51 protein-coding genes and 2 pseudogenes (2 of these 53 running past the window's edge) are annotated in these 57,671 nt (G+C 38.2%); 38 read left to right on the plus strand and 15 right to left on the minus strand.

Going from position 1 to position 57,671, the window contains the following annotated elements; genetic code table 11:
* The 5 genes in view from AC1TPB_RS14555 to AC1TPB_RS14575 are tightly spaced (at most 17 nt apart) and all read right to left on the minus strand, a layout consistent with a single transcriptional unit that may run on beyond the window.
* Window positions 1-812, minus strand: the 5' portion of a protein-coding gene (locus AC1TPB_RS14555) for a MurR/RpiR family transcriptional regulator (RefSeq protein WP_482077170.1). 25 nt of this gene lie to the left of the window's left edge; 812 of the gene's 837 nt are visible here — the first part of the coding sequence; the start codon lies at window positions 810-812; the stop codon falls past the left edge of the window.
* Window positions 813-829: 17 nt separating this feature from the next.
* Window positions 830-1,591: a PHP-associated domain-containing protein gene (locus AC1TPB_RS14560; protein WP_482077171.1), complete on the minus strand. Its 762-nt coding sequence runs from the start codon at window positions 1,589-1,591 to the stop codon at window positions 830-832.
* Between the two features lie 17 nt (window positions 1,592-1,608).
* Entirely contained in the window at window positions 1,609-2,448 is an 840-nt protein-coding gene (locus AC1TPB_RS14565; RefSeq protein WP_482077172.1) for an energy-coupling factor transporter transmembrane component T family protein, read from the minus strand.
* The gene (locus AC1TPB_RS14570) at window positions 2,435-4,204 is read right to left on the minus strand and encodes an ABC transporter ATP-binding protein (RefSeq protein WP_482077173.1); all 1,770 of its coding nucleotides are present in this window, start codon (window positions 4,202-4,204) and stop codon (window positions 2,435-2,437) included. The genes AC1TPB_RS14565 and AC1TPB_RS14570 overlap by 14 nt, the downstream gene beginning before the upstream one ends.
* Window positions 4,201-5,073: a DUF8171 family membrane protein gene (locus AC1TPB_RS14575; RefSeq protein WP_482077174.1), complete on the minus strand. Its 873-nt coding sequence runs from the start codon at window positions 5,071-5,073 to the stop codon at window positions 4,201-4,203. The genes AC1TPB_RS14570 and AC1TPB_RS14575 overlap by 4 nt, the downstream gene beginning before the upstream one ends.
* Before the next feature lie 223 nt (window positions 5,074-5,296).
* Between AC1TPB_RS14575 and AC1TPB_RS14580 the strand changes: the two genes are divergently transcribed.
* Window positions 5,297-6,049 (plus strand): PHP-associated domain-containing protein, encoded by a 753-nt coding sequence (locus AC1TPB_RS14580; RefSeq protein ID WP_482077175.1) that lies wholly within the window; start codon window positions 5,297-5,299, stop codon window positions 6,047-6,049.
* Window positions 6,050-6,209: 160 nt separating this feature from the next.
* Here AC1TPB_RS14580 and AC1TPB_RS14585 read toward each other — a convergent pair whose 3' ends face one another.
* Complete coding sequence (locus tag AC1TPB_RS14585; RefSeq protein ID WP_482077246.1) at window positions 6,210-6,635, minus strand: CHRD domain-containing protein; 426 nt, start codon at window positions 6,633-6,635, stop codon at window positions 6,210-6,212.
* A gap of 236 nt (window positions 6,636-6,871) precedes the next feature.
* On the opposite strand from AC1TPB_RS14585, the gene AC1TPB_RS14590 reads away from it, so the two are divergent.
* From AC1TPB_RS14590 to AC1TPB_RS14615, 6 genes are all read left to right on the plus strand, one after another.
* Window positions 6,872-7,789: a DoxX-like family protein gene (locus AC1TPB_RS14590; protein ID WP_482077176.1), complete on the plus strand. Its 918-nt coding sequence runs from the start codon at window positions 6,872-6,874 to the stop codon at window positions 7,787-7,789.
* The gene (locus tag AC1TPB_RS14595) at window positions 7,789-8,469 is read left to right on the plus strand and encodes a DUF4166 domain-containing protein (protein ID WP_482077177.1); all 681 of its coding nucleotides are present in this window, start codon (window positions 7,789-7,791) and stop codon (window positions 8,467-8,469) included. Before AC1TPB_RS14590 ends, AC1TPB_RS14595 begins: the two co-directional genes overlap by 1 nt.
* A gap of 87 nt (window positions 8,470-8,556) precedes the next feature.
* Window positions 8,557-9,240: a response regulator transcription factor gene (locus AC1TPB_RS14600; protein ID WP_482077178.1), complete on the plus strand. Its 684-nt coding sequence runs from the start codon at window positions 8,557-8,559 to the stop codon at window positions 9,238-9,240.
* Entirely contained in the window at window positions 9,240-10,505 is a 1,266-nt protein-coding gene (locus tag AC1TPB_RS14605) for a HAMP domain-containing sensor histidine kinase (protein ID WP_482077179.1), read from the plus strand. Before AC1TPB_RS14600 ends, AC1TPB_RS14605 begins: the two co-directional genes overlap by 1 nt.
* 179 nt (window positions 10,506-10,684) lie before the next feature.
* Window positions 10,685-11,446: an ABC transporter ATP-binding protein gene (locus AC1TPB_RS14610; RefSeq protein WP_482077180.1), complete on the plus strand. Its 762-nt coding sequence runs from the start codon at window positions 10,685-10,687 to the stop codon at window positions 11,444-11,446.
* A gap of 1 nt (window position 11,447) precedes the next feature.
* A complete protein-coding gene (locus tag AC1TPB_RS14615; protein WP_482077181.1) occupies window positions 11,448-13,787 on the plus strand; it encodes an ABC transporter permease in 2,340 nt (779 codons plus the stop codon).
* 111 nt (window positions 13,788-13,898) lie between these two features.
* On the opposite strand, the gene AC1TPB_RS14620 is transcribed toward AC1TPB_RS14615, so the two are convergent.
* A complete protein-coding gene (locus AC1TPB_RS14620) occupies window positions 13,899-14,951 on the minus strand; it encodes an anthranilate phosphoribosyltransferase (RefSeq protein ID WP_482077247.1) in 1,053 nt (350 codons plus the stop codon).
* A gap of 15 nt (window positions 14,952-14,966) precedes the next feature.
* On the minus strand, window positions 14,967-15,560 hold the full coding sequence (locus AC1TPB_RS14625) for an ANTAR domain-containing response regulator (protein ID WP_482077182.1): 594 nt from the start codon (window positions 15,558-15,560) through the stop codon (window positions 14,967-14,969).
* Between the two features lie 389 nt (window positions 15,561-15,949).
* Here AC1TPB_RS14625 and nirB point away from each other — a divergent pair, with 389 nt between their 5' ends.
* The 4 genes from nirB to cobA are packed head-to-tail and all read left to right on the plus strand — an operon-like array spanning window position 15,950 to window position 20,399.
* A complete protein-coding gene (gene nirB / locus AC1TPB_RS14630; protein ID WP_482077183.1) occupies window positions 15,950-18,391 on the plus strand; it encodes a nitrite reductase large subunit NirB in 2,442 nt (813 codons plus the stop codon).
* Window positions 18,392-18,403: 12 nt separating this feature from the next.
* Window positions 18,404-18,718, plus strand: a complete 315-nt coding sequence (gene nirD / locus AC1TPB_RS14635) for a nitrite reductase small subunit NirD (RefSeq protein WP_482077184.1) — start codon at window positions 18,404-18,406, stop codon at window positions 18,716-18,718.
* A 50-nt stretch (window positions 18,719-18,768) separates the two neighbouring features.
* Window positions 18,769-19,623, plus strand: a complete 855-nt coding sequence (locus tag AC1TPB_RS14640; protein WP_482077185.1) for a formate/nitrite transporter family protein — start codon at window positions 18,769-18,771, stop codon at window positions 19,621-19,623.
* Window positions 19,624-19,631: 8 nt separating this feature from the next.
* Complete coding sequence (cobA, locus tag AC1TPB_RS14645; RefSeq protein WP_482077248.1) at window positions 19,632-20,399, plus strand: uroporphyrinogen-III C-methyltransferase; 768 nt, start codon at window positions 19,632-19,634, stop codon at window positions 20,397-20,399.
* A 148-nt stretch (window positions 20,400-20,547) separates the two neighbouring features.
* Here cobA and AC1TPB_RS14650 read toward each other — a convergent pair whose 3' ends face one another.
* Entirely contained in the window at window positions 20,548-20,718 is a 171-nt protein-coding gene (locus AC1TPB_RS14650) for a hypothetical protein (protein WP_482077186.1), read from the minus strand.
* Between the two features lie 283 nt (window positions 20,719-21,001).
* Between AC1TPB_RS14650 and AC1TPB_RS14655 the strand changes: the two genes are divergently transcribed.
* The 5 genes from AC1TPB_RS14655 to AC1TPB_RS14675 all read left to right on the plus strand — a co-directional run bounded on the left by AC1TPB_RS14655 (window position 21,002) and on the right by AC1TPB_RS14675 (window position 26,288).
* Window positions 21,002-21,559: an accessory gene regulator B family protein gene (locus AC1TPB_RS14655; RefSeq protein ID WP_482077187.1), complete on the plus strand. Its 558-nt coding sequence runs from the start codon at window positions 21,002-21,004 to the stop codon at window positions 21,557-21,559.
* A 2-nt stretch (window positions 21,560-21,561) separates the two neighbouring features.
* The gene (locus AC1TPB_RS14660) at window positions 21,562-21,720 is read left to right on the plus strand and encodes a hypothetical protein (protein ID WP_482061967.1); all 159 of its coding nucleotides are present in this window, start codon (window positions 21,562-21,564) and stop codon (window positions 21,718-21,720) included.
* 19 nt (window positions 21,721-21,739) lie between these two features.
* Window positions 21,740-23,041: a sensor histidine kinase gene (locus tag AC1TPB_RS14665; RefSeq protein WP_482077188.1), complete on the plus strand. Its 1,302-nt coding sequence runs from the start codon at window positions 21,740-21,742 to the stop codon at window positions 23,039-23,041.
* Entirely contained in the window at window positions 23,042-23,773 is a 732-nt protein-coding gene (locus AC1TPB_RS14670; protein WP_482077189.1) for a LytR/AlgR family response regulator transcription factor, read from the plus strand.
* A 292-nt stretch (window positions 23,774-24,065) separates the two neighbouring features.
* Window positions 24,066-26,288: a methyl-accepting chemotaxis protein gene (locus AC1TPB_RS14675; protein ID WP_482077190.1), complete on the plus strand. Its 2,223-nt coding sequence runs from the start codon at window positions 24,066-24,068 to the stop codon at window positions 26,286-26,288.
* Between the two features lie 67 nt (window positions 26,289-26,355).
* On the opposite strand, the gene AC1TPB_RS14680 is transcribed toward AC1TPB_RS14675, so the two are convergent.
* The gene (locus AC1TPB_RS14680; RefSeq protein ID WP_482077191.1) at window positions 26,356-26,724 is read right to left on the minus strand and encodes a MarR family winged helix-turn-helix transcriptional regulator; all 369 of its coding nucleotides are present in this window, start codon (window positions 26,722-26,724) and stop codon (window positions 26,356-26,358) included.
* Window positions 26,725-26,806: 82 nt separating this feature from the next.
* Entirely contained in the window at window positions 26,807-27,286 is a 480-nt protein-coding gene (locus tag AC1TPB_RS14685; RefSeq protein ID WP_482061973.1) for a glutathione peroxidase, read from the minus strand.
* 265 nt (window positions 27,287-27,551) lie between these two features.
* Between AC1TPB_RS14685 and AC1TPB_RS14690 the strand changes: the two genes are divergently transcribed.
* The 5 genes from AC1TPB_RS14690 (at window position 27,552) to AC1TPB_RS14710 (ending at window position 33,924) form a co-directional block, all read left to right on the plus strand.
* Window positions 27,552-28,649 carry a sugar ABC transporter substrate-binding protein gene (locus AC1TPB_RS14690; protein ID WP_482077192.1) on the plus strand — a complete coding sequence of 366 codons (1,098 nt, stop codon included), beginning with the start codon at window positions 27,552-27,554 and terminating at the stop codon, window positions 28,647-28,649.
* Between the two features lie 99 nt (window positions 28,650-28,748).
* Entirely contained in the window at window positions 28,749-30,269 is a 1,521-nt protein-coding gene (locus tag AC1TPB_RS14695; RefSeq protein ID WP_482077193.1) for an ATP-binding cassette domain-containing protein, read from the plus strand.
* A 131-nt stretch (window positions 30,270-30,400) separates the two neighbouring features.
* The gene (locus AC1TPB_RS14700) at window positions 30,401-31,576 is read left to right on the plus strand and encodes a sugar ABC transporter permease (RefSeq protein WP_482077194.1); all 1,176 of its coding nucleotides are present in this window, start codon (window positions 30,401-30,403) and stop codon (window positions 31,574-31,576) included.
* A 186-nt stretch (window positions 31,577-31,762) separates the two neighbouring features.
* Window positions 31,763-33,088, plus strand: a complete 1,326-nt coding sequence (locus AC1TPB_RS14705; RefSeq protein ID WP_482077195.1) for an MFS transporter — start codon at window positions 31,763-31,765, stop codon at window positions 33,086-33,088.
* A gap of 53 nt (window positions 33,089-33,141) precedes the next feature.
* Window positions 33,142-33,924, plus strand: coding sequence for a Nif3-like dinuclear metal center hexameric protein (locus AC1TPB_RS14710; RefSeq protein ID WP_482077196.1), 783 nt, complete (start codon window positions 33,142-33,144; stop codon window positions 33,922-33,924).
* Between the two features lie 27 nt (window positions 33,925-33,951).
* On the opposite strand, the gene AC1TPB_RS14715 is transcribed toward AC1TPB_RS14710, so the two are convergent.
* The gene (locus AC1TPB_RS14715; RefSeq protein WP_482061979.1) at window positions 33,952-34,245 is read right to left on the minus strand and encodes a DUF3817 domain-containing protein; all 294 of its coding nucleotides are present in this window, start codon (window positions 34,243-34,245) and stop codon (window positions 33,952-33,954) included.
* 221 nt (window positions 34,246-34,466) lie between these two features.
* On the opposite strand from AC1TPB_RS14715, the gene AC1TPB_RS14720 reads away from it, so the two are divergent.
* The 11 genes and pseudogenes from AC1TPB_RS14720 to AC1TPB_RS14770 all read left to right on the plus strand — a co-directional run bounded on the left by AC1TPB_RS14720 (window position 34,467) and on the right by AC1TPB_RS14770 (window position 48,242).
* Window positions 34,467-34,811, plus strand: a complete 345-nt coding sequence (locus AC1TPB_RS14720) for a DUF1516 family protein (RefSeq protein ID WP_482077197.1) — start codon at window positions 34,467-34,469, stop codon at window positions 34,809-34,811.
* A gap of 220 nt (window positions 34,812-35,031) precedes the next feature.
* Complete coding sequence (locus AC1TPB_RS14725) at window positions 35,032-37,494, plus strand: putative bifunctional diguanylate cyclase/phosphodiesterase (RefSeq protein ID WP_482077198.1); 2,463 nt, start codon at window positions 35,032-35,034, stop codon at window positions 37,492-37,494.
* 128 nt (window positions 37,495-37,622) lie between these two features.
* Entirely contained in the window at window positions 37,623-38,843 is a 1,221-nt protein-coding gene (gene pepT / locus AC1TPB_RS14730; RefSeq protein ID WP_482061982.1) for a peptidase T, read from the plus strand.
* 71 nt (window positions 38,844-38,914) lie between these two features.
* The gene (locus AC1TPB_RS14735) at window positions 38,915-40,000 is read left to right on the plus strand and encodes a Gfo/Idh/MocA family protein (protein WP_482077199.1); all 1,086 of its coding nucleotides are present in this window, start codon (window positions 38,915-38,917) and stop codon (window positions 39,998-40,000) included.
* 153 nt (window positions 40,001-40,153) lie between these two features.
* Window positions 40,154-41,728, plus strand: a complete 1,575-nt coding sequence (locus tag AC1TPB_RS14740; RefSeq protein ID WP_482077200.1) for a response regulator — start codon at window positions 40,154-40,156, stop codon at window positions 41,726-41,728.
* Window positions 41,729-41,739: 11 nt separating this feature from the next.
* A complete protein-coding gene (locus AC1TPB_RS14745) occupies window positions 41,740-43,527 on the plus strand; it encodes a sensor histidine kinase (RefSeq protein WP_482077249.1) in 1,788 nt (595 codons plus the stop codon).
* A 103-nt stretch (window positions 43,528-43,630) separates the two neighbouring features.
* Window positions 43,631-45,355: an extracellular solute-binding protein gene (locus AC1TPB_RS14750; protein WP_482077201.1), complete on the plus strand. Its 1,725-nt coding sequence runs from the start codon at window positions 43,631-43,633 to the stop codon at window positions 45,353-45,355.
* Window positions 45,356-45,518: 163 nt separating this feature from the next.
* Window positions 45,519-45,803 (plus strand): annotated as a pseudogene (locus AC1TPB_RS14755) (sugar ABC transporter permease); the annotation flags it as partial.
* A pseudogene (locus tag AC1TPB_RS14760) lies at window positions 45,790-46,095 on the plus strand (carbohydrate ABC transporter permease); the annotation flags it as partial. The pseudogenes AC1TPB_RS14755 and AC1TPB_RS14760, both read left to right, overlap by 14 nt.
* Window positions 46,096-46,270: 175 nt before the next feature.
* Window positions 46,271-47,407 (plus strand): family 8 glycosyl hydrolase, encoded by a 1,137-nt coding sequence (locus AC1TPB_RS14765; protein WP_482077202.1) that lies wholly within the window; start codon window positions 46,271-46,273, stop codon window positions 47,405-47,407.
* Between the two features lie 280 nt (window positions 47,408-47,687).
* The gene (locus AC1TPB_RS14770; RefSeq protein WP_482077203.1) at window positions 47,688-48,242 is read left to right on the plus strand and encodes a glycerol-3-phosphate responsive antiterminator; all 555 of its coding nucleotides are present in this window, start codon (window positions 47,688-47,690) and stop codon (window positions 48,240-48,242) included.
* On the opposite strand, the gene AC1TPB_RS14775 is transcribed toward AC1TPB_RS14770, so the two are convergent.
* The 3 genes from AC1TPB_RS14775 to AC1TPB_RS14785 are packed head-to-tail and all read right to left on the minus strand — an operon-like array spanning window position 48,213 to window position 48,828.
* Window positions 48,213-48,419 carry a hypothetical protein gene (locus AC1TPB_RS14775; protein WP_482077204.1) on the minus strand — a complete coding sequence of 69 codons (207 nt, stop codon included), beginning with the start codon at window positions 48,417-48,419 and terminating at the stop codon, window positions 48,213-48,215. The two genes, AC1TPB_RS14770 and AC1TPB_RS14775, sit on opposite strands and share 30 nt — an antisense overlap.
* A gap of 14 nt (window positions 48,420-48,433) precedes the next feature.
* Entirely contained in the window at window positions 48,434-48,610 is a 177-nt protein-coding gene (locus tag AC1TPB_RS14780) for a hypothetical protein (RefSeq protein ID WP_482077205.1), read from the minus strand.
* 14 nt (window positions 48,611-48,624) lie between these two features.
* Complete coding sequence (locus AC1TPB_RS14785) at window positions 48,625-48,828, minus strand: hypothetical protein (protein WP_482077206.1); 204 nt, start codon at window positions 48,826-48,828, stop codon at window positions 48,625-48,627.
* A gap of 361 nt (window positions 48,829-49,189) precedes the next feature.
* Here AC1TPB_RS14785 and glpK point away from each other — a divergent pair, with 361 nt between their 5' ends.
* The 6 genes from glpK to AC1TPB_RS14815 form a co-directional block, all read left to right on the plus strand.
* Window positions 49,190-50,680: a glycerol kinase GlpK gene (glpK, locus tag AC1TPB_RS14790; protein WP_482077207.1), complete on the plus strand. Its 1,491-nt coding sequence runs from the start codon at window positions 49,190-49,192 to the stop codon at window positions 50,678-50,680.
* 198 nt (window positions 50,681-50,878) lie between these two features.
* The gene (locus AC1TPB_RS14795; RefSeq protein ID WP_482077250.1) at window positions 50,879-52,564 is read left to right on the plus strand and encodes a glycerol-3-phosphate dehydrogenase/oxidase; all 1,686 of its coding nucleotides are present in this window, start codon (window positions 50,879-50,881) and stop codon (window positions 52,562-52,564) included.
* A gap of 1,122 nt (window positions 52,565-53,686) precedes the next feature.
* Window positions 53,687-53,824 (plus strand): hypothetical protein, encoded by a 138-nt coding sequence (locus AC1TPB_RS14800; protein WP_482077208.1) that lies wholly within the window; start codon window positions 53,687-53,689, stop codon window positions 53,822-53,824.
* 2 nt (window positions 53,825-53,826) lie between these two features.
* Entirely contained in the window at window positions 53,827-54,723 is an 897-nt protein-coding gene (locus AC1TPB_RS14805) for an aldo/keto reductase (RefSeq protein ID WP_482077209.1), read from the plus strand.
* A gap of 354 nt (window positions 54,724-55,077) precedes the next feature.
* Window positions 55,078-56,184 (plus strand): sugar ABC transporter substrate-binding protein, encoded by a 1,107-nt coding sequence (locus AC1TPB_RS14810; protein ID WP_482077210.1) that lies wholly within the window; start codon window positions 55,078-55,080, stop codon window positions 56,182-56,184.
* A 172-nt stretch (window positions 56,185-56,356) separates the two neighbouring features.
* Window positions 56,357-57,671, plus strand: the 5' portion of a protein-coding gene (locus AC1TPB_RS14815) for a sugar ABC transporter ATP-binding protein (RefSeq protein WP_482077211.1). 200 nt of this gene lie beyond the right edge of the window; 1,315 of the gene's 1,515 nt are visible here — the first part of the coding sequence; its start codon is at window positions 56,357-56,359; its stop codon lies beyond the right edge, outside the window.

Raw genomic sequence — 57,671 nt, forward strand, 5'->3', positions numbered from 1 at the left:
TGCTTACGAATATCATGTAGCTGCTGCAACTTATTCATCGCATCTTTCCCGCGCAGACCAGCTAGTGCAATCGATATGCTATCGATAATAGCCATAGGTGCGATCAGAGAATGGAAGGCATCACGCTCGCCACGATCAACTTGAATAACGATATCACTATCATTAATCATTTCAGATACTAGCAGATCAGTAATAAGAATCGTACGATAACGAGCGACTCCTGCTTGCTCCAAAATAACGGTAGCTTCAGGAGATTTTCTCACAAACCCGAAAAATAATACAACATCGTGTTCATTGGCATGCACTAAGCTTTCCAATAGCGCGTGACCACTTTCAGCCATAATGTGCACCTGAACGCCAATACGATTCAAACGAAAGCGAAATAATTCAGTTAGCGCAGTCGCTGACCCATGACCATGCACATAAATACGCTGGGCTTGTTCTAGCGCAATGACAGCTTGATCGAATGCCTGTAGATCAACACGCTGAGAAGTTTCCGTAAGATTAGCTTGAGCAGATTCAATCATTTGTCCAACGATATGCTGCTCAGTTTGTTCTAATACTTGTTGCATCTTAATTGCTGGCGTAGAATATTGGACTTCTTGTAAATGTTTTTTGAATGCCTTTAAGTTATCAAAACCGATAATCTCCCAAAATCTCGAAACGGTTGAGATGCTTACTCCAGCTTTTTTCGCAATATCATCCTCGGTATAAAATGGTATGCGCTCCGTGGATTTTAATATAAAATCAGCGATTTTTTTCTGACCTTTGGACATTTGCTCAATGGGGATCATGAATTGAAATGTAGTCATAGTACCTCTCCATTAATTTAGGATATTAGAACATCGCCACGCTCTTTTAATAGCTTTTTAACAAGTGACGCTGATTTGACATGCAGTGGCAGGGCATCCGATATTTCATAATAATAACGACCTTCTTGAATACATGTACGAATATCGGAGTAATTACTATATTCACGATCAAGCTTATTACGTACGCAACCGAATTGCAATGGGTGATGTGTATCACTGCCAGCAATGACAGGAATACCTACTTCAGTAGCCAATTGTCGAACATTTTGCTCCATTGATGGACCATAGGTGGCCAAGTCTTTACCATTAATATCAAATGCATCAAGACGACGTAATAACGAAATGGGGTGCTGCAATAAAGGATTACTTTCGCGATGTGGATGTGCTCCAATTCGTAGTAATTGTAACTCATCACACCAATCCAATAGTTGTTCAAATGAAACAAATGATTCTTTCTCTGTGAATGGCTCAAGTCGATGACGTAATTCAAGTATCGTCGTACGAGTTCCTGCGACTAGAATATGACCCCTCTGATCTACGTCAATTTCCATGCCAGGAAACACTTTGAATCCATTAACATCATAGTAATGTTGGCGATAGGGATAGTGAGCATCTAATTGCTCGTAAATGTGATAGAAATTTTTGGTGTTGAAATGCTCGGTCATGGCGATCGCATCCAAACCTACTTGAGCAGCTTCATGAATCGCTTGGTTGAAATATTCGATAGAAAACGATGTCTTTTTGGATAGCTTAATATGTGCATGCAAATCTATATACATTAGTTTATCTCCCTTTGTTATAAATGATAAAGACTCCCAAGATAGAAGAGTATACTTACGTAAACAACCGTAATGGCAAGAAAGACATAGTCTCTAGGTAAAATTTTCAGATAAGATAACTTAATCTTTTTCACTTTAGGATCTTTCATCGCATAAGTGAAGCCTTTAACTTCTAGCGCTTCTACAGTGGTTCTCGTTCTTTTTGCTGTATTTAGTATAAGTGGATAGAAAGCGACAACTGATAATTTACCCATGTATAATATGACTCTCCAGCCTAGAAATCCTTTTCGATCAGGTCCTCTACCACGTAGACGATACGAGTACAATATATTGTTATATTCCTCGATTAGAATTGGTAACATGCGATAGCCATAAGCTACACCGAAGCTGAATTGAGCAGGAAAACCTAGACTGAGTAAGCCATCGCTTAATTTTTCAGGGTCCATACTTGAGAAAACAGCTATACTCGCTAATGCAATAACGAGTAGCTTTAAGGTTAGTGTACTGAGTGCCCATGCGGCAGATAGACCACCGCCGAATAATAACGAGACGACGAGCATATAGGCAGCATCGGATACGAGTCCAAGTGCTAATATAAGCAGCACGAGAATGCTAGGCTTGGATGTATACGTTAGAACGGCTATTGCGACGAGCATACCAAGCAATACGACTTTATTATGAACAAACCATGGTACAATCGCGAAGAAAGAGTACCATGCAATGAGAATACGCGGATCGAATTTGGAAAGAAAGGTAAGCGAATGACCATAAGCAGTTCGCAATAGCTCAACCTTGATTCTTTCTACACTTAGCTTTTCAAGAAATGAAGTTTTATAGGTAGGTTTAGTTAACTCCACTGTATACCTCCTGCGGGATGATAGATTCAATATGTGTAATAAATTCAGCGACAGATAAGCAAGGTGGCGTAATATTCGCATAATGACTTAATTCCACAATTTGTGGAGGGATAAGGGCAGCTAGCTTTAGAATATGCTCATGCTGGAACACGTCACGGCTATTCGTATCCATAATGATTTGCCCTTCATGCATCACAATTACTCTAGTTGCCCAGTCGGCTACCAATTGCATATCATGCGTTGCAACAACAATGACTTTCACATGATCACGTAATTCATCGAATAATCGAGTCATTTCGCGACGACTAGCAATATCAAGACTAGCGGTCGGTTCATCTAAAAGCATAATGGTAGGTTTCATGGCCATACCTATCGCAAGTGTTGCACGACGTTGTTGTCCACCGCTAAGTAATCGCCCATCACGCTGCTGTAATTCGGTCAGATTGAATGTATCCATAATATGATCGATAAAAGGCGCTATATTTGGCTGTTTTCTTGCTTTCAAGAAAAACTCGATATCGGCTCTAATGTTATCAGAGATAAACATTTCTTCCGGATTTTGAAAGATGAAAGAAACGAGATCAGATAACTGCTCAGGTGAAGACTGACTGGTGTTTTTGCCACAAACAGTAACTGTACCTTCCCAAGGTTTACGAATGCCTGCAATTAATCGCAACAATGTAGACTTGCCAGCACCATTATTACCAATCAATGCAATCCGTTCGCCTTCATGCATTTGGAAATTAATGTTTTGTAATGTTGGCTTTTGATGGCGATCCAGACTTTGATAACCACTAACGACATTTTCGAATTTAAGCAATACTGGACGATCAGAGTAATGATTTTGCTGTTCTTCAATGGCCACATGACGCGGTTTTGTATAAGGAAGGGTTGATTGTTGCAAGGCAAGGGCAGCTTCCTTAATTGTGATTGGGTACAAAGATTGTGCCGGTAGAACGATGTGCTCTCGCAAACTGTGAAAAGCTTGCGTAACTTGAGGTGGTTGAATATGTAGTGAAGCAAGTTCGTCGACAGAAGAAAGACCTTCCTTCACAGGCTTAATCCAACGTACTTTACCACCAGCTTCCATGAGCATTACATTGGTACAATAGTCGGCAATGTATTCGGTATGATGCTCAATAACGATAATCGTTTTGTTATATTTCTCATTCAACAGCTTCAATTTCTCATAAATAAGTCTTGCATGTGCTGGGTCGAGCTGAGCTACAGGTTCATCCACAATAATAATGTCTGGTTCAAGTGATAATGCAGCAGCAAGGGCGGTCATATGCTTCTGACCACCACTTAACTGCCAAATCCATTTATGCTGAATATCTTCAATTTCTAACATTCGTAGTGCATTCATGCCACGCTCTTTATAATCCTCATACCCAAAGTTAAGTGGTGCAAAGCATACTTCATCATAGACGGTTGGACGAACCAATTGATTCTCAAAGTCTTGAAATACGTATGCAACATGCTTCGAGAGCTCTGCAATGCTGGTAGATTGGGTAGAAAGCCCGTTAATCATAACGCTTCCTTCTAGATCTCCAGCATAGTAGGTTGGAATCAATCCGTTGAAGCATTTGCATAACGTAGACTTTCCGCTTCCATTACTTCCGATAATAGCGATGAAGTCTCCTTTATGTATAGTCAGATTAACATGTTGAAGAGATTCATAATCTGCACCTGGATAGCGAAAAGAGATATCTTTGATTTCAATAATTGGTTGTTTCTCCGTCATAGGATGGGTCATGCAATAGTTTCTCCTTTATGATTAGTTTTGCGTTTCTTTCTAATGATTAACAGTGTTGCAATAAAGATAATTACAGCGACAGCAAGACTAAGCCACAACCCTATATTACCTAGATCCATTTCCCATTCCCATGTGAACAATTCCAAATCGGACTCTGATAAAAATTCAGCTGCGCCAGCAACAACGAATAGCACGATTGCAAGAATGATAAAGCGCGGAGTTACAAAACCAGCAACGGAAACTGTGGCCCGACCATCACGTGGCTTCATACCAAGCAGCGGTTCGACCTTGCCGTACAAACGAGGTACTAGGTAGATAATCGGCAATAGTGAGAACAAAGTACCTGATACAATCATCGCGTTCAGGAATGAGAACCCTTCGATTGCCAGAATACTTTCAGGCAAGCCAGGAACAGCTTCCAGGTCTTCAATACCTATGTATACTTTCGCGATATCAACGATTGTACCGAGCAATTGATCAATTCCAATCGCGACATAAGCAGCGATAGCAAGTTGACGCTTATTGCGTGGATCAGTTACTAGCATACCTGCAACGAAGATTGCTAGTGAAAATTCAATAAATTTCTCTAATTCGCTTACTCCGCCAAATTGACCAAGCAATAATTCACCAAACACAATTTCTCCTACACAAGCACCTAACGCTGCATATAATGGATTGAAAAGAATTGCAAACAGTAGCGGGATAAATATGAAATACTCTACTTTCAATTCAACAGGGCCTACACGAAACTCAGGTAATAATTCTGTAATCATGTTCGAGATACCGTACAATGACATCGATAGAATAAAGATCATCAATTTTTGTTGCGATGTTAACTCAAAGCGATTACCTATTGTTGCTGTGCTCATTACGATTCCTCCCAAATTGGTATTGCTGATTGGCAGCATGAGCAATGCTCGATCATCATGCCGCTATCTCTTTCTTTATATAGCATAGGTGGGTTTTGTTAGTGGATTGTTATCGCAATGTTGAGTTTGCGTTAATTATTATCAAAGTTATATAAATGATAATTATTTTTCGTTTATAATAAATATATAAGGAAGATGAATAGATGTTGGGGAGACGATAAGTTTGAAAATAGATCTACACACACATGGAAAGTGGTCAAAGGATATCGATTTTTCATATGAGTATTATGTGGAAATGATGCGAGCGGCTTCGAAATATGTAGATGCAGTCGCGCTTACTGAACATTTCAATACGAAGGATTTTTTGAATATATATGAAGTACTTGATGATAAGGCGATTTATCGCAATGGATACTATATCGTTGAAGGAGTTAAAGTATTTCCAGGTATTGAAGTAGATGTTGCTCAGCAAAGCCATATTCTCGTTATTGGTAGTAGGGAAGCAATTATCTCAATGAGTAAACAGTTAGATCGTTACAGATCGGGGGAGAGCTTCATTCCAATGGAGCAATTAATGCGATTGAGTAAAGATTATCAATGTTTAATAATTGGTGCACATCCGTATCGTAAGGAGAATCCGCTTGATCATGTGGAACCTGCGCTTATTGCACAATTAGATGCAATCGATATTAATGGACGTGATCTTCATAAGTATGGTCTATCGATGGAGCAGAGGGTACAGAAATTTTCGGATAAATTTAACCTGCCTACGATTGCAGGTAGTGACACACATCAACCATTGCAGTTTGGTTGTGTATATAATGAGCTACCCTATCAATGTGAAACGGTAGAGCAAATAAGAACAGCTATTATCGAGCGAAAGCATCAACTTATTATTGCTAACGATTTGCATAAGAAAGTTCAAAGTGCTGAAGCCGAGCAGAAGAAGTATAAGGAGTTATGGCAAGTTCGTTAGTAGTTAATAACAAATTATGACGCACAAAAAAACGGAAAAAGGTTCGGAAAAAAACTCCAAACCTTTTTCAAAGATAATCAGAAGCTCAGTGTTAAAATAATCTAAGTCTCTTTAGTTAACGATTTTGCATGATATCTATTATAGAAGTCATCCAGTTTTACTAAGAATGAGGACGCTCGATTCTTTTAACCTGTCCGCGAATTTCACCGTTTGGGTTTTGAGTAGTATGAACATTCACGTATACATTTTTGTTTCTGATTTCACGAAGCAAGTAGCGAAGAGAAAGTCCGGATAAAGGACCTCGTAGATCACCTCTTTTTAATACTCCGCGAACAATTCCATTTTCTACAGTTATTCCGAAGTCAGATGGACCAAATAGAAAAGCAACGATAGGGCCATTTTCTCCTCTTTCTCCAAGGTGAAGATGGATCTGTGTTACATTTCGAATATCTTCTACTTTAACTGAAAAATTCAATCTCAAATGATTATTCCAACGTTTGAATAAGAAAAATGCAGTTCCCGTAGCATCGGTTTGTACACTCGGCACTTCGTTAGAACCTCTTAGTCTAGTTTTAAATAAACTGATATAAATCACTCCTTATCGTTGAATAAGATATACTATTCGAAGTGGAGTTAATGGTATGTTTCTTCGTCTATGAAAACAGAAATGAGGCTTAGAGGAGGTTCAGAAAGCAGACTTTTTTAACTTGTACTATAAGTAGATTGTCACTTCATAGATTAATGTTGTGCAAACAGATGAGGGCATACTACAATAGAAATAGGATGGTTTTTCTATATTTTATGTTTAATGGAGATGTGCTTATGGCGAAGAAAATTTATGTTGAGTCAATGATTTCAGCACCAATTGATAAGCTTTGGTTATATACTCAGTCACCTGATCTTCACGAGCAGTGGGACTTGCGATTTTCAAAAATCACATATATTCCAAAAGACGCTGAGGATGAACGACAGAAGTTTCTATATAAGACGAACATTGGATTCGGTGTTAGTATTGCAGGAGAAGGTGAGTCTTATGGTGCAAAGGAAAGTAAAGGAGTATTAACCTCTAGCTTAAAATTCAGCTCAGACCAACCAATTTCATTAATTTCTGAAGGAAGTGGTTTCTGGCGTTATATACCGACTAACAAAGGAGTTAAGTTTCTAACATTGTACGATTATGAGACCCGCTTTGGCATGCTTGGTAGGTTCGTAGATCGAGTTGCTTTCCGACCATTAATAGGCTGGGCAACGGCATGGAGTTTCGATGCATTACGCTTATGGCTTGAACAAGGTATTCATCCATCTAATTCTATCAAACGTTTTGCTCAAACAATGATCATAAGATTTAGTTTGTTTTTTATATGGCTCTATCAAGGTTTAATACCTAAGTTGCTTGTCCAAGATTCTGGTGAGCTTAATATATTGAAAGACATTGCATTGTTCCATGGTTATGAATCTATCGTATTAGCAACAGTTGGCATAATAGAAATACTATTTGGCTTAATGTTTCTATTCGTTAAAGGTAGGACATATAGGTTATTACATATAATAAATATTATTGTTTTGATAGCATTGGCAATAAGTGTAGCAGCACAACCACATATATTGGTAGCTCCATTTAATCCTATTACGCTAAACATTGCAGTACTAACGATATCTATCGTGAGTTTATTAAGTAGTTCGCCTGTTGCCAGTGCATCTAATTGTAAAAGGCAAGCAACTACAGAAGGGGTGAAATAATGACTTCTATATATAAAAAGGCACTAGGTGAAAGTTTTACCAAGTTGCATCCTAATATTCAGCGACGTTTGGGTTTTAGTAGTGAAGACGCCGTTGCAGCTATCGGAACAGGAATTATGGAGAAAGTATGGTATGGTAAATGGTATACGCTGCCCTTTCTCTACATAGGCACTTGGCGCAATATATTGTTTCCGCAGAGTGGCACTAATATACCATTTACAATCGAAAATTATGCCTATAAGGATAGTCTAGGTCGTGAAACAGTGACGTGGATTCGTACCTATCAATTTCCAAGAAAAACAAGACGTTTTGATGCTACGATGATCTATAGTGAGCAACGGAAGAAAATTATTGATTATTTAGGAACACATCAGCATCTTGCAGTGGAAATAGAGATGGAACCAACAAAGCAAGGTGGTATGGCCTTAACATCTGGAGAGCAATTTTTTTATGAGGGTAAAATCGATTTCAAATTCCCGATGTTATTATCGGGGTACGCTACTGTATGTGAATGGTATGATGAGGAGATTAATAAATTCCGCATTGATGTGAAGGTTACTAATAAAGTATTTGGAGTTATATTTGGTTATAGTGGATATTTCGATGTGGAATATATTAATATGCAAGGTCAACAGGTTCCACAGCATGTGAAACCAATCCGAGAAGAAGCTCGAGAATAGTATTAACGTCAGTAATGATGAACAGCACTAATAGTATATCGCATAAATAATAAACTAGCTTATTTTCAGAAAGGAAAGGAATATAACATGCAGTATGATTGTCTTATCGTCGACGATGAGGTGGCACTAGCCGAAACAACATGTGAGTATTTCAATATGTTTGATGTAAAGTCATCCTATGTAACTAGTGCTGCGGAATGTGAACGTTTTTTACAGCAGCATGATGTTGCAATTATATTGTTAGATATTAATTTGGGTCAGACATCAGGCTTTGATCTATGTAAGAAGCTCCGCTTAACAACACAAATCCCAATTCTATTTATTAGTGCACGTTCTAGTGATGACGATGTACTAATTGCACTTAATATTGGTGGTGATGATTATATTCAGAAGCCATATACGTTAAGTGTATTACTTGCAAAAGTGAAAGCTGTATTGAAAAGGTACAGAAATCAAGTAGTTTCAACAGAAACTCTTCAATTCGGCAATGTCGTGATTGATTGTAATCTATGTCGAGTGCGTGTTAACAACGAAGAGATTAAATTGAAAACAATGGAATACCGCTTACTTTGTTATTTAGCAAAGCATAAAAATAGAGTCATTTCAAAGAATGAATTGTTTCAAGAGGTTTGGGGTGATTCGATAACAAGTGATGGTACATTGAATGTTCATATTCGTCATTTACGTGAAAAAATCGAGAAGAATGCCAATGATCCGCAATATATTTGTACCGTTTGGGGAACTGGCTACGTTCTTGAGGATCAAAGTTAATGAAGATCAGACGAATAATTGGTCTACTTGTCATTGTATATATCGTAGCAATTATCGCTACAGTATTAATTATCGAGCAGAAGAAGACTGTTTCAATTGATATTGTAGCGATTAATGAACTTGTCCAGCAGATTGAGCTGAATTGGACGGATATCGAGCAAGGACAGTTTGAAAGTATTGAACAAAACTCGAATATAGCAATCGTAGATTTTGATGAGCAAGTGATATATCAATCATCGGACGTAACATTTAATACGCTCTATAATGCCATTAAAGATCGAGAAAGTATTATTGATTTATATGAACAAGATGAATTAATAGGTAAAGTTATTGTCTACCACCAAGAAGCTAGCGTTCTTGAACAGATGAAACATCAATTATTAACTTCGTTAATCATTATATTCGCAATGTTATTAATCATTAGTATCGGTTACATCGTAGTGCTGAAAGCTACTGTTTTTACTCCATTTAACAAATTACAACAATTTGCTACGAACATTGCGAGAGGCAATCTTGATACACCGTTAGAAGTTGAATCTAACAATCCATTCGGAGCTTTTACTGAAAGCTTTGATATTATGCGCGAAGAACTGGCGATCGCACGCAGTAACGAATATAATGCGAATCAAAGTAAAAAAGAGCTTGTTGCTAGCTTAAGTCATGATATCAAAACTCCAGTGGCATCCATAAAAGCAATTAGTGAGTTAATGCTATTAAAGGTTAATGATGACAAGCAACAGCAGCAATTACATACGATCTATGCTAAAGCAGAGCAGATTAATTTACTTGTGACAGATATGTTTCATGCAACATTAGAAGAATTACAGCAATTAAAGGTAGAGGTAGCGGAACAATCTAGCAATATTCTGTTTGAAATGATCAGCAAGGCAACGTACGACAATGATATTGTATGTGACCCATTGCCGGCATGCATTATACTGACAGATGAGCTTCGGCTGCAACAGGTATTTGATAATATATTGAGTAATGCCTACAAATACGCAGCAACCGCAGTACATATTACGAACGATATTAATGCTACTCATCTTGTCCTTGAGTTTAGAGACTTTGGTCAAGGAGTCAACGAAGATGAACTGCCTTTCCTGTTCAATAAATATTATCGTGGTCATAATATAGATGGGAACAATGGCACAGGTCTAGGCCTATATTTATCGCAATATTTCATGCAACATATGCAAGGTGAGATTGAGTGCTGTAATCGGGCAGACGGGTTTACGGTAATTGTCCACATTAAACTCGCCTAAGAGGAAGTTCAAAAAGCGGACTTTGATAACGAATTAAGAAACCGTTAAGGATTGAGCAAAGATTAACTAAGGATTGATCTTGTATGATAGGACTGTAACGATGATACAGTCCTTTTTGTTTGCTTATCGAAGCGGGATTAGGCAGAGGGACAATTAAGTATAAAAAGGAGAACAATGTAATGCAAAGCGTAGTATTGAGTACAAAAATGTTATGTAAAACATTTTCAAATCAAGGCTTACAGCAGCATGTATTGAAAAATTTGAATATGGATCTCTATAAAGGAGATTTTACAATTATTATGGGCAGTTCAGGTTCAGGGAAGTCTACACTGCTTTACGCGCTTAGCGGGATGGATAAACCTACTTTAGGAGAAATTCAATTTGAAGGAAAAGAAATTTCAAAGTTCAGTCATGATCAGCTTGCAGTTTTCAGAAGGAATCATTGTGGATTTGTTTTTCAACAGATGCATTTATTAGACAATATGAGTGTGTTAGACAATATATTAACGAGTGGATTGTTAGTGAAGCAAGACAAGAAGAAGATCGTACAGCTTGCGAAAGAACTATTGCATCGCGTCGGTTTATTAGAAGTTTCATGGAACAAATATCCTTCACAATTATCTGGCGGCGAGGCTCAAAGAGTTGGAATCGTCCGAGCGTTAATTAATAGTCCAAAGATTGTGTTTGCAGATGAGCCAACAGGTGCACTTAACTCGGCGTCTAGTGATTCTGTCCTGGATATTATGACAATGGTAAATGGTTCTGGGCAAAGTATTGTTATGGTTACGCATGATCTGAAAACTGCTTTACGAGGAAATCGCATCATTTATTTGCGTGATGGAACGATATGCGGTGATTTGCGATTGGATGTATATGATGCGAAGGATAATCAGGGACGAAGTGAGAAGTTAAAAGCATTTCTAACTGAAATGGGGTGGTAGCATGAAACTTACTAACCTTGCCATCGCTAATATAAAGCATAGTAAAAGTGCTGCTGCCTCCTTATTTGTCTTAATATTTCTAGCTTCAATGCTACTTAATCTCGGTATTACAATTATTAGCGAAATGAATACCTTCTATGATGATAAAGTAACTAAGCTTCGTGATGCTCATGCTGCGGTTGTCATTGATCAAGCTAACTATGATCAAAGCTTTGAACAATATTTTGCTTCATATGATGGAGTCAGCGAGACAGAAGTAGAACATACGATAGTAATGAATTCCGCTCTCTTTCAATATGCGGGAAGTGATATGAGTCACGGCTTAGCCTTCCTTAATATGAAAACAGAGAGCTTGATTGCACCATTAGCATTAATTGAACAACTTGATACTGTGCAAGAAAATGATATTTACTTACCGTATATCCTCAAAACTAGTGGCGGTTATCAATTAGGTGACACGTTTTCAATAAATTATAAAGATAATAATTATACGTATCGTATTGCAGCATTTTTTGAAGCGACGATGCTTGGCACTAATAATATGGGACTAATGAAGGCGTATTTAACAGATAGTACGTATAATATACTATCGCAAAAGCTAGGTGAAAAAGAGTCAGCCATTCTGCTCTCCGTAATGTTAGATGATCCATCAGAAGCAGCCACGCTTCTAGCAGACTTTAAAAGGGATTTTCCGCAATTGCAAACGGGAGAGTTTAACGGATATTATTGGGATAGTGATATTAATATGGTGAAAACAGCTAACTCAATGACAGTCAATATTATCGCTATGATCCTCGTGGCATTTGCCGCTATTATTGTTGTTGTCTCCTTAATCGTAATTAAATTCCGAGTGAGCATGAGTATTGAAGATGGTATGGTTAATATCGGAATTCTGCAGGCTCTTGGATATACGAGTAATCAAATTATCGCGTCAATTATTATTCAATTTTTATCAATTACATGCATTGCTAGCATCCTAGGAGTATTAAGTTCCTATCTTGCAAATCCGTTATTGGGTGAGGTCATATCATCACTAACAGGCTTAGTATGGCATGCAAGTTTTAATGGCGTGATTAATATATTGAGTATTGTACTAATATCACTATTAGTATTTGTTGTTATTTTATTCTCCACGATTAGAATAAAAAAAATGGCTGTTGTGGCATCGTTGCGAGGTGGTATTCACACTCATAACTTTAGAAAGAACTTTATTCCTTTAGATAAAACAAGAGGTAGTATTCATCTATTGCTAGCAAGTAAAACTTTGTTGGCAAACATTAAGCAAAATATAATGTTAGTTATTATTGTTACGGCGATTACATTTGCCTCCGTATTCTCCATTGTGCTATATTATAACATTGCAAAAGAAAAACAGGCTTTTATTCATATGGTAGGATCAGAAACTTCAAATGTTATTGTCATAAGTAATTATAATGAAGATGAATTAGCTCAAAAATTAGAGAGTATTGAAAGGGTAGAGAAGGTCACGATTCTTGATGTCATCTTAACGGATATTGATGGTCAAAGCTTCTATACCCAACTATCTAATGATTACAGTAAGCTCAATAACAACACGGTCTTCAAGGGGCGAGCTCCTCAATATGATAATGAAATTACACTCTCATGGTCAGTTTCGCAGCTGCTTGCAAAGGATATCGGAGATATGGTTACTGTTACAGCAGGTCAACAATCGCATTCCTATCTCATTACCGGCTTAAGTCAGTCTATTAATTATATGGGCGAATTTGCGGCAATTACATTAGCAGGAATCGAGAAACATATTCCCAATTATAAACCTTCCACCTTCCAAATTTACTCCGATGGTGTTGACAATTCGAAGATTATTACAGCGATTCAACAGAGTTTGGGATATACATTAGACGATATTATTGATGTAGATGAGACACTAGAAAGTCAGACAGGGATGTATAGTTCAGTGGTATTTCTCATTATGCTTATTATTCTTATAACTACGATGTTAGTTGTTATTCTCATTCTATATCTTGTTATTAAGACGATCATAACAAAGCGTAAGAAAGAATTCGGAATATTAAAGGGAATCGGTTATACTACGTTACAATTAATGAACCAAATTGCTTGGAGCTTTGTGCCTATCGTTATCGTTGGTGTAGTAATCGGTGGACTACTTGGTAGTTTGTACACGAATAAAATGTTAGCGCTGCTACTCTCTAGTGTAGGTATTCGTAGTGTTAATTTTATTATCAACTATCCGGTCATTATTATTTTCTGTGTTATGATTACACTGTTAGCCTATGCTGTATCCATGCTGATTGCGAGAAAAATTAAACATATATCAGCATATGAGTTGATAACGGAGTAATTAACTGAATAACATGCCATAAGCGGGTTTTATACAAATTAGAAAAATGGAGCAGTTTCTTCATCGTGAAAACTACGAAGAAACTGCTCCATTAACGTTTGATAATAAAGTTCAATTGGTCGCAAGTTCATGGTTTTTGTCTAGCATCGCATTTTTCCAATGACTATAGAGTTCCCAGGCGGTACCATTTTCCAAAAGTGGCTTACAAGTATATATTCCTTGTTCGATGGAATTGACGTGATCTGTGAGACTTAGACGAGTAGCTGCGTTAAGCAATACTTGGTTAGCTAGTGCAATATGTCCTCCACCTTGCAAAATTTCCTCCGTTGTACGGAATTGTGCTTCTGCTGTCCACGTTATATTGTCAGGTAATGTTGTTTCTAGTCCGTACAGATCAGGATCAATAACGCTCAGCTTTGCCTCTCCATTTTCGACGAGATACGTCCGTGTAGGGCGATCAATAAATAAATCTTCTGAGCCTTCAACACCTTGCACTATGAGCGACTTACTATAGCCAAGATGATGTAATAATTCACTCATACGGTTAAATACAGTGTTATGAAATACTCCGAAAACGAGATATGGAGAGTGTGAATAATCTATTAGTTTCTCTACTGTATTAAAAATTGTACGCATGTCTAGCTCTTCGCGAATAGATCGCATTGCCGCTAGTGGAGGACACCATTGCTCAGATGGGACGTATAGGACACCTGTTTGCTTGGCAATGTTAATGGATCGTTCCTTGGTCATATGCTCAATGTCTATTCCGCTAGTTGTTAAGATATCATGAATGGTAACTCCTCTTTTTGGAGGGAGAGTAGCTGACCCATGGAGTGTAACCGGTAAACCCGCGGCAGCAAGCAGAAATGCAGTAGCGAATGAGGCGAAAAAGGATTTCGTACGTCCGTCATATGGACCGGTGCAATCGATTCCCTTCTGTATAGGTGAACGGAAGGCTAGATTGCGACAAGCAACAACAAATGCCTCTAATTCAGCCACGCTCTCCATTTTAATTCGTTCAGCAACAAGAAATGCTCCAGTCTGGGCAGAAGTAGCTTTCTGCGCTAAGATCCAGTTAGCTGCTTCGAGTGATTCCTCATAGGTTAAATCACGAGCGCCTCTTTTGCCGCGCCCTACTTCCTTTAAAAATTTGGTGAACATGATATGCGCCCCCTCGATTTATTTCAATAGTAATTGATAAGCCTTTACGATCGATGAAGCAACGTCAACCATTCGTTTGCGATCATTCATAGCTTGTTTGCGTAGTAAATCATAAGCTTCTGCTTCGGAGATATTTTTCATTTTACATAAAATATTTTTAGCTTTATCGATCCATTTTCGTTCCTCAATTTTTTCTTCAAGCAATTTACGTTCGGTTAACCATTGCTGCCGTTCAAAGCATTGTTTGGCTGCAAAATGCAGTGCCCAGTGTAGCTCGAAATCATTCATGTTTGCTGTTAATATCCCATCGAGAGAAGGATCATTTTCACAAAATTCTCTAGACTGCTGTGACGTGGTTTCATTGCACCACCATAGAGTGGGTATTCTTTTCAATGGTGTAAGAATAGGAGTCCAATGATTTACTTTATCTAACGATAAAATATATAAGATCATATCAGCATCGATAATTTCTTTCTGGGCTTGATGTGTGGTAAGTGGATGAATAACAATATATCCACATTCCTCTAAGAGATGTGTAGGTAAGGCTATTTCAGAGTCTGTAATTGAGCTCGAATCAACAGTGTAGCCTGAGATTATTAGTATTGAACGCATATGGGAGACTCACTCCCTTCCTAATGGATATATACATCTTGAATGTTGTATAATAACTAACTTATGTTAATATATATAACACAGAAGGTGATGTATGTCGATATTTTCAAAAAAATAAAAAAAACTGTGTTACATATATTTACATGGACCTAAAGGATGTAGTATATTGAGTTTATCGAAATTGAATAGCAAAGATTCTCGGATACAATGATGTATTCGATTGAAGCGGCAATGAAGCCTGACTTCGCAATTTATGCAATTTATGACAAGCCATGCGTGTGTCATAGTGCAAATTGTGAGTTAGGCTTTTTCTAGTTTCATTGGTCAAATTGATTACTTAAGGAAGGATGTTGTAAATCGGTTGGGTAATGTGGAGAGGAGAGATAATTATGGTAAAAAGAGAGAAATTAGTATTAATCGGAAATGGTATGGCTGGAGTAAGGGTGATTGAGCATCTACTTAAGTTGGCGCCTGATGCCTATGACATTACGATTATTGGAGAAGAGTCGCATCCTAACTATAATCGGATAATGTTATCTTCTGTGCTTACAGGTGGGGCAGATATGAACGAGATTATTATTAATGATATGAATTGGTACAAAGAAAATCGTATTCAACTGGTGACAGGGCAAAAGGTTACGAAGATGGATACGGATCGTCGAATTGTAACGACGCAAACTGGGATGGAGTTTTCGTACGAAACGGTAATTATTGCTACAGGCTCAAAACCGTTTATGCTACCGATTCCGGGAGCGGATAAAGAAGGTGTTATTGCCTTCCGTGATATACGTGACTGTGAAATTATGATGGAGACAGCCAAAAAATATAAGAAAGCAGTCGTTATTGGTGGAGGTTTACTTGGACTTGAAGCGGCACGAGGTCTGCTTCACTTGGGGATGGATGCTTCGGTCGTTCATATTCACGATTATCTAATGGAAAGACAACTCGATGAACCTGCATCACGAATGTTACAAAGAGAGCTTGAATCACAAGGGATGGAATTTTTGTTGAATAAGCATTCGGCTAGTATTACAGGCCGTGGCCGAGTCAAAGCACTCCAATTTACCGATGGTAGTGAAGTGAAGGCTGACTTAATTGTTATGGCAGTCGGAATTAGACCTAATATTGAACTTGCCAAAGCATCAGGAATTGAGATTAATCGAGGTATTGTAGTCGATGATTTTATGCAGACGAGTGTGCCTGGTGTATATGCAGTGGGTGAATGCGCGGAACATCGCGGTATTGCGTATGGTCTTGTAGCTCCGTTGTATGAGCAAGGGGCAGTTCTTGCGAAAAAGCTAGCAGGTGTTGAAACTCCTGGTTACGCAGGCTCGGTTACTTCAACAAAACTTAAGGTGTCTGGAGTTGATGTTTTCTCTGCTGGTCGATTTGTTGAAAATATAGGTACGAAGGCATTACGTATTCAGGATGATCTTAGTGGCACCTATAAGAAAATTGTTATTGAGAATGGAAAACTAGTAGGCGCTGTGTTATTTGGTGATATATCAGATGGAACGGAGTTATTCTCCTTAATTAAGAAGGGTGAATCAATCGAAGGTAAAGAAAAGGAATTGCTGCTTGGTATCCCTTTAGATCAATTGGGAGGTCAATCATCTAGCTTAAGTAGATACGAGTCGATGGCTGCGGATGAAATCGTGTGTGGATGTAATGGGGTATCTAAGGCGACGATTACTGATGCAATTCAGACAAAGGGTTGTACAACAGTAGCTGGAGTTAAAGCGTGCACGAAGGCATCGGCTTCATGTGGTGGTTGTAAACCGATTGTAGAAGGTTTGCTCAAAGTGTATGCAGGAGATCAAGTAGGTGAACCTGTTAAGGAAGGTATTTGCGGATGTACAACATTGAATAGAGATGAGATTGTAGCGGAAATTACGTCTATGAAGCTATTAACCGTGAAAGAGGTTATGAACGTACTAGGCTGGAATCAAACCGAAGGCTGTACCAAGTGCCGACCAGCGCTCAATTATTACCTCGGTATGCTATATCCAGAAGAGTATATAGATGAGAAGGAGTCACGTATTACGAATGAACGCTATCATGCCAACATTCAAAAAGACGGAACATTCTCAGTTGTACCGCGAATTTATGGTGGTGTGACCTCACCGGCTGATTTGAAAAAGATTGCTGAGGTGGCCGAAAAATTCGATGTGCCTATGGTTAAATTCACTGGTGGTCAACGTCTTGATTTGTTAGGTGTGAAGAAGGAAGATTTACCGAAAATGTGGGAAGAGCTCGATATGGCGTCTGGTCATGCCTACGGTAAAACATTACGTACTGTGAAAACATGTGTCGGTTCCACCTTCTGTCGGTTTGGTACTCAAGATTCGATCTCGATGGGAATTCGTATGGAGAAAGCATATGAGCGTTTGAATGCTCCGTCTAAAGTGAAGCTAGCTGTATCAGGATGTCCACGCAACTGTTCGGAAGCTACGATTAAGGATCTCGGTGTTGTTGCAATCGACGGTGGCTGGGAACTTCACGTTGGTGGTAACGGCGGTGTGAAGGTTAGAGTGACGGATTTGCTTTGTGTCGTGAAAACAGAGGATGAAGTAATGGAATGGTCATCGGCGTACCTACAACTGTATCGCGAAAATGCAATTTGGAACGAGCGTACTGCACATTGGATAGAACGAGTAGGTCTAGATTATGTGAAGAACGCGCTTGCAAACCAAGAGGATCGATTGGCCCTTGTTGATCGAATTGAGAAGACAATCAGTCTAACGACAGATCCATGGAAAGAAATTATTGAAGACAAAGAGCTTCGCAAAAACTTTGAACAACTTACTGACGTACAGTCAGCAATGAGATAGGGGGCAGCGGTTATGGCTACAAAAACTTTAATTGGAAAGATATCTGATATCGATGTGAAAAGTTCGCGTAAATTAAGAATTCAAAATATTGATATTGCTGTCTTTCACCTATCCGATGGAAGTGTGCTAGCGGTAGAGAATAAATGCCCACATAAAGGCGGTTTGCTTTCGGAGGGTATGGTATGCGGAGGGAAGGTGCATTGCCCATTACATGATTGGAAAATCGATTTACGCAGTGGTCGCGTGCAAGAACCCGATGATGGCTGTGTTACAACATTTGAAACAGAAGTAGATAGAGAAAGTGGAGATATCTATATTACAATCTAACTTTCCGGGTAATTAATTTGGATAGAGTTTATTGAAGGAGTGTGTGTGGAATGAGCTATGTCAAGCCTGCGGAAGTATTGGAAACAATGATTGAAAATGGTGCAAATAAGGCCAACTCTAGTGCAATACAAACGATTATTCGTGGTTCTCTAGGAGGAGCAATACTTGCGTGTGCGACGACGCTTGCGTTCACTGCTACCGCGCAAACAGGCCTTGGGATCGTAGGATCGATACTCTTTCCTGTCGGTTTTATCATGATTGTATTACTTGGATTGGAGCTTGTAACAGGTAATTTTGCATTAATTCCGCTATCGGTACTTGAGAAGAAAACGACGTTCACCCGCATGCTGGCGAATTACGGGTACTCTATTTTGGGGCATTTGATAGGCTGTGGCTTCTATGCACTTTTATATATTATAGTTATAACGAATATGTGGTCGAAAATGGATGCACCGATGATCCAGAACCTAATTAATGTTGCTGAAGCAAAAACATTGGGCTACAAAAGCTTAGGCTCTGAAGGGATGTTACTTGTATTCGTCAAAGCGATACTGTGTAACTGGATGGTAACACTCGGTGTTGTTATGGCGCTAACATCAAAGTCAACAGGTGGCAAAATTATTGCAATGTGGCTCCCGATCTTAATTTTCTTCGCACAAGGCTTTGAGCATGCGGTTGTCAATATGTTCGTTATACCCGCTGGGATGATACTTGGTGCTAATGTGAGTGTGGGGGATTGGTGGTTCTGGAATCAAATCCCTGTTCTTATTGGTAACTTTTTAGGTGGTGCAGTTTTCACGGGTTTGCTAGTATATTTATCGCATAAAAAGGGAACTACAATTTTCCCTCGGAAGCCCCAAGTATTTAAATCAGAGCTCCAACAAGAGAAAAACGGTGTATTATGAGAGGTGCAATTGGCAAGGTCTATATTGTTGGTGCAGGACCGGGTGATCCAAAGCTTATTACCATTAAAGCGATACGTCGTATCCAAGAAGCGGATGTCATTATGTATGACAAATTAGTTAACGAACAATTACTGGAGTATGCACGACCAGATGCGGACTTAGTTTATTGTGGTAAGGCGCCAATGCAGCACACGATGACGCAAGAGCAAATTAATCGAGCTTTGGTAAGCTATGCGTTGAAAGGGAAGAAAGTTGTTCGTCTCAAGGGTGGAGATCCATTTGTTTTTGGTAGAGGTGGAGAGGAAATATTGGAGCTAGCTGCTAATGGTATTGCTTATGAGGTTGTGCCTGGTGTTACGTCTGTGCTTGGTGCAACAGCTGGAGTCGGTATCCCTATCACTCACCGAGGGTATGCTGCATCATTTGCTTGTGTTACTGGTACGCGATGCCAAGAGGGGAGTAAGCCAGTACGTTGGGATTTACTTGCACATAGTGTCGATACATTAGCAATATATATGGGGGTGAGTCAATTGGCCGATATACAGGCTCAGTTATTGGGCAATGGTAAGTTACCTTCTACTCCAGTGGCCTTAATTGAGCAAGGGACGACGGTTAATCAAAGAGTGTTTACTGGCACGCTTGAAGATATGAGTGAGATAGCTACTCGCAATAAATTAACAAATCCCGCGCTTATTATTATTGGAGAGGTTGTTCGAGTTAGAGAGGAATTGCGTTATGCCTATCAGCAGGCAGAGTTAATGAATAAAATTTCATAGCAGAAACCTGCTAATAGAATAACGACATTACAAATCGAATTAGTATTCTTTATGTAACTGAAATTGAATAATCATGAATCGACAATTTAATAAGCCGCTGTATACGTGCTATAGGTACGTTTACAGCGGCTTATTTGTTGTGTATAGATTACTGTGGTTTGTTTTTTTTGTACTCTTTTAAAGTCAATCCGGCTTCACTAGCCGCTTCTTCAGCAAATTCTACATCGTGTTGATTAGATCGTTGTAATGGCGTTTCCTTCTCATTGTTTTGCTTAGAATTGTTATTATTCTTTTTATTGAACTGATCTTTGAAAGACATAATATCTCCTCCTTTATGCAAGATAACTCTATTTTTCCACAGTTAGTGCAAAATTATGTATGTATAAGACGATTTAATGTATAACACCCATTCTATTTAGTTTATTAGAGGGAATGATGATGTAGAAATATGCAGAAATATCTTTACAATTAAATACATAAATGTGAAAATGGAATATAGAGATACAAAATATTACGATTATGCTCAAATACAGGGCGTTTACGACTTAATACTCAAAAACTATGAAAAATTTGGTAGAATAATGCTAGAAAGGGGGAGGACAATGGAAGGTGTTGCTAATTACTTGTTCGATCGACTAGTTCGAGAGAACCACACAACGTTAGAACGCTCCAAATTGAATTACGGGATTCGAATTATGCTAACTAATCTAGCGACTATAGTATCCGTATACTCGGTAGCTATATTGTTAGGATGTTTGCTAGAAACGATGATTACTAATGTAGCTTTTTTTCTCATTAGACAGGTTGCTTTAGGGTATCACTTTAAGTCACTATTCCAGTGTATTGGTTACAGCATTATTGGATTTCCGCTTGTAAGTAAGTTAATCACATATGTATCTGTATCAGATTGGATTGTTTACACGATGTTTGCACTTACAGCATTAATTGTTGTTATGATTGCACCTATCGGCACAGTAAAACAGCCAGTATATAATGAGAAGCATCGATTATATTTACGCAAAAGAATTTGGCTGCGACTAGGTGTGCTGTTATTAGCGATATTACTCGTTCCAACCGTTCTCAAACCTTTTATTGCTTTAGGATTAGTGCTTGAATGTACAGTGCTGATCGTCCAAAAAATTATAGTTGGGAGATGTTAGGTATGAGTTTAGTTCACAATGTAATGGGAAAAATGCAGGGGAAAATCGCTGCAGGTGTTATTTTGTTAGCAGGAATTGCTGCCGCAAGCTCTTGTACATTGTTCTTTTTTGAAGAAGAAGTACCACATGACATTCAAGCTAATCTTTCTCAATTCAAATAGGTAATAGGAAAGGCGAAAAATGCGACAGTTTGAAATACTTGCCCATGGCGTGTTAGAGTTTTTTTTCATATTTGGTGGTTTCTTTTATATGATGAGTATTAAACCAACAATGAAAATTGTAGCACTACTTGTTGGAATCGTAGTAATACCTACCTTATTGTTATTAATATGGAGCCCGCAGTGGTTGGTCATTTGCTATTTACTTATTTCGACTGTCGTTATTTTTTGCTATACAACGAAGTCTTTATTGAGCGCAGTTAGTTTGTGTATATTAGTGGTGGGCGGAATAATCGCCGACCACTTTTCGATATTGCTAGACAATTATATGATCGACAGCTTAGGCAATACTTCAATGGTAATCAAGTTAGTAATATTTTGTTTCATCTACATTGTTCTTATTCATTTGTACAAAATGTTTATTCAAAAAGGAAATAAAGTATTGAATGTCCCATGGTTTGTACAACTATCATTAATGATCATTATGATTGTTACTGTAATCGTGATATATCTGAACATCTTTATACCGGCTAATGCTGAAGAGGTTGAATTAGTAAAAGTTAATTTACTTGTGCAAGCGAGTTATTTTATTTCAATGATGATTTTAGGTAGTTTACTAATGTATTACTTCAAAAAACGAAACAGTATACGGCAAAAAGAAATTGAGTTTGAGCAGTTTCTCTATTATATGAAGGAACTCGAGCAGGTGAATCAAGATATGCATAAGTTCAGACATGATTACGTCAATATATTACTGACTATGCGTGGTTTTCTAGATGATAATAATATGGAAGGGCTGAAAAGCTACTTTCATGACCATATCATTAAAGTAGAACAGCAAACATTGCATCATAATCTAATGTTTATGCAGCTGAAAAATATTAAAATTTCTGAATTGAAAGGTTTAATCGCAACCAAGGTTATAGCAGCTGAAAAGTCAAACGTGCTTGTTAATGTAGAGGTGCCCGATGAAATTGTAGATATTAATATGGATATTATTGATCTAGCTCGAATTATTGGAATACTACTTGATAATGCAATTGAAGGTAGTGAAAATATTCCATACGCCAAAATTAATCTAGCTATATTGTTAACGATAGATGGTGATGTTGTTATTGTAATTGAGAATCGAACAAATCTAACAGACATTAATATATCGCGACTATTTGATGAAAACGTATCGACTAAAGGTAGTCAGCGAGGGCTAGGATTATCAACGGTTCGAAGTATCATTAGTAACTACCCGAATACGGTGATAAATACCTCTATTGATAGCGAATGGTTTATTCAAGAGGTAGTTATTGAGACGAGGAGGGTTAGTTAGATGAAGGTTATTATATGTGAAGATGAGTTGGCACAACGACAACTAATACATGCAACGATTATCAATTATGCGATGTTCAGCGAGCCGTCGATTGAGGTTGTATTAAGTTCATCTGGTCCCAATGAAGTGCTTACTTATTTGAAGGATTATCAAGCGGATTGTTTTTTTCTTGATATTGAATTAAATGCGGCGCTAACAGGCATTGATTTGGCCGTGGAGATTAGAAAAAAAGACCCTTTAGCGAATATTATCTTTGTTACGACTCATGCGGAAAAACTAAAATTAACATTTACTTATAAATTGGCTGCACTTGATTTTATTGTGAAGGACAACTATGAAAAATTTACAGAGCAGGTGAAGGAATCGTTACAAGTAGCATTTAATAAATATGTTCAAATCGGTCAAGTAGTTGATACAGACTTTTTCCAAATTAAAGTTGGTGAGAAGATTAAAAACATTCCATATAATAATATTTACTATTTTGAAACGTCTGCTCAGCAACATAAGATCGAGCTACATGAAAAGAATGGTAGATATGAATTTTACGGTAGAATTAAAGAAATAGAAGAAATCAATGGCCCGTTCTACCGTTGTCACAAAAGCTATATTGTAAATATTAATCATGTTAAGGAAGTAGACAAGCGATCGAAGCTACTAACGATGAGCAATGGAGCGTTATGTCCAGTATCATCCCGATTAATGAGAGAGTTGCTAGAGAGAATAGAATTATGATACTAATGTTGAAGTAGCTTCAGACGATCAATTGCTTACATTAGTAACCTGCACGTACGAGATAACGGATGCTAGATTTATTATTCATGCCAAACGGGTACATTCATAGGAGGGCTGTTGCACGAGTAGCATTGCTATTTGTGCAACAGCCCTTTTTGTCGCGGAAAATTTGTAAAGTTAGTATAAATAATAAGCCGTGAGTGCAAAGAATATGAACCGTGTATATGCTACGATATGGTTAACACTTCATGAATGTGAGCTATATTAACAATGTCTGGCAGGGGGAACTGATATGTACGGTTGGCTAGGTTATAAAGTAGGAGCTCCATTAGCCCAATCATGGAAGCATAATAAACATCTGCAAAAAGATATTGAGCGTGAATTTGATGGAATATCAGATACCCGAAAACAATTATTAATTGACTGGACGAATGATACTTGGCATATTATAGATCGACTTTCGGAGCAATGTATAGTGCAGGTGAATCAAGCAGCGCTTCAACCATCAGATTTGACACAGGAATGGTTAACGCCCATGTTACAGAAAGTATATTCGAACTCTATTGATTTCACGGAGTTATTTGTACTGAATGATGCGCTGCAAGCTTTTGCATCGACAGATGAAGAACATCGAAATACTTCTTATGCTGGAAATAGTATATTAGAGCATGCGCTTGACTATCTTCGTCATGCAGAGTGGGAAATTCCGTTATTATTTGGACCTTATGTTGATTCCGTTACACTGAAAATTGGTGCGAGATCATCTTCATTCCATGATGCAGTTACACTGCTATTTATGAAACCTGTTACCTATAATGGGCGACTAATTGCGATACTATGTGGAAGAATACCTAACGATGTCATTGGAGATCTAATCCAGCGTGAAGCAGGGCATGTCTATCCTGATTCTGGTGATAATTATTTATTTATGGCAAAACCTAAATTACTTACACATATTGAGCCCGGGATTGCATTGTCACGGAGTCGGTTTGAAGATAAAACGTTCACGATGGGTGAAAACTTGAAGGACGGTGTAACAACGGATTGGGGGACGGTAACCGTCAAAGAACATACGGAACTGGAATTGAAATTTATAAGTCCAGCGACTAAGGAACTACATCCAGGTGTAGCGAATACGATAAAAAATGGTGCTAATCTGTACGTACAGTTTCCAGCCTATCCAGATTATCGCTATATCCCGGTTGTTGGTAAAGGTTGTACGTTTCAATTGCCTCATTGCCCAGATGTATGGGGGATGATGTGTGAGGGTGACTTTGAAGAGGTATATCGTGTTCGAAGTATAGGAACGAAGCGCAGGCAGATGGAGGCAATAAGTGTTGCTGTTATTGCTGTCTGCTCTGTAGCCATCGTTGGCTTGCTAGGTAATATTATGTCTCCTTGGATCACTGGACTTACTGTAGGTGTCTTTCAACTTATTGCAGGATGGTTCGTACTGCGAATCGTGAAAAATAGAACGGATCAACGAGAAATTGATCAAATTCGTAGAGTGAAGAAGTTTATTCAGAACAATGCCGAAGGTAAAGGTGATCTTACTAAGCGATTAGATCTTTCGAATTTCAATGGTAATGAAATTAAAGATATTGCAAAATGGTTGAATAATATGATGGATTCCTTAGAAGGGGTTATGCTAAGAGTTCGAACAGCAGCAAGTCAAGTATCGGATAGTCAGATGGCCATGAATGAAACGGCAATGGTAACGACGATCTCTACGAGAAAAGTAAGTCATCAAGTAACAGAGATGATCGATAGTATTCATCTGCAACTCGCTGATATTGAACAAGTTCGAGAGATGGCAGATACGATGAGAGAGACATTGAATGTCATTGAAGGACAAGCTGCATCACAAATTAGTATAGCTCAGTCTGAAATTGATCGTATAGGAGATAAAATGCTTGAAATATCCACCAAAGTAAAAGCTACGAATTATTCGATACATAGCTTTGTAGATACGATGCAAGATATTAAAAATGTAATTAGTGTTATTGAAGAAATTTCAGCTCAAACTCATTTATTAGCACTTAATGCTTCTATTGAAGCAGCGCATGTTGGGGAGCAAGGAGCAGGATTTGCGGTCGTTGCAGGTGAGATTAGAAAGTTAGCCAACAATACGAAGAAATCAACTGCGGAAGTACATGCGATTACAGATCGGATTTATAAGGAGGCTCAGAAAGCATATCATATTATTGACGAAGGCAATGGTGTAGTAGAAGAAGGAAATGTACTTGTACACACTGTTGCGGAAGCTTTAAGTGAAGCTAACATGCAAGATATGCGTAAGAGTGAAGTTGTTGACGGGGTAGTTGAATTATTAGAACAAATTGCGCAAGTCAGTAATAAAAATCGCAAAGTATCGACAAGTGTTGGGAAGCGAGTAAATACATTAGCTGATGAAATGTTAGGGGTTCAAGATACAAGTAAGCAAGTGGATATCATTACGAGCCAATTGCAACAACTTGTAGGTCAATTCAAGCTAACAGAGGAACGACTGCGTTAGAGATGAAAAGTAGCATGTGCGAGAGAAAGTTTCTTTAGCGCATGCTACTTTTTGCTGTACGGTGATACTATGATGTTTGTAGTTTTTCTTTGAGCATATGAAGCTGCTCAAGCAGCTCTTCATATTGCTGTTGTTCAATGTGGCAGCTAGCTACTTTACTAGATACGGCATCGGCAATAAGTTGCTGTTGTTCATAGGCTTTACGTTCAAGATGAAGATGAACACGTCGTTCATCTTGTTTGCTACGTTCTTTGCGTAGCCATTGCTGAGCTTCCATCCGATTAAGCATAGGAGTTAATGTACCTGTACCGATACCAAGCGTATCCCCTAACTGCTTAACGGTAACTCCGTCTTCTTCCCACAAAGCTAGCAATACAAGGTATTGCGGATAAGTAAGCTGGAATGGCTGAAGGATATTACTATATAGCTTAGTCATTTGACTAGAAACCTCATAGATGGCAAAGCAAAGTTGCTTATTAAGTGTCAAAAATGAATTCATTGCTTATCATTTGCCGCTATTATTGCAATAAAGCGACAATATCTCCTTCTAATTTACTAGGGTCAGTTGTAGCCGCATAGCGTTTGACGACTTTACCTTGAGCATCGATTAGGAACTTCGCAAAATTCCATTCGATTTTTCTCATTAATAAGCCACGCTTTTCTTCCTTCAAATATTTGAATAATGGATCTGCATCATCACCATTAACTTTAATCTTCGCAAACATTGGGAAGCTCACTCCATAATTAAGCTGGCAAAACTCTGTTGTTTCTTCGATATTGTCAAATTCTTGATTGTTAAATTGGTCACAAGGGAATCCAAGCACGACAAATCCTTTTTCGTGATGGTTTGTATATAGCTCCTGCAAACCTTGGAATTGCGGTGTTAATCCACATTTACTTGCCGTATTAACGATAAGTACAACTTTACCCTCATAATCTTTCAATGAAATCGTATCTCCATTGGGCTTGTTGACGTTGAAATCATAAATAGTTGTCATTGTGATCCTCCTTATTAATTGATATCAATTTAGTGAAATTATTTTAATGATCGTGTACGATTTAATCGTGTGTGATTAATTTACCATAGTGTTAACCAACAATCAATAGTCTTATCATCGACCTGAAATATAGTACATTATTAAATAAAAATAACAATAGTAGTATATTCGAAAAATTATTGAGTATTTTATAATGTGGACAATATTTTTGCATCGTTATATTTAATTAAGACCATTCATTATTCATTAAGGAGAGGGTTACGTAATGAAGAAAGAGTTCAAATTGGTTACTTTACTTCTAGTAGTTATGATGTTTGCAACAATGCTTGCAGCATGTGGGAGTAGCAAAAAGATTGAAATTGGCATTGTTCTACCAACAAAAGATGAAACAAGATGGATACAGGATGAAGAGCGTTTCAAGGCAGCACTTGAAGACTCTAAGTACAATACGGAAATCTTATTTAGCCAAGGTTCTTCTGCAAAAGAAAAAGAAAATGTTGATGCTTTAATTGCAAAAGGAATTAAAGTACTAATTATTTGTCCTTTTGATGGTGATGCAGCTGCAGCAGCAGTGGAAGCAGCTAAGAAAGCCGGCATTAAAGTTATTTCATACGACCGTCTAATTACCAAAACAGATGCTGTTGACTACTATGTAACATTTGATAGCGTGAACGTAGGTAAAGCACAAGCACAATACTTAGTAGACCATACCAAAGGTAACGGCCAACCGCTATATTTATATGCCGGTGCTGCTACTGACAATAACGCATTCTTATTCTTCCAAGGAGCATGGGAAGTGCTACAACCCAAAATTGCAGATGGTACATTCAAAATTGCTAACTCTAGCGAGGCCATTGCACTTCAAGACGTTGCTACACTTGATCGCGAACAAATGAGTAAAATTATTGGTCAAGTAACAACGAACTGGGATCCAAACGAAGCAAAAAACAAAGCACAAACGCATCTAACAGCTGCAGCAGCTGATGGAAAAGGCGATGTAGCTATTCTTGGTCCTAACGACGGTACTTCACGTTCTATCGCCGATGTGTTTGCAACAGACGGTGACATTGCTAGTTATGTAATCTCTGGTCAAGATGCTGAAAAAGCAACTATTCAATACATTATTGATGGTAAGCAATCGATGACTGTATTGAAAGATGTACGTGTCCTTGTGAAAGACGCTATGGATATGGCAGTTGGTATTCTTGATGGTAAAACTCCAGCTACAACAGGTACGTACAACAATGGAGAAGTTGATGTTAAAGCAAAACAAACAGATGTTATTAGTGTAGATAAAACAAATGTAAAAGAAGCTATGGTTGATTCGGGCTACTATGAAGCTAAAGAATTTACTGGGCTATAAAAAAGTCTAGGACTTATAGCTACAGCGGAATAGTGATAAAAAAGTATATCGCTATTCCGCTATTCTAGCGTCCAGTAACGTTAAGGAGTGCTGAATATTATGGGCAAATATATATTAGAGATGAATAATATTTCTAAACATTTTACTGGTGTTAAAGCATTAAGTAATGTGAACTTTAAGGTTGAAGAAGGTGAAATACATTGCTTAATAGGTGAGAATGGAGCGGGAAAATCTACACTTATGAAAGTGCTTAGTGGAGTATATCCGCATGGAACATACTCTGGCGATATTGTGTATCAAGGGCAAGTACAACAATTTCAGAAAATTAAGGATAGTGTAAAGAACGGGATTTCCATTATTTATCAAGAATTAGCGCTTTTCCCTGATCTAACTGTCTATGAAAATATTTATGCAGGAAATGAAGTGAAGGGTCGATTCGGGGTTGATTGGAACAAAACGATTGTACAAGCGAATCAAATGCTTAACAATGTAAAATTAACGGTCAATCCTGCCATGCTTGTCAAAGATCTTGGTGTTGGTAAACAACAATTGGTGGAAATTGCAAAGACGTTAAGTAAGGAAGTGAAGCTGCTTATTTTGGATGAACCTACAGCTGCACTTAATGAAGATGACAGTGAAAATTTGTTGATATTACTGAAAGAACTTAAAACACAAGGAATTACTTGTATTATGATTTCCCATAAGTTAAAGGAAGTCATTGCGATTGCTGATAAAGCAACGATTCTTCGCGACGGACATACCATTTGTACTTTGGACGCGAAAAAAAATGAAATTACTGAAGAAGTTATTATTAAAAATATGGTTGGACGAGAGATTGATGATATCTTTCCAAAGCGTGAACATAAAAATATTTGTGAAACGGTGTTAGAAGTTAAAAATTGGTCAGCATATGATGCTACGCTAGGTCGAAATGTTGTAAAAAACGCAAACATCTATGTACGAAAAGGCGAAATTGTGGGTATTGCAGGATTAATGGGTTCTGGTCGTACAGAATTAGCGCAAAGTATTTTTGGAAATCCGAAATCATATAAATTGCAAGGTGAACTAATAATGAAAGGGAAATCAGGTCAGTTCAAGCATCCACAGGACGCAATAAAAGCTGGTATTGCTTATGTAACTGAAGATCGTAAAGGAAATGGTCTATTTCTTTTGCAAGATATCAAGCAAAATATATCAGCAGCAAATCTAGTAAAGATTTCTAGTCGGGGTGTGATTAATATGAATGAAGAAGTGAAAATTTCTAAGCAATATAAAGATTCACTTAATATTAAAGCACCTTCAGTAGAGCAGTTGGTAGGCAATCTCAGTGGTGGCAATCAACAAAAAGTAAGTTTAGGTAAATGGTTGTATGTTAAACCTAACGTCCTTATTTTAGATGAGCCTACGCGTGGGATAGATGTAGGAGCGAAGTTTGAAATATATACGATTATGAATCAGTTAATACAAGAAGGAATGAGTATTATTATGATCTCATCTGAATTGAACGAAGTATTAGGTATGAGTGATCGTATCTATGTTATGGCCGAGGGGTCAATAAAGGGTGAATTATCAATTGAAGATGCTAGCCAGGAAAAGGTTATGGAGTTAGCTACGCAATAACAGATACTTTTCGTTTCTATGACGAATATCAAGAAGCCAACGAAAAGTTTTAGCTTATACTTACGAAGATACTTTTCGTTGCTTTGAAGTATATCAAGAAGTTAACGAAAAGTTTTAGGAGGTTAATGTTTATGAAATTAATGCATGAAGCCAAAGCGATGCTGAAAACAAATATACGTGAATACGGAATGTATATTGCATTATTTGTTATCATGCTAACGTTCACTATATTAACGGATGGATTATTTATTTCCTCCCGTAATATTAGTAACTTATTAGATGCTACAGGGTATATTGCTGTACTAGCAGTGGGTATGACGTTAGTCATTGTTATTAGACATATCGATCTGTCTGTCGGATTTGCAGCAGGATTTTTGGGAGCGATTGCAGCAATATTGTTAACCCAATTAGGCGTTCCAGTCATTATTACTATTCCAGTTATTCTTGTGTTAGGAATTGTCGTTGGTTTCTTCAATGGGTATCTCGTTGCATCCATTGGAATTCCTTCGTTCGTTGCATCTCTAGCGGCCATGTTAATATTCCGTGGTGCATTACTGCGTGTTACTGAAAAGTCAGGCACTATTAGTATTAAAGACGAAACATTTAATGCACTTGGAAATGGATACATACCTGCGATCATGAAAGTAATGCATTTGAATTTATTATCATTGATTATTGGAGCTATTATTATTGTATTGTATATTGTTAGTGAATTTTCCAAACGTAAAAACAAACAAAAGTACAATTTTGAAGTCATGTCAACAGGTATGTTTGCTATTAAATTAGTATTTATTTCTGTCATTATTGCGTATATTACTTATATTCTCGCGGGTTATAACGGCTTCTCGTGGACGGTCATCATTATGTTAATCGTAGCAGTTATTTATCATTTCTTAACGACATCGACTGTAATAGGAAGACATATCTATGCTGTAGGAAGTAACCCTGAAGCGGCACATCTAAGCGGTATTAACGTAAAGAAGATTACTTATTTTGTCTTTGGTTCTATGGGTTTACTATCCGCTCTATCAGGCATATTATTCACTGCTCGTCTACAATCGGCAACAACAACAGCGGGAACATTGTTTGAACTTGATGCGATTGCAGCGGCCTATGTAGGCGGTGTATCGGCTGCAGGTGGTGTTGGGAAAGTAACAGGCTCAATTATTGGCGCTATCGTAATGGCATCTCTTATAAGTGGTATGAATCTACTAGGAGTCGGAATCTCATATCAATATATGATTCGTGGCGGTGTACTAGCTGTTGCTGTAATATTTGATATTGTCACGCGTAGAAAGCGTGCTTGAATCTACACAAACTAAATACACCTTCAATTTGTAATGGTATTATAAGATACTATTGCAAATTGAAGGTGTATTTTTAGCATATTATAAATTTTTGTGTTATTTTACAATTGAATGATGTTTTATTAAATAATACAATTATAATAATAGCAAGTTTTTACTAATGATTGAGAATAAGGGGGAATGAGGATGACAACGATAAAAGGAAATATGACAACTACACTCGAAAAGTGGAGCTATGGAGGCTTTTCATTCGGACAAAATTTAATGTATATGCTTCAGATTCAATTTCTTACGTTTTTCTATACAGAAGAAGTAGGTTTATCTTTAGGTGCTACAGCGACGTTGCTGTTGATCGCTAAATTATGGGATGCATTTAATGATCCTATTATGGGAGCAATTGTAGATAAGTTACACTTCAAATCAGGAAAATACATACCTTGGCTGAAATACACAAGTATTATTGTTCCGCTCACCATGTTATTTGCGTTTGTAAATATAGATGCTAGTTATTCTATGAAACTAGTATTTGCTTACATTACCTATATTATGTGGGGGATGGCATACACTGTCTCTGATTCACCAATGTTTTCGTTATCAACAGTAATGACTAAACATGTATACGAACGAGATCAACTAATTGCGATAGCACGTATGACGGGAGCCATTGCTGCGATTCTAACAGCTGGATTTATGATGTTAGTGGGTTCATTGGGTTGGCTTGGTGCAATGGCTATTTATTGTGTAGCATCAATAATTACGATGATGCCTTTACCTTTTGTAGCGAAAGAGCGAGTCGTATACAAAGCGCAGAATACATCATTCGTACAAATATTTAAGTACCTGTTGCGTAATAAATACTTTTTTATTTTCTTTATCGGTTATTTACTAATGAGTACGACAAATACACTCCAAACGATCGCAGCATACTTTGCGAAATCTAATCTTGGTGATGAAGGAATGCTCACCATATTGTTAGCGGTGCTAGTGCTGCCAATTATTATCGTTTCACCACTATTGCCTAAGCTAATAGCTGCTTTCGGAAAAAAACGTCTAACTATCTATTGTTCATTCCTCGTTATTATTCTTTCGCTCATTCAGTATGCGGTAGGTTATAATAACTTTACACTGTTTCTTGTCATTGCAGCTATTCGTGTGCTCTGTATGCAAATTCCTCTACTATTATATGGAATGTTTACAGCAGATTGTATTGAGTATGGTAATGCCATTACTGGACAACGTACAGTAGGAGTTGCATTTTCAGTTCAGACAATGTTTACGAAGCTTGCAGGTGCGCTATCCTCTACATTATGTCTAGCTTTACTTTCTTATTATGGATATGTTAATCAAAGTGTTTCGCAAAGTGAGGAAGCATTACACGGCATATGGGTGATTTTCACCTTAGTTCCGATTATAGGTTATGTCGTAATGTTAATTGCGATGTATTTCTATCGTCTTGATGAGAAAATGGTTTCCACGTATATGATCAAAAATCAGACAGGCATTGAAGGATAGGAATGATAGAGTAGATGGAACGCAATGTTATGAAATCTAGGAGGTAAGACAGCATGTTAGTTAAAGAGTTAATGGAGTTATTAATAGCTCCTGTAGGCAAGTTAGCTCATACTGTTGATGGAATTATCATTGGCGATGGCAATGAAGAAGTTAGAGCGATTGGGACTACATTTATATGTAGTTATGAAGTTATTGAAAAGGCTATTGATAAAGGGATAAATGTCATTATTTCACATGAATCGATTTACTATCAACATCATGATAATTATGCTCAATTCGGTGATAGTAAAGTAATCGAGCAGAAGCTTGAACTTCTACGTAAACATAATATACAGGTTATTCGTTTCCATGATTATGCACATGGCTACGTCCCTGATATTATTTCGGCTGGGTTTCTTGACGTATTGGAATGGTCTTCTTATGCAGCGCAAGAGCAAGCAGATTTATTACATTTACCACAACAATCGGTGGGACAAATTGCTAGGCACTTGAAAAACCGTCTGGCAATAGACCATATCCAGCTTATAGGTCATCAAGATCAGTTATGTTCAAACGTTTGGTTACGTCTAGGATTCCGTGGGAATGGTGACAACTGTATCCCTGCATATGAGCAAGGGAACGTACAATTAATTATCGCTGGTGAAGGATTGGAATGGGAAACTCCAGAGTATATAAGAGATGCTAATGTACTAGGGAAAGATATTGCTATGCTTATTGTAGGTCATCAGAAGAGTGAGGAAGCGGGGATGAGATTTTTGGCTCGTCAATTACAACTTCAGTTACCACAATTGTCAATTACACATATTGACCAGGAGGCGGCTATTCAATATGTGTAGCGACAATACGATACTCATGTATTGATATTATTTGTCTAACTTTTCAAGCTTGCGATCTAAGAAAAAATTACCAAATGGTATAAATGCTACTGCGAAACAAAGTACTGTCCATATGAAGTTCCAACGTGTCTTTATCGTTGCATAAATAATGCTAGCACCATACACGACAACGATACCACCATGAATTCTACCGACAATACTAACAACTTCCGGAATATCCATCCAGTATTTCAGAGGCATACCAATACAAACAAGAATGATAAGTGATAGACCGTCCAGCAGTCCAGCTAATCTTAATTTACCTATAGGTGTTTTTAGCATAAGATCTCCTTTAATATGTTGTATAATTGTAGTATAGCGACAGATTGCTTAGAGAAGCTAGGCAAGCTGTGACAATATTATTATTTTTCGATAAGATAATGAAAAAAGGTCATAGATGATAACAACTATGATTTGCTTCCTATTACGAAACTGGTATAATTCTAATGTAGAAGAAATAAGTCCATACATACCATATTGAAATGAATGAAGGAGGTAATTACATGTTTACTGGAATGTCGCATACGCATTCTGCAGCTTGGCTAATTATGATTATATTGTTCTTGGTCAGTTATTTTGTGAAAAAAGAAAAAGTGAAAAAAGTAACACATATGATTTTACGACTATTCTATCTAATTCAGATTTTTTCTGGTGGCTATATGTTCTTCCAAGGTGAATATTCTCGTGTATTCGACTTGAAAATCGTATTAGCGATTATACTTATTGGTATGATGGAAATGATCTTAGTTCGTCAAAGAAAAGGTAAAAGCACATTGCCATTTTGGATTATTTTTGCAGTGCTACTAGTAGTTGTTGTATTAATTGGATATGGCGTTATCGCGTTCTAATAATATGAATACGATAATCATAATTGAGCTAGAAAGATATTGCTATAACAGCAAATTTTTCTAGCTTTTTTTGTCGTTACGATAGGTTAAGTTTGTTATTAGTTACAATTGAGAAGTTTCCAGTAAAATGATAATATTTACAGAAGTGTTATGGAAAAATAGGAATATTTAACCTATAGAGAGCGATTATTCGGATAGGGCTGGAATGGAGTGGTTGGGCATGGAGATTGCTACATCGCAAATACAAATATCCTCGAATATTTGGAATAAAAACTTTATGATTGCTCAATTAAATGCTAGCTACCAATTTACTAGTAGAAATGAGATGTTTCAGCAGTTTATTGCGACATATGGTATGGACACAATAGAGAGAGAAATCGGACATATATTTACAGTGTTTGACATACGACTCAAGCACCAACAAGCTTGGAGCGACGTATGGAATACAGTTAATGAAGTAGGTCACTGGAATGGATATCTTATTTACTCACACTCGGAAAAGCGATTAGCAAAAGCTGAAGTAACGATTGCTGTTGAAGAGAATACAGAACTTGAAGATCAAAAAGATGTACAATCAGCCTATGTCATTATGGGACAGGATCGTACTGATTTGTTCAATGATCAAGCGGATTACGATAAACAATTAAGAAATTTAATAGATTTGAAGAATGCATTTGACTCAGCATCTATTATTGCTGTTACAGATAGTAGTGGTGTTATTACATATGTTAATGATATGTTCTGTCGTGTTTCACAATATAGTAAATATGAATTGTTAGGGAAGACGCATAGATTAATTAACTCTAAACATCACTCAAAACATTTTTTCGCAAAAATGTGGAATACAATTATGGAAGGAAAAGTATGGCGTGGAGAATTGAAAAATCGAGCGAAGGATGGCAGTACCTATTGGATGAATACTACGATCGTACCTTTTCTCGATGATCAAGGAAAACCATATCAATATGTCTCCATCCGTTCTGATATCTCAGACCGAGTGATTGCAGAAACTGAACTTGCCGAAGTATTGCAATATGATTTCAGGCGTACTATTAAAAATTTGCAAAATTGTATTTTCAAATTAACGCGTGATCAAAAGCAAAGAATTGTATTCACATTAAGTGAAGGTAGAATAGCTGAACAACTTGGCATTACAACGGAGCAAATAGAAAATATGTGGATTAAGGAAGTTTGGCAAGAACAATTTCATCATATAGAGAATTATTTCGAAGAAGCTTTTCACGGGAGAAGTCATCAATTCGAGATGCGATATGCTAAGCGCTACTATTATATCTCGTTATCTCCTGTAATAGAGGATGGGATTGTGATCGAAGTCGTCGGCTCGATGATTGATATTACAGAGCGCAAGGAAGCTGAAGCAACGATTCATGTGATGGCTCATTATGATTCATTAACGAATCTCCCGAATCGAACATCATTCAATAGGGCGCTTGCGGATGTTATATTTAACGCTCAAGAACGGGGTAGTAAAGTTGCTGTACTGTTTATGGATTTGGATCGATTCAAAACGGTTAATGATACGATGGGGCACTCAGCTGGAGATAAGCTGCTTCAAAATGTTGCATTGCGCTTATCAGACAGTCTAGCGGGAGTTGGATATGTATCACGTCAAGGTGGTGATGAGTTCACGATCTATCTTGATAATGCTGATCTTGTAAAGGTGGACAATCTAGCGACACAGATTATTACGGATATGGCAGAACCATTTATCATTAATGAAACAGAAGTATTTATTTCCCCTAGCATTGGCATTAGTATGTACCCTGAGGATGGGCTAACGATTGAGATATTATTGAAAAATGCGGACGCTGCGATGTATGCGGCAAAGGAAAAAGGGAAAAACAATTATCAATTTTTCACCATACAATTACATGATAAGATCTCTAGTCGTCATGAGCTTGAACGAGATTTACGACGGGCAATTGAAAGAGAAGAATTGGAATTATGGTATCAGCCAAAAGTTAATTTACGAAGTAATGAACTGATCGGTATGGAAGCTTTAATTAGATGGAATCACCCTGTTCGAGGAATGATCATGCCTAATCAATTCATTCATATTGCGGAAGAAACCAATCTTATTGTACCTATCGGTGAATGGGTATTGCGTGAAGCATGTCGTCAGATGAAGAGTTGGCATGACCAAGGAATTACAGATATTAATGTAGCCGTTAACATTAGCCTAAAGCAGTTTATGTATGATGATTTCCCTACATTGATTTCAACAGTCTTGAATGAAGTTGGTCTCCTACCGCAATATTTAGAACTTGAAATTACGGAAAGTATAACGCAAAATGTGCAGAATTCAATTAAGGTGTTAAATAAAATCAAACAGCTCGGAGTAAATATTAGTATAGATGATTTTGGCACTGGTTACAGTTCATTAAGTTATCTTAGTCAATTTCCGATTGATCGTTTGAAGATTGATCAATCGTTTGTAAGAAATTTGAATGACAATAATCGGGTTATTATTCGTACGATAATAGATATTGCCAATCATATGGGGATTGCTGTTGTTGCTGAAGGTGTAGAGACTATTGAACAAGTTGAATTTTTGCAGCAATTGAAGTGCAAGGAAGCGCAAGGGTATTATTATAGTAGGCCGTTACAAAAAAAAGATGCGAATGATTATATTAGTATTCATAAAGAAATAACGATTTATTAATGGGAATGACGAATAGCTTCTGTTAGTTGGTAGTAAAATATAACCAATTAGCAGAAGCTTTAAATTTCACTAAAGGATAAAGAAGTTGTACAATATACAATAAAATAAAGTTTTGAGGAGTATTAACTATGAAGGAACAATTACTTAAACGATTTATCTCATATGTGAAGGTAGGGACACAAGCAGATCCGAATGTTTCTACTTGCCCATCGACTGGAGGGCAGTTAATGTTAGCGAAGCAGCTAGCTGAAGAATTGCAGGAACTTGGTATGGCGGATGTTACTGTAGATGCCAACGGATATGTGATGGCAACATTGCCTGCCAATTCAGATGTCGCTACACCGACAATTGGCTTTATTGCCCATATGGACACAGCAACAGAGCTAACCGGATTCAATGTTAATCCGCAAATTGTGGAAAATTATGATGGGACAGATATTGTGTTGAATGATACGCAGCAAATTGTGTTATCTCCAAAGCAATTTCCCGAGCTATTGAAATATAAAGGACAAACGTTAATTACAACAGATGGCAATACATTGCTTGGTGCTGATGATAAAGCAGGTATTGCGGAAATTGTAACAGCGATGGCATATTTGCAGGATCATCCAGAAATTAAGCATGGTACGATCAAAGTAGGCTTTACTCCTGATGAAGAAATTGGTCGCGGTGCAGATTTGTTCAATGTTGAAGCGTTCGGTGCAGAATATGCCTACACGATGGACGGCGGTCCGCTTGGGGAACTACAATATGAGAACTTTAATGCGGCAAGTGCAACGGTAACCTGCTATGGTCGTAGTGTTCATCCAGGAACCGCAAAAGGTAAGATGATTAATGCTACGCGTGTTGCTTATGCTTTTCAAGCGGCAATGCCAGAGTATGAAACACCGGAACATACTGAAGGTTATGAAGGCTTCTATCATCTTACTCATATTGAAGGCGGTGTTGAGGAAACGACACTCCATTACATCATAAGAGAATTTGATCATGATACATTCGAGGATCGCAAGCAATTTATCATTAATGTTGGTAAGCAAATCGAGCAGCAGTTTGGCGAAGGTAATGTGAAAATCGAGGTTACGGATAGTTATTATAATATGCGTAATCAGATTGAACCACGTATGGATATTGTAGACCGTGCGCATGCAGCGATGATTAGAGTTGGCGTTACCCCTATCGTGGAACCAATTCGCGGCGGTACAGACGGCTCACGCTTATCTTATATGGGATTACCGACACCGAACATTTTTGCAGGTGGAGAGAATTTCCATGGGAAATATGAATTTGTATCGATTGACACGATGCAAAAAGCAGTAGAAGTTATTGTTGAAATTGCAAAATGCGAGTAGAGTATGGGTATAATGAGAATTAAGAATAGTTAATCTTATTAAATATCGTCTAGATTAATGGGGGAACTAACGTGCAAAAGATTAGAGTGGGGATTATTGGCTGCGGTAATATCAGTGATGCTTATCTAGTAAATTGTGTTCATTATGAAGAGCTTGAAATTGTTGCGTTAGCAGATTTGAATGGAGAGCTAGCGCAAGCAAAAGCTGAGAAATATAAGGTTGAAAAAGTGTTAACAACGGAGCAGTTGTTAGCTGATCCAACGATTGATATTGTATTGAATCTAACGATTCCACAAGTACATGCAAGTATTAGTCTAGCTGCACTTGATGCAGGAAAGCATGTATATTCCGAGAAGCCGCTAGCTGTTACTGTTGAAGATGGACAACGAATCATGGCTAAAGCTCAGGAGCTTGGACTTCGTGTTGGTGTAGCACCTGACACTGTGCTAGGAGCAGGCATCCAAACTTGTCGGAAATTAATTGACGATGGTGCAATTGGTCAGCCGATTGCAGCTAATGCTTTTATGTTATCGGGGGGACCTGAAAGTTGGCATCCGAACCCAGCATTCTTATATGCAAAGGGAGCGGGTCCGATGTTCGATATGGGACCGTATTACTTATCGGCATTTATTACTTTACTCGGTCCAATTACACGTGTCACGGGATCAGCAGTAATCTCTTACCCACAGCGTAAAATTACGAGTGAGCCGAATTATGGCGAGATGATTCAAGTAGAAACGCCAACACATATTAATGGCATTATCGATTTTGCAAGCGGAGCAACGGCGACATTAGTTACGAGCTTCGATGTGAAGGGTGGAAGCTCTTTACCTAATATTGAAATCTACGGTAGCGAAGGGTCGATCATCGTTCCCGATCCTAACACATTTGGTGGACCAGTTAAGCTACGCAGAGCAGGTAGCGAGCAGTTTGAGGATGTTGAGTTAACACATCCATTTGGCGGTAATGATCGTGGAGTGGGTTTACTAGATATGGCGAAGTCGATTCAAGAAAACCGACCACATCGTGCCAGTGGTGAACTAGCGCTGCAAGTGCTAGAAATTATGCATGGTTTCCATATTGCATCTGCCGAGGGACGTCATTATTCGGTACAATATAGCTGCGAAAGACCAGAAGCGATGAAAAGCAATCATTAATAACGTTAATAGATAGAGTAAACATATGATGAAGTCCAGCTTAGGGAGATCTCTGAAATAGCGATACTGGCTCTTAACAGCCCGTGTCGCTATTTCTTTTTTATTGGAATTATCTCCACATTATAGTAGTCTATTAGTAGGGGGGTGAGGCGCTTGTATCGGATATTACTAGTAGATGATGAAATGTTTTTTCGGCAAGGGTTAAGAGCAATCATCGATTGGGAGTCCTGTGGCTATGAAGTGATAGGAGAACAGGATAATGGAGAGGACGCATTCCATTATATTGTCGAGCACCAACCCGATGTCGTAATTACAGATATTAGAATGCCTGAATGTGATGGGCTACAATTGATCCATAAAGTCGTACACGAAGCAAAGCTGAATACTAAATTCATCATTGTAAGCGGTTACGATGAATTCAAGTACGCACAGCAAGCGGTGAAATACGGTGTATGTGATTTTTTACTAAAGCCAATTGATGAACAAAGTCTCGAACATAGTCTTATGGATATAGCTGAGAAATTGAAAAATGAAAAGAAACAATCGAGACATTCACTTATGCATCATTATGAAGAAGTGCTTCATACTATTTTGCAGGAACAGCTTACGGAGGCTCAACTGCTTGCGTATTATACGGAATTGAAATTACAAGTAACGGAGCAATATTATTTTGCATTTGTTGAATATAATCAATATCCTGTAATCAAAAATCGAGATATGTATCCAATCGATCAGCTGCCTCAGCATATCGCCCGGATCAAGGAGCTGCTACCATTTTTTGAATCGCAATACTTATATCCACAGCAAGGAAAATTAGGATTAATTATTAAGGAATCTTGGCTCAAAGACTTTTCTTCGATGTCGTCACTAATGAAGCAATTGCAACGTAAGCTTTCGTCAATTGAACAAGGAACCATTCATCTGTACTATAGCTCATCTTATGACGGAATTTATTTCTTGAAAGAGGCATACGAAGCAGCTGAATATGCGCAGCAATTCAAGTACTATGATGAAAGACAATTATTTGATTACAATGATTTTGCTAGTTATTCACTTAGACATATTATGCTGCCCGCAGATCATTATAAGCAGTTACTACTAGATATGGAAGAAAATGATGAACAGCGTATTACGAAACAATTACAATTATTATTCTTTAGTTTTAGTGCTGAGTATTGCTCGATTGAAGCGATAAAAGCGAGTTTACATAAGCTAGTAGCGGATTGCTTACAAATTTTGCATGAGATGGAGATAGACAAAACACGCATTTCCAAGCTCCATGAAGTACTGAGTTGGGATCATTATAATATTGAACTAGTCGCGTTGAAGCAATTAATATTAACGTTTCTATTAGAATGTGGCTTATGTATTGCAGAAGAACGTAAAGAAATGTCCAAAGGCGGTATACAACGGATTAAGAAATATATCAATCACCATTATGCCGAGCAAATAAGTTTGAAGACAATAGCAGCACAGTTTTACGTTAATCCCGTTTATTTAGGTCAATTATTCAAAAAAACATACGATCTCTATTTCAACGATTACTTATTGCAAATTAGAATTAATGAAGCGAAAAAAATATTGCGGCAAACCGATTTGCGTATTTATGAAGTAGCGGAGAAGGTTGGCTTTAATCATCCAGAGTATTTTGTAGCGCAGTTTGAAAAAATAGAGAAGTTGTCTCCGACGGCATATCGCCAAACGTTTCAAAGTATTGTAGGTGAATAATTGTGAAGCTAATGAAAAAAGCGAAGCTGCTATTGCGCTTAGATGATATGCGATTGCGCAACAAGTTCCTTATGCTCTATTTTTGTTGCGTGTTTTTTCCGATCATTTTAACGAATGTTATTTTCTATAATACGATGAGCAGTAATGTACGTGAACAAAGGATTGGGGATATTAATATAAGCTTGCAGCAGGTACATAATGAATTTTGGATGCAGATTGAAGCGGCGGTAGGTGTTTCGTCTATTTTCTATACCGATTATAATTTGTATACATTGCTAGATGATCATTACAGTAATCCTGCTGATTTTGTAGAAGCATATGATAATTATTTACGTCGAATATTGAATAGCTATACTCCTGTGTACACATCTGTCCAGAACATTAAAATTTACGTAGATAACCCTATGGTACTGCATTCTGGCGGTGTTGCTTACTTGACTGATGATGTTAGATTAAAGCATTGGTTTCGCGCGCTAGATCGACGGACTTCTAGTGAGCCTGTGTTTGTTCGTTCGCCGCGAGAGGATAGTATCATCTCAGGAAGGATAGAAGAAAAGAGCGATAGCTTCAGCATTCTTCGAGTAATGGATTATTATGATTCATATAATACATGGGATAAAGTATTGAAAATAGAGTTGAAAACGGATTCCATTGCGGCCGTTTTATCAAATTTAAATGTACCGGGTCATACGTATCTCGTTGATCCTCAAGGGAGGATCCAATTTACGACAGACCCAGATGTCGATTGGGTGTCTGAAAGAATTACATTAGATAATCTATCGAAAAAAGATGATTTGTATATGTTCGAAAATAGTGTCTATGATGCAAATCCGTTGCAGGATTGGCGCTTGGTAGCAATAGTACCTAAAAGCGAAATATTGCAGGAGGTACAGACGTCTCGTCACTTTGTACTTTGGACAGCGCTTATTAATATCATCGTAGCTAGTATCATTATTATCATTATATCACGCTCCATTACAACTCGCCTCGGCTTTATTCTGAAATATATGAAACGTGTCAAAAATCAGCATTTTGATGTTATAACGAAACGTAAATCTCTTGATGAGATCGGACAGTTAACGAGCGAATTCAATCGTATGACCTTGCAAATTGGTAGCCTAATTAACGATGTATACGTAGCGGATATTAAGGAGAAAGATATGGAGCTAGAGCAACGGTATGCTCAGCTTAATGCTCTGCAAAGTCAGATCAATCCTCACTTTTTATTCAATGCGTTAGAAACAATCCGAATGAGAAGTATTATGAAAAAAGAGATAGAAACAGCTAAAATTATTCATAATATGGCGAAGCTATTTCGCAGTTCTTTAACATGGAGAAGAGATAAGGTTTCCTTGAAAGAAGAGGTTGAATTTATTTCCTGCTTCCTTGAAATTCAACATTATCGTTTCGCTGATCGATTAGCATACCATGTAAATGTTGATCCTGCTGCGGAAAAATGTGTTGTTCCCAAACTAATATACTTACCATTTGTAGAGAATGCGTGTATTCATGGTATTGAAAAAGTAAGACAAGGCGGAGTCGTTAATATTTCCATCGAAGTATTAAATGAGGAGCTGCACTTCCGAGTTGATGATAATGGAGCTGGTATGTCTGACGAGCAACGATTGAAAATCTATTCCTATTTAACGGAAAATGCTGATCTTGGTGAACGCATCGGCGTACAAAATGTCCTCTACCGCTTAAAACTTATTTACGGTAAACAATTTCATTTTGAGATTAGTAGTGCTAATGGTATAGGAACATCTATTCATATTATTGTACCGGCAGAGTATAAATAACTAAAATTTCTATATTAGAATCTATAGTTACTACACTGATTTCAGCGACCTCAGCAAGCTGTAATGAAAGTGTTTACAAAATAACTAAAGGGGCTGAAGAAATATGAAGCAGAGATCATCGATACGCATTGCAATATGTCTGCTACTAGCAATTCTATTGGTGGTAGCAGGTTATGCATGCAAAAGCGGTGGAGACAAAGTAAATAGCAGCGTTACTAACTCAACTAATAACGGCTCGAAAGATGCAGAAGGAAAAGACCCGGAAGAAAAATTTCTAGATAAAATAACTTTCACATACTTCAATGGTGCAGGCACAGCTAAAGATATTAATACAAATGAAACAACGATTGGTAAAATACTAGAAGATCAAACAGGTGTAAACTTCAAAATTGAAAATCTAGTAGGAGATTTGAACACGAAGATTGGTACGATGAATGCTGCAAGACAATATCCTGATGTTCTAATCCCTGATGCTGCGATTGACGAAGTGTTAGGTGCAGGTGGTTTTATCGACTTAACGGATCTTATTGCACAATATGGCCCTAATATTGAACGCGTGTACAGTCCATACTTTGATCTAATGAAAGATAAAGATGGAAAAATAATGTTCTTACCGTTCTCTAACGTTGTTGGTGAATTCGTACCAGATCCTAACATTAACCAAGGTGCTTTCTGGGTTCAACGTGGCGTGTTGAAAGAAGCTGGCTACCCGAAAATTAAAACGATCGATGAATATTTCCAATTAATCCGCGACTATGTAAAAAAACATGAAGGTGAAGATCTAACAGGCTTTATTTCACTAACTCAGGATTGGAGATTTTTTGCAACGACTAACCCTCCGATGCATTTAGCAGGATATCCGAATGATGGCGAAGTAATGGTAGATATGAGTACGTTCGAAGCAAAGGTTTATTCAAATAATGACGATACAAAACGTTATATGAAACTATTGAATGAACTGAACGCTGAAGGCTTATTCGATAAAACATCATTCATTGATAATTATGATCAATATTTAGCTAAATTATCTTCTGGTAAAGTAATTGGATTCTTTGATTATGGTTGGCAAATCGGTAATGCCCAAAACGTATTGAAAGATGCGGCAAAAGCTGATCCCACGCAAGATGATCTAGTATACTTCCCATTACCGGTTACATTTGACGGACAAAAGGACCAATATCTAGATCCTCCTAGTTTCGTTAAAAACCGTGGTATCGGTATTACAGTTAGTGCAAAGGATCCAGAACGCATTATTCAATACATCGATAATTTGCTAAAAGAAGAAAATCAAATAATGAAAAGCTGGGGTATTGAAGGAGAAACATATGAAATCAACGAAGAGGGTCGCTTCTATCGTACGGCAGAACAAGTTAAGAAAATAGACGAACCATTCCGTGAAACTTTTGGTTTCAAATACTTTGATTGGAACTGGCCCCAATACGGAACTCATTCTACACTTGCTAATGGCAATGCTTATGCCCCTGGATACCAACGAGAAGTATTCCAAATGGATATGACAGAAGCAGATAAAATAATTCTAGCTGCTTATGGCGTTCAAACTTATGCAGAAATGTTTGCTGCTCCAGATGATCGTCCTTGGTATCCTGCTTGGGATATTGCGAAAAAACAAGGATTAGCTGAGCAAATCTATGAGACGAAAAAGACTGAATTAACTCGTAAATTTTTCCCGAAATTAGTGCTAGATCCTCCTAGTAAATTCGATAGTAATTGGGAAGAATTCACTGCTGAGTTCAACAAGCTAGATACTGCAGGCTATGAAAGTTTTGTAACTAGTGAAATCAAAAAGATTATCGATGGCACGAACTAACAGGACAAAGTCTGCTTTTTGAACTACCTCTAGTAGATGAAGTGTGGGTCCATGCGATGAGGAGTACTATCATCGCAACGGTCCCTTCTTTCAACCTGAGCAATCATAGTGAGGAGTGACGGGATTGAGTAAACTAGAACTAATAGAGAGCCGACCAAAGCCAATGGGGAAAATGCAACTCTGTTTCAAACGCTGTATTCAACAGCATGCCTTATTAGTAATGACGATACCATTTTAAATGTGGTTATTTATATTCAAATATTTACCCATTTGTGGTTGGACGATAGCATTTCAAGATTTCAAACCTGCTAATAGCTTTGGAGAGCAAACGTGGGTCGGGCTACAACATTTTAGATTTTTATTTGAAGATGAGCGTTTCTTGCGAGTATTACGCAACACATTAGCAATGAGTGGGATTAATCTAATATTAGGATACGGTGGCGCTGTTTAGTGGGGGGTATCAATGGAACTCATGGTTTGATGTGTTTCTGTATAATTCCTTAACAGTAGAATTAAGTACGCTGCAATATGAGTTGCAAAAAATATTATAAAACTCCAATGCATCGATGACTTCAACATCAATAGATTTTACCGCTGCTGTTCATAACACTGGTAGGGTTACACCAACTTCTATTCGTGCTACAATGACAATCGTCGCATCGGTACCAATCATTATGGTATATCCATTCTTACAGAAGTATTTCGTTAAAGGTATGATGGTTGGTGGTGTAAAAGGATAGTTTAAACTTGTAACTTCACTACTCTTCACGCAGTAAGAGCTAAGGTTTTCACTGATTAATATAAACTTTACCCTGTTACATTTGATGAAAACGTTTTATATAATAAATCAAACAACTCTAAAAGATGTTGTTCAAAAATCAAACTTTGATAAAGAGTAGAAATGGATGATTGCTGATGACAACTATTAATAAGTTAGGTGCATATGAAACAAATGAGTATCGTAATGTTTTTGCGGAGTATGGCTACACCGAAGAAGCAATTAATGAAAGAGTCCAATCAACATGGGACGCGTTGTTCGGTGATGATGAAGCTACAAAAATATATTATGAGCTTGGCGATGATAAAGGTTATCTATTAGATACAGGCAATAATGATGTTCGTTCTGAAGGTATGTCGTACGGCATGATGATGGCGGTGCAATATGATCGACAAGATATTTTTGATCGGTTATGGAATTGGACGCATAGTTTTATGTATATGACAGAAGGACTGCATAAAGGATATTTTGCATGGTCGTGCCAGCCAGAGGGTATTCGTAACGCACAAGGACCTGCTCCAGATGGAGAAGAATTTTTTGCGATGGCTTTGTTCTTTGCTTCACATCGTTGGGGTGATCGAGAAGTTCCTTATAACTATAGTGAGCAAGCTAGAAACATTCTTCATACTTGTCTCCATCAACAACAGCCAGGATTTACGATGTGGAATTTAGAGAATAAGTTAATTAAGTTCGTACCTGAAGTAGAATTCTCTGATCCATCATATCACCTGCCGCATTTCTATGAATTGTTTGCATTATGGGCCAATGAAGAAGATCGCACTTTCTGGAAAGAAGCGGCACAAGCTAGTCGTGACTATATTCATATTAGTTCGCATGCTGTCACGGGATTAGCAGCTGAATATGCATTCTATGATGGAACGCCTAATCATATTCGCGGATTTGGTCATTTCTTTAGTGATTCCTACCGAGTAGCGGCAAATATCGGATTAGATTATTCATGGTATGGGGTAGATGAACGTCAAGTTGATATTGCTAATCGTATTCAAGCGTTTTTCGCTGATAAGTCGCCTGATGATTATCGCAGATATGCTGTGGACGGCGAAGCTTTCGAGGAGAAGTCATTGCATCCGGTAGGATTACTTGCTACCAATGCGGTTGCCTCCATTGCCGCCAATGGTGAGCATGCGAAGGCGGCAGTAGAGCTGCTATGGAATACCCCAGTGCGCAGGGGTGATCGTCGCTATTACGATAACTGTATCTACATTTTTGCAATCCTTGCTTTAAGCGGGAATTATCGGATCTGGAAGCCGTAGGTATGAAGGAAGCATGTAAGACTCACGATTTTTGTGGGGCTTGCATGCTTTTTTATATGTTCGGTGTGACGTGCTGAGTTTGTTGAGGTAGTTTTAACCTTCTGCTTAGAACCGCCTGATTTCTTTGGAGTAGCCGTTACATATTAAGGTTTTGTGCTATACTTTTGATAGGAAGCAATATTGAGAATATGTGCGAATTAATATTTACTGATAAATAAATGCATTACAATATATAATGTTGCTAAGTACGCCAACAGATGATGGAAGAGGGGATAGCCAATTGTCACTAGAACTCAATCAATCTGTATTACCAGCTGTTCATAAGTTGAAGGACGTCGAAGAGGTTGTCGCTTCATCGATTACATATATGGTGTTATTAGGTGGGCATATTGGTCAACTGCAAAGTACGGTACAATTTATAAAGCAACATAATAAGAAGATTTTTCTGCATGCCGATCTAATCGATGGTTTGAAAAATGATGAGTACGCTGCTGATTTCTTATGTCAAAGTATTAAGCCGACAGGTATAATATCAACAAGAGCAAATGTCGTGATGAGAGCGAAACAAAAAGGATTGATCGCTATTCAACGGATGTTTCTGCTTGATTCTGATGCACTAGAGCGGGGCTATCGCTTGCTTGAAAAGACGCAGCCAGATTTCATCGAGGTGCTTCCAGGTATTATGCCTGAAATTATTACGGAAGTGAAGCAGCATACGGGTATCCCTGTTATAGCAGGGGGACTTATTCGTACACAAGCGCATGTCAATGAAGCTTTAGGAGCAGGTGCAGCGGCCATAACGACGTCAAGGAAAGAGCTTTGGCTGAGGGGATAGTTCAAAAAGCGGACTTTGATAACGAAGGGGATGCTGACGTAGTTTAGTCGACATCGAATATGAAGTGAACTTGGAAAGTACGGTTCGCGTGTACCAATAACGTACACTTGCGCTTCCGCCTTTCTCAAGTAGCACTCCATCTTCTCGGTTCTGAAAGCCCACTTTTTGAACTTTCATTGAAAGAGGATAGTTCAAAAAAACGGACTTTGATAACGAAGGGGATGCTGACGTAGTTTAGTCGACATCGAATATGAAGTGAACTTGGAAAGTACGGTTCGCGTGTACCAATAACGTACACTTGCGCTTCCGCCTTTCTCAAGTAGCACTCCATCTTCTCGGTTCTGAAAGCCCACTTTTTGAACTTTCATTGAAAGAGGATAGTTCAAAAAAACGGACTTTGATAACGAAGGGGATGCTGACGTAGTTTAGTCGACGTCGAATATGAAGCGAACTTGGAAAGTATAGCATAAGCTTCCGATGTATGTTTCTTGCAGAAACATTGTAGGGCCGCGTGTACGTAACCATGTACACTTGCGCTTCCGTCTTTCTCAAGTAGCGCTCCATCTTCTAGGTTCTGAAAGCCCACTTTTTCCCTTCCGTTGGAAGAGGTAAGGAAAAAAACGGGCTTTGATAACGATGATTAGTCGATGTAGCTTACTCGCGTCGAATATGAAGCGAACTTGGAAAGTATAGCATAAGCTTCCGATGTATGTTTCTTGCAGAAACATTGTAGGGCCGCGTGTACCAATAACGTACACTTGCGCTTCCGTCTTTCTCAAGTAGCGCTCCATCTTCTCGGTTCTGAAAGCCCGCTTTTTTCCTTCCATTGGAAGGGGTAAGGAAAAAAGCGGGCTTTGATCACGATGATTAGGCTAACGTAGGTTACTCGACATCGAAGATGAAGCTAGTATTTTTCATATATATTAAATTTTAATGGAGGGATAAGCATGTCGAAATATATTATGTCCATTGACCAAGGGACAACGAGTACTCGCGCTTTATTAATTGATAAGCAAGGTAACATTGTAGCGATAGAACAGGAAGAACTTCCACTGATCTATCCACACCCAGGGCATGTGGAAGTGGACGCGAGTTTTATATGGGAATCAACGCTTAAAGTGATGAGAAAAGTAGTGGAGAAATCCGATATTATAGCTGAACAGATTGCAGCTATTGGGATTACGAATCAGCGCGAAACAACGGTTATTTGGGATAAAGTAACGGGCAAGCCTATTTACCATGGATTAGTATGGCAGTCTCGTCAAACAACTACGATATGTGATCAACTTAAGGAAGATGGATTTGAGGACGATTTCCGTAATAAAACAGGTCTTATTATCGATCCTTACTTCTCAGGTACTAAAGTGAAATGGATATTAGATCAAATTCGTGGTGCTCGTGAGCTTGCTGAGCAAGGCCGTCTACTATTTGGTACGATTGATACTTGGTTAATTTGGAATATGACGAATGGGAAAGTACATGTTACCGACGTGTCTAATGCATCCCGTACGTTAATGTTCAATATTCATAACCGTTCTTGGGATGAAGAGTTACTGGAAATATTGAATGTGCCGTCTTGTATGCTGCCAGAAGTTAAGGCATCTTCAGAGGTTTATGGATATTTGAATGAGCATATACTTGGGCAACCTATCCCTATAGCAGGTGCAGCTGGAGATCAGCAGGCGGCATTGTTTGGACAGAGCGCATTTAGTATAGGAGATACGAAAAATACATATGGTACAGGTTGCTTTATGCTGATGAATACAGGAGAGAAGCCGATTTCATCCGAGCACGGTCTACTGACGACTATCGCATGGGAAGTAGATGGCAAGCTAGAGTATGCGCTTGAAGGAAGTGTATTTATAGCGGGTGCAGCGATACAATGGCTTCGTGATGGATTGCAAATTATCGAGGATGCCGCGCAGACAGAAGAGATGGCGCTCAGTGTAACTTCTACCGAAGGAGTATATGTAGTTCCGGCATTTGTTGGGCTAGGTACTCCTTACTGGAATAGTGAAGTGCGCGGCTCGATGTTTGGCTTAACACGCGGTACAAAGAAAGAGCATATTGTTCGAGCAGTGCTTGAATCACTAGCTTACCAATCGCGTGAGCTACTTTCTGTAATGGAAGAGGATTCTGGTTATAAAATAACAAGTATGGCTGTAGATGGTGGCTCTATTCAGAATAACTTCCTCATGCAATTCCAAAGTGATATTCTAGGTGTTGCTATTGAACGTCCTTTAATTAGTGAATCTACTGCGCTTGGTGTTGCATTTCTTGCTGGATTAGCTGTTGGTTTCTGGAGTGGTAAGGAAGAAATTTCCGCTATTCATAAAGTTGAAAGAGTGTTTTTCCCGCATATGGATGAAGCTGAGCGAGAAAAATTATTCGCTGGATGGTTACGTGCTGTAAAGGCAGCGATGGCATTTTGTGAATAATAATGGTATACTGACGACAAGTTAATAATGGTTGGAGATATGGAGAAACCGCGAATACCGTTCATAGATGGGCTTTTTATGCCCTTTATCGAACGGATTCATTGGTTTCTCTTTTTTGTTGGTCATTTTCAGAAATTTTTATTGGACATAATAAACATAATGAAATAAACACAAACTGTAAATAGAGGAGATAATATGATGAGCAGACAGACTACGAACGAACAATTTAGCGTATTTAATCGTGCGCAAAGCTTAGAGCAGATGGCAGCACAGAAATTAGATATTTTAGTTATAGGTGGAGGTATTACAGGAGCAGGTATTGCGCTTGATGCAGCAACACGTGGACTCAGCTTAGGTCTTATCGAGATGCAGGACTTTGCAGGTGGAACTTCAAGTCGTTCTACCAAGCTGGTTCATGGTGGCTTACGTTATTTGAAAAACCTTGAAATTGCGGTTGTTGCTGAAGTAGGTAAAGAGCGTGAAATCGTTTATGAAAATGGACCACATGTAACAACGCCGGAATGGATGCTACTACCATTATATGCAGGTGGTTCGATGGGCAAAATTATGACGTCGATTGGTTTGAGAATGTATGATTTCTTAGCAGGTGTGAAGAAGAATGAGCGTCGTAAAATGCTTAATGTCGAGCAAACGTTAGCTAAAGAACCGCTATTGAAAAGCGAAGGCATGAAGGGTGGCGGTTACTATGTTGAGTACCGTACAGATGATGCTCGTCTTACGATTGAAGTGATGAAAAAAGCTAGGGAGCTTGGTTCGATCGCTGTTAACTACACGAAGGCAGAAGGTCTAATTTATGATAAGCAGAAGCAATTAATTGGTGTTAAAGTTCGTGATCTATTGGCAGATAAAGTATATGAAATCTATGCTAATAAAATTATTAATGCAACAGGTCCTTGGGTAGATGAATTGCGTGAACAGGATGGTTCCAAAAAGGGCAAGACGCTGCGTTTAACAAAAGGTGTCCATCTTGTATTTGATGGAGCACGGTTCCCATTGCGACAGGCTGTATATTTTGATATTTCGGATGGACGAATGGCATTTGCAATTCCGCGTGAAGGTAAAACATACTTTGGTACAACGGATACGAATTTTACTAGTGATACAGCTAATCCTGTAACAACGGCTGCTGATCGTAAATATTTACTTGGAGCAGCTAATGAAATTTTCCCAGTATTGAAGCTAACGGATAAGGATATAGAGTCTAGCTGGGCAGGATTAAGACCATTAATTCAGCAAGAAGGTAAATCTCCATCTGAAATTTCGCGCAAAGATGAAATTTTTGTATCGGATTCAGGATTAATTTCAATTGCTGGTGGTAAATTAACTGGCTACCGTAAAATGGCTGAAGATGTTGTTAATAAAACAGTAGAGCTAATGAAGCAAGAAGGAATGAAGGAGCTAGCAAAATCTACTTCTACACGTCATATTCCGATTTCGGGTGGTGATTTTGGCGGTTCTTCGAAAATGGAAGCTTATGTTCAAGCGCAAGTTGCAGTTGGAGTGAAGCAGGAACTAACGAAGGAAGATGCCACTTTACTTGCAAGACGCTTCGGTACAAATACACCGATAGTATTCGCAATGGCTAAGGAAGCTATTGCTTGGGGCGAACCGTTTGGACTTTCTGCGCTATCAGCGATTATGCTGCAATATGCCATGAGATATGAGATGGCTGCTAAGCCCGAAGATTACTTCATTCGTAGAACCGGCGATATGTTCTTCCGTGTCAATGACGTGCTAACATGGCGTGAACCTGTATTACGTGCGATGAATGCTGAGCTTGGATGGACGGAAGCGCAGCTAGCTGAGTATACTGCTGAGCTAGATCGTAAGATTGATGAAGCGAAAAATTCGCATCAGGAATAGTGGACAGTAATTTGACAGATTAGTTCTCTCCACTGCGATGTGCGGTTGATTTGGTGCGCTATGATGTAGGTTAAGGGGAAAAGTACCATTGTTTGGCTCATTAACTGAACAATGAAGTGCAATAAGAGTAAAAGTAACTTTGTTGCTCTTGTTAACCGTGCTATGATGTGAATTAAGGGCAAAAGTAACTTTGTTTGGCTCGTTAACTGGGTTGCGATGTGAAATAAGTGCAAAAGTTACCTTGTTTGCACGTTAGAGGGTGCTCTCGTGTGAAATAGAGTAAAAAGTTGCTTTGTTTGCCCATTAGAGGGTGCTCTCGTGTGAAATAGAGTAAAAAGTTACTTTGTTTGCTCGTTAGAGGGTACTCTCGTGTGAAATAGAGTAAAAAGTTACTTTGTTTGCCCGTTAGAGGGTACTCTCGTGTGAAATAGAGTAAAAAGTTACTTTGTTTGCCCGTTAGAGGGTACTCTCGTGTGAAATAGAGTAAAAAGTTACTTTGTTTGCTCGTTAGAGGGTGTTCTCGTGTGAAATAGAGTAAAAAGTTACTTTGTTTGCCCGTTAGAGGGTACTCTCGTGTGAAATAGAGTAAAAAGTTACCTTGTTTGTACATTAGAGGGTGCTCTCGTGCGAAATAGAGTAAAAAGTTACTTTGTTTGCTCGTTAACTGGGTTGCGATGTGAAATAAGTGCAAAAGTTACTTTGTTTGCTCGTTAGAGGGTGTTCTCGTGTGAAATAGAGTAAAAAGTTACCTTGTTTGTACATTAGAGGGTGCTCTCGTGCGAAATAGAGTAAAAAGTTACTTTGTTTGCTCGTTAACTGGGTTGCGATGTGAAATAAGTGCAAAAGTTACCTTGTTTGCACGTTAGAGGGTGCTCTCGTGTGAAATAGAGTAAAAAGTTGCTTTGTTTGCCCATTAGAGGGTGCTCTCGTGCGAAATAGAGTAAAAAGTTACTTTGTTTGCTCGTTAGAGGGTACTCTCGTGTGAAATAGAGTAAAAAGTTACTTTGTTTGCCCGTTAGAGGGTACTCTCGTGTGAAATAGAGTAAAAAGTTACTTTGTTTGCTCGTTAGAGGGTGTTCTCAAGAAAAACGAAGTAGAATATCAAGGAGCTATGAAAAGTTAGTGAATGCTTTCGATGCTACTTTTTATTTGCAAGGCAGCGTTTCTGGAAGTTATGAAAAGTTGGCATATGCTTCCGATGCTACTTTTCATTTGCAAGGCAGATTATCAAGAAGTTATGAAAAGTTTTGGGAGGGATAGATATGAAGTTTAGGAGACTTGGTAGTACTGATTTGAATGTTTCGGTTATTGGACTTGGTACATGGCAATTTGGTGGAGAATGGGGTATTGACTATACGCAAGCTGAAGTGGATCAAATTCTCGATCAAGCACATGATCTTGGTATTAACTTGATTGATACAGCGGAATGTTATGGTGATCATCTTTCTGAGCAATTTATCGGCAACTATATTAGTCGCCGTAATCGTGAAGATTGGATTATTGCTACGAAATTTGGTCATGAGTTCCATTCTATCTTCTCACGTACTGATCGTTATGATGAACAAAGTGTACTTAAGCAATTAGATGATTCGTTGAAAGCATTACAGGTAGATTATATCGATTTGTATCAATTCCACTCTGGTCCAGATAGCGCATTCGATAATGATCAACTATGGACAACGCTTGATAAACAAATTATAGCGGGAAAAATCCGTCACCTTGGGCTGTCTATCGGGAAAAATAATAATATGCATCAAGTGGAAAATGCAACTAAAGTAGGTGCACAAACGATTCAAGCGGTTTATAATCGTCTTGATCGAGCACCTGAGCTAGAGGTATTTCCTTCTTGCAAAGCACAAGATCTTGGTATGCTTGCGCGTGTACCTTTGGCAAGTGGTTATCTAAGTGGTAAATACAAGCCAGGTGCAAGCTTCGGTAGCAACGATGTTCGTCATCGTCATGACCCTAAGCAAACAGCGCATCGCTTACTAGAAGTAGAAAAGATTGCACAAGAGGAAGTGCCAGCAGGTGTGGATATGGCGAGCTGGGCATTAGCTTGGTGTCTGAACAATGAAGCTGTTACTGCGGTAATTCCAGGCTGCAAAAATAAAGAGCAAGTCATTTCGAATGCTCAGGCTGTAACATTATTAAATGAATAAGAAATTAAGAAATAATGTAAATATAACAGTTAAATCCGAACGATTAATATGAAAAGAATAAAAACAAGAGCGAAACTATAGTTTCGCTCTTGTTTTTTTAAATAATTCTGTGAAAACGTACGGATTTAGATTATACTACAAATGACAGAATTATATGCATATTAAAGGATAAGAAGAAATGTAAGTGTTTTATAGTAGTTCTGATTAATGTTGCAGGCTAGCAATACGCGGATTTTCCGTTGCAATGAAAAACTTGTAATATTATTGCATAAAATGTATTGACTTAATCAGTTAAATCCGATAGGATTACTTTTTATTAATCAATTATTGTCGTATACAAAAGGGGAGAGACATATGAAATTGAGAAAATTCAATCTATCAATCGTATTACTATTAGTTGTTGCATTGGTGGTTACCGCTTGTGGAGAAGGAAATAATAGCGGTAAAACTAATAAGCCACAAGTTGAAAACCTTCCAGCTGCTTTAGTAGAAAAGGGAGATATTAAAATTAAAGTTATTCGTAAAATTGGCGGCGACGATCATACTGCACAATTTTTAGCTGGTGCTAAGCAAGAGGGAGAATCTCTTGGCTTCAAAGTAGATGTATTTTCAGCTAATGGCGATACATTGAAATTCCATGAAGCACTTGAGCAAGCAGCTAACGAAGATATCGATGCAGTTATTATCTCTCATGGTGAAGAAGAAACAACGGTTGAAGAAGTACAAGCATTACGTGATAAGGGCATTGAAGTTGTTGCTTTTGATTCTATCGAAGGTCTTACTGCTATCGAAGGTGTAACATCTACTTCGCAAAATGATGAGTCTTTAGCAACATTCGCACTTGATCACCTTGTAGCTGAAACAGGTGGCGAAGCCAAAATCTTATATCTGTGGGTAGATGGTTTTTCGGCAATGGTTCGACGTAATGCGGTTTACACTGATGTTCTTGCAGCTAATCCTGGAATCATAGAACTAGATCGCTTTGGTATTGCTAGTGACAACACATCTGTTGATACACAAGATGCGGTTGCTACACTACTTTCCAAATATCCTAAAGGTGAGCTTGATGCTATCTTTGCCACTTGGGATGCGTTCGCAATTGGTGCACATCGTGCGCTAGTAGAAGCTGGTCGTACAGAAGTGAAAATCTTCGGTATTGATGTTTCTAATCCAGATCTTGAAGCGATTCAAGAAGAGAATAGCCCGTGGGTTTCAACGGCAGCTGTAGATCCAAAGCTAATTGGCGCGATTACAGTGCGTCTTGCAGCAAAAAAACTAGCAGGTGAAGAAACTCCAACTACTTATAGTCTAGATGCTAACATTATTAAGCAAGCTGATTTGAAGGCAGCTGCTGAACCTGTGAAAATGGATACACTTGGTGATATTATCCCAGGTTGGGGTACGAGTGATGCTTTTCTTGAGGATTGGATGAAGGCATTAAAAGAAGCGAACAAAAAGTAGTAAGGGGGTTCAAATTCGTCCATTTGTGATCACGATGAATAAGCTACATAGTCAATCATCGTTATCAAAGTCTGTTTTTGAACAACCTCTTCATAGATTAATCTAAGAGCGCCATCTCTATTTCTTATAGAGGGGGCGCTCTATATCCTATTATTAAGGTAGGTGGAATAAGTTGGCATCAGATCAACAAGTAAAGCTAGAAATGAACGAAATATCGATTGCCTTCCCTGGTGTACAAGCACTATCATCTGTGAATTTTGCAATGAACTCTGGGACAACACACGCTCTTATAGGTGCAAATGGTGCCGGAAAATCTACACTGATGAAAGTACTATCAGGTGCTTATAGTCACTACTCGGGCGCCATCAAGTTAGCTGGAAAAGAAGTTAATATTCGCAGTCCGAAGGATGCTAAGGATAATGGAATTCAAATCGTATATCAAGAAGTGGATACGTTATTAATTCCTAATTTAAGCGTTGGTGAAAACATTATGCTAGAGAAGCTTGTGCATGATTCCAAAGGCAAACAACTGGTGAACTGGAAACAGCTTCATAAGGATGCCTCTGTTATTATGCAACGACTTCAGTTAACGATGCCAACAAAAAAACTTGTCCAAGAGCTAACTTTAGCGGAAAAGCAGCTTGTTCTTATCGCTAGAGCTATTACGATGGAGTGTAAGTTTCTTATTCTAGATGAGCCTACTGCCCCGTTAAGTGACAGTGAAACATCCAGATTATTTGAACTAGTGAATCGCCTAAAGCAAGAAGGAGTCGGCATTATTTTCATTTCTCATCGTCTACCTGAATTATTCCAAATTTGTGATGATATTACGATATTACGAGATGGTCAGTTTATATTGTCTGATTCAATTCATACATTGGATCAAGAAGGGGTTGCACAACATATGTTAGGTACCCAACTTGGTGGACAATTTCCCGAACGAGTTAGTAAACTAGGTGAGATTGCCTTTGAAGTTGAACAGATTGCTGATGATGATAAGGTTCATGGCGTCTCTCTTACTGTTCATAAAGGTGAAATTGTAGGATTGGCGGGTTTAGTAGGAGCTGGCAAGACAGAGGTATGCCGGATTTTATTCGGGGCAGCTCCGAAGAAACGTGGTGATATTAAATTGCATGGTAATCTAATGAATGCTCATTCACCATATCGAGCGGTGAAAATGGGCTTAGCGATGATACCGGAGGAAAGACGCCGTGAAGGCATTTTCGTTGAAGATACTGTGGCTATCAATTTAACGATTGCAAATCTAAAGCCTCACTTAACGATGAATAATTGGCTAAGTAGTAAGAAAGAAAAAATAGCGGCCAATAAGATTATTAAGAAGTTAGGAATAAAAACTCCGAATGAGAAGACGCTTGTTGGGAGTCTCTCAGGAGGTAATCAACAGAAAATAGCAATTGGTAAATGGCTGCTAACAGATGCAGATATATATATATTTGATGAACCTACGAAAGGTGTAGACGTTGGTG

This window comes from Paenibacillus sp. Y951, from assembly GCF_056786395.1.

Excerpts from the sequence above, each read along its gene's own strand:
- AC1TPB_RS14680 (WP_482077191.1), bottom strand. The coding sequence starts at position 26,724 with ATGACTAAGCTATATAGTAATATCCTTCAGCCATTCCAGCTTACTTAT.
- AC1TPB_RS14575 (WP_482077174.1), bottom strand. The coding sequence starts at position 5,073 with ATGAGCACAGCAACAATAGGTAATCGCTTTGAGTTAACATCGCAACAA.
- AC1TPB_RS14700 (WP_482077194.1), top strand. The coding sequence starts at position 30,401 with ATGAAATTAATGCATGAAGCCAAAGCGATGCTGAAAACAAATATACGT.
- AC1TPB_RS14690 (WP_482077192.1), top strand. The coding sequence starts at position 27,552 with ATGAAGAAAGAGTTCAAATTGGTTACTTTACTTCTAGTAGTTATGATG.
- AC1TPB_RS14605 (WP_482077179.1), top strand. The coding sequence starts at position 9,240 with ATGAAGATCAGACGAATAATTGGTCTACTTGTCATTGTATATATCGTA.
- AC1TPB_RS14640 (WP_482077185.1), top strand. The coding sequence starts at position 18,769 with ATGAGCTATGTCAAGCCTGCGGAAGTATTGGAAACAATGATTGAAAAT.
- AC1TPB_RS14590 (WP_482077176.1), top strand. The coding sequence starts at position 6,872 with ATGGCGAAGAAAATTTATGTTGAGTCAATGATTTCAGCACCAATTGAT.
- AC1TPB_RS14695 (WP_482077193.1), top strand. The coding sequence starts at position 28,749 with ATGGGCAAATATATATTAGAGATGAATAATATTTCTAAACATTTTACT.
- AC1TPB_RS14600 (WP_482077178.1), top strand. The coding sequence starts at position 8,557 with ATGCAGTATGATTGTCTTATCGTCGACGATGAGGTGGCACTAGCCGAA.
- AC1TPB_RS14775 (WP_482077204.1), bottom strand. The coding sequence starts at position 48,419 with ATGAAAGTTCAAAAAGTGGGCTTTCAGAACCGAGAAGATGGAGTGCTA.
- AC1TPB_RS14560 (WP_482077171.1), bottom strand. The coding sequence starts at position 1,591 with ATGTATATAGATTTGCATGCACATATTAAGCTATCCAAAAAGACATCG.
- AC1TPB_RS14595 (WP_482077177.1), top strand. The coding sequence starts at position 7,789 with ATGACTTCTATATATAAAAAGGCACTAGGTGAAAGTTTTACCAAGTTG.
- AC1TPB_RS14750 (WP_482077201.1), top strand. The coding sequence starts at position 43,631 with ATGAAGCAGAGATCATCGATACGCATTGCAATATGTCTGCTACTAGCA.
- AC1TPB_RS14625 (WP_482077182.1), bottom strand. The coding sequence starts at position 15,560 with ATGCGTTCAATACTAATAATCTCAGGCTACACTGTTGATTCGAGCTCA.
- AC1TPB_RS14745 (WP_482077249.1), top strand. The coding sequence starts at position 41,740 with ATGAAAAAAGCGAAGCTGCTATTGCGCTTAGATGATATGCGATTGCGC.
- AC1TPB_RS14795 (WP_482077250.1), top strand. The coding sequence starts at position 50,879 with ATGAGCAGACAGACTACGAACGAACAATTTAGCGTATTTAATCGTGCG.
- AC1TPB_RS14765 (WP_482077202.1), top strand. The coding sequence starts at position 46,271 with ATGACAACTATTAATAAGTTAGGTGCATATGAAACAAATGAGTATCGT.
- AC1TPB_RS14670 (WP_482077189.1), top strand. The coding sequence starts at position 23,042 with ATGAAGGTTATTATATGTGAAGATGAGTTGGCACAACGACAACTAATA.
- AC1TPB_RS14715 (WP_482061979.1), bottom strand. The coding sequence starts at position 34,245 with ATGCTAAAAACACCTATAGGTAAATTAAGATTAGCTGGACTGCTGGAC.
- nirB (WP_482077183.1), top strand. The coding sequence starts at position 15,950 with ATGGTAAAAAGAGAGAAATTAGTATTAATCGGAAATGGTATGGCTGGA.
- AC1TPB_RS14780 (WP_482077205.1), bottom strand. The coding sequence starts at position 48,610 with ATGAAAGTTCAAAAAGTGGGCTTTCAGAACCGAGAAGATGGAGTGCTA.
- AC1TPB_RS14705 (WP_482077195.1), top strand. The coding sequence starts at position 31,763 with ATGACAACGATAAAAGGAAATATGACAACTACACTCGAAAAGTGGAGC.
- nirD (WP_482077184.1), top strand. The coding sequence starts at position 18,404 with ATGGCTACAAAAACTTTAATTGGAAAGATATCTGATATCGATGTGAAA.
- AC1TPB_RS14675 (WP_482077190.1), top strand. The coding sequence starts at position 24,066 with ATGTACGGTTGGCTAGGTTATAAAGTAGGAGCTCCATTAGCCCAATCA.
- AC1TPB_RS14655 (WP_482077187.1), top strand. The coding sequence starts at position 21,002 with ATGGAAGGTGTTGCTAATTACTTGTTCGATCGACTAGTTCGAGAGAAC.
- AC1TPB_RS14650 (WP_482077186.1), bottom strand. The coding sequence starts at position 20,718 with ATGTCTTTCAAAGATCAGTTCAATAAAAAGAATAATAACAATTCTAAG.
- AC1TPB_RS14720 (WP_482077197.1), top strand. The coding sequence starts at position 34,467 with ATGTTTACTGGAATGTCGCATACGCATTCTGCAGCTTGGCTAATTATG.
- AC1TPB_RS14805 (WP_482077209.1), top strand. The coding sequence starts at position 53,827 with ATGAAGTTTAGGAGACTTGGTAGTACTGATTTGAATGTTTCGGTTATT.
- pepT (WP_482061982.1), top strand. The coding sequence starts at position 37,623 with ATGAAGGAACAATTACTTAAACGATTTATCTCATATGTGAAGGTAGGG.
- AC1TPB_RS14665 (WP_482077188.1), top strand. The coding sequence starts at position 21,740 with ATGCGACAGTTTGAAATACTTGCCCATGGCGTGTTAGAGTTTTTTTTC.
- AC1TPB_RS14660 (WP_482061967.1), top strand. The coding sequence starts at position 21,562 with ATGAGTTTAGTTCACAATGTAATGGGAAAAATGCAGGGGAAAATCGCT.
- AC1TPB_RS14615 (WP_482077181.1), top strand. The coding sequence starts at position 11,448 with ATGAAACTTACTAACCTTGCCATCGCTAATATAAAGCATAGTAAAAGT.
- AC1TPB_RS14685 (WP_482061973.1), bottom strand. The coding sequence starts at position 27,286 with ATGACAACTATTTATGATTTCAACGTCAACAAGCCCAATGGAGATACG.
- AC1TPB_RS14725 (WP_482077198.1), top strand. The coding sequence starts at position 35,032 with ATGGAGATTGCTACATCGCAAATACAAATATCCTCGAATATTTGGAAT.
- AC1TPB_RS14570 (WP_482077173.1), bottom strand. The coding sequence starts at position 4,204 with ATGACCCATCCTATGACGGAGAAACAACCAATTATTGAAATCAAAGAT.
- AC1TPB_RS14810 (WP_482077210.1), top strand. The coding sequence starts at position 55,078 with ATGAAATTGAGAAAATTCAATCTATCAATCGTATTACTATTAGTTGTT.
- AC1TPB_RS14710 (WP_482077196.1), top strand. The coding sequence starts at position 33,142 with ATGTTAGTTAAAGAGTTAATGGAGTTATTAATAGCTCCTGTAGGCAAG.
- AC1TPB_RS14610 (WP_482077180.1), top strand. The coding sequence starts at position 10,685 with ATGCAAAGCGTAGTATTGAGTACAAAAATGTTATGTAAAACATTTTCA.
- glpK (WP_482077207.1), top strand. The coding sequence starts at position 49,190 with ATGTCGAAATATATTATGTCCATTGACCAAGGGACAACGAGTACTCGC.